49 protein-coding genes and 2 pseudogenes (1 of these 51 cut by a window edge) are annotated in these 56,584 nt (G+C 70.1%); 24 read left to right on the forward strand and 27 right to left on the reverse strand.

Features of this window, described 5'->3' with window-relative positions; all coding sequences use genetic code 11:
* Window positions 1–152 precede the first annotated feature (152 nt).
* A pseudogene (locus tag AB0I45_RS03280) lies at window positions 153–371 on the forward strand (transposase); the annotation flags it as partial.
* Between the two features lie 10 nt (window positions 372–381).
* On the opposite strand, the gene AB0I45_RS03285 reads toward AB0I45_RS03280, so the two are convergent.
* The 14 genes from AB0I45_RS03285 to AB0I45_RS03350 all read right to left on the reverse strand — a co-directional run bounded on the left by AB0I45_RS03285 (window position 382) and on the right by AB0I45_RS03350 (window position 13,845).
* Entirely contained in the window at window positions 382–909 is a 528-nt protein-coding gene (locus tag AB0I45_RS03285; protein ID WP_247619178.1) for a general stress protein, read from the reverse strand.
* Window positions 910–1,104: 195 nt separating this feature from the next.
* Complete coding sequence (locus AB0I45_RS03290) at window positions 1,105–1,437, reverse strand: Hsp20/alpha crystallin family protein (RefSeq protein WP_295689655.1); 333 nt, start codon at window positions 1,435–1,437, stop codon at window positions 1,105–1,107.
* 225 nt (window positions 1,438–1,662) lie between these two features.
* Window positions 1,663–2,418, reverse strand: coding sequence for an alpha/beta hydrolase (locus AB0I45_RS03295; RefSeq protein ID WP_295689635.1), 756 nt, complete (start codon window positions 2,416–2,418; stop codon window positions 1,663–1,665).
* A 119-nt stretch (window positions 2,419–2,537) separates the two neighbouring features.
* On the reverse strand, window positions 2,538–4,274 hold the full coding sequence (locus tag AB0I45_RS03300) for an FAD-dependent oxidoreductase (RefSeq protein WP_360316693.1): 1,737 nt from the start codon (window positions 4,272–4,274) through the stop codon (window positions 2,538–2,540).
* Window positions 4,271–4,423 carry a UBP-type zinc finger domain-containing protein gene (locus AB0I45_RS03305; protein WP_247619181.1) on the reverse strand — a complete coding sequence of 51 codons (153 nt, stop codon included), beginning with the start codon at window positions 4,421–4,423 and terminating at the stop codon, window positions 4,271–4,273. Before AB0I45_RS03305 ends, AB0I45_RS03300 begins: the two co-directional genes overlap by 4 nt.
* Window positions 4,424–4,528: 105 nt before the next feature.
* Window positions 4,529–4,981 (reverse strand): thioredoxin, encoded by a 453-nt coding sequence (gene trxA / locus AB0I45_RS03310; RefSeq protein ID WP_101624944.1) that lies wholly within the window; start codon window positions 4,979–4,981, stop codon window positions 4,529–4,531.
* Window positions 4,978–7,605, reverse strand: coding sequence for an ATP-dependent chaperone ClpB (gene clpB / locus AB0I45_RS03315; protein ID WP_360316697.1), 2,628 nt, complete (start codon window positions 7,603–7,605; stop codon window positions 4,978–4,980). Before clpB ends, trxA begins: the two co-directional genes overlap by 4 nt.
* The gene (locus AB0I45_RS03320; protein ID WP_101624946.1) at window positions 7,596–7,907 is read right to left on the reverse strand and encodes a chaperone modulator CbpM; all 312 of its coding nucleotides are present in this window, start codon (window positions 7,905–7,907) and stop codon (window positions 7,596–7,598) included. The genes clpB and AB0I45_RS03320 overlap by 10 nt, the downstream gene beginning before the upstream one ends.
* The gene (locus tag AB0I45_RS03325) at window positions 7,904–8,791 is read right to left on the reverse strand and encodes a DnaJ C-terminal domain-containing protein (protein ID WP_295689639.1); all 888 of its coding nucleotides are present in this window, start codon (window positions 8,789–8,791) and stop codon (window positions 7,904–7,906) included. Before AB0I45_RS03325 ends, AB0I45_RS03320 begins: the two co-directional genes overlap by 4 nt.
* Window positions 8,792–8,794: 3 nt before the next feature.
* Window positions 8,795–9,334: a nucleotide exchange factor GrpE gene (locus tag AB0I45_RS03330; protein ID WP_360316701.1), complete on the reverse strand. Its 540-nt coding sequence runs from the start codon at window positions 9,332–9,334 to the stop codon at window positions 8,795–8,797.
* Window positions 9,335–9,352: 18 nt separating this feature from the next.
* A complete protein-coding gene (gene dnaK, locus AB0I45_RS03335) occupies window positions 9,353–11,215 on the reverse strand; it encodes a molecular chaperone DnaK (RefSeq protein WP_101624949.1) in 1,863 nt (620 codons plus the stop codon).
* 36 nt (window positions 11,216–11,251) lie between these two features.
* Window positions 11,252–11,434 (reverse strand): Hsp20/alpha crystallin family protein, encoded by a 183-nt coding sequence (locus AB0I45_RS03340; protein ID WP_360316705.1) that lies wholly within the window; start codon window positions 11,432–11,434, stop codon window positions 11,252–11,254.
* A 673-nt stretch (window positions 11,435–12,107) separates the two neighbouring features.
* A complete protein-coding gene (locus AB0I45_RS03345) occupies window positions 12,108–12,392 on the reverse strand; it encodes a hypothetical protein (RefSeq protein WP_295689643.1) in 285 nt (94 codons plus the stop codon).
* A gap of 298 nt (window positions 12,393–12,690) precedes the next feature.
* Window positions 12,691–13,845: a saccharopine dehydrogenase NADP-binding domain-containing protein gene (locus tag AB0I45_RS03350; protein WP_360316708.1), complete on the reverse strand. Its 1,155-nt coding sequence runs from the start codon at window positions 13,843–13,845 to the stop codon at window positions 12,691–12,693.
* 107 nt (window positions 13,846–13,952) lie between these two features.
* Between AB0I45_RS03350 and AB0I45_RS03355 the strand changes: the two genes are divergently transcribed.
* Window positions 13,953–14,387 (forward strand): MarR family winged helix-turn-helix transcriptional regulator, encoded by a 435-nt coding sequence (locus AB0I45_RS03355; protein ID WP_295689647.1) that lies wholly within the window; start codon window positions 13,953–13,955, stop codon window positions 14,385–14,387.
* A gap of 17 nt (window positions 14,388–14,404) precedes the next feature.
* Here AB0I45_RS03355 and AB0I45_RS03360 read toward each other — a convergent pair whose 3' ends face one another.
* The 3 genes from AB0I45_RS03360 to AB0I45_RS03370 form a co-directional block, all read right to left on the reverse strand.
* Window positions 14,405–14,953 (reverse strand): hypothetical protein, encoded by a 549-nt coding sequence (locus AB0I45_RS03360; protein ID WP_360316711.1) that lies wholly within the window; start codon window positions 14,951–14,953, stop codon window positions 14,405–14,407.
* Window positions 14,954–15,012: 59 nt separating this feature from the next.
* Window positions 15,013–16,920 carry a metal ABC transporter permease gene (locus AB0I45_RS03365; protein WP_360316714.1) on the reverse strand — a complete coding sequence of 636 codons (1,908 nt, stop codon included), beginning with the start codon at window positions 16,918–16,920 and terminating at the stop codon, window positions 15,013–15,015.
* A gap of 151 nt (window positions 16,921–17,071) precedes the next feature.
* Complete coding sequence (locus tag AB0I45_RS03370; RefSeq protein ID WP_360316717.1) at window positions 17,072–18,199, reverse strand: metal ABC transporter substrate-binding protein; 1,128 nt, start codon at window positions 18,197–18,199, stop codon at window positions 17,072–17,074.
* 202 nt (window positions 18,200–18,401) lie between these two features.
* Between AB0I45_RS03370 and AB0I45_RS03375 the strand changes: the two genes are divergently transcribed.
* On the forward strand, window positions 18,402–18,827 hold the full coding sequence (locus tag AB0I45_RS03375; protein WP_360316720.1) for a thioesterase family protein: 426 nt from the start codon (window positions 18,402–18,404) through the stop codon (window positions 18,825–18,827).
* A gap of 137 nt (window positions 18,828–18,964) precedes the next feature.
* Window positions 18,965–19,921: a phosphotriesterase-related protein gene (locus AB0I45_RS03380; protein WP_360316723.1), complete on the forward strand. Its 957-nt coding sequence runs from the start codon at window positions 18,965–18,967 to the stop codon at window positions 19,919–19,921.
* 100 nt (window positions 19,922–20,021) lie between these two features.
* On the opposite strand, the gene AB0I45_RS03385 is transcribed toward AB0I45_RS03380, so the two are convergent.
* The gene (locus AB0I45_RS03385) at window positions 20,022–21,263 is read right to left on the reverse strand and encodes an aminotransferase class III-fold pyridoxal phosphate-dependent enzyme (protein ID WP_360316726.1); all 1,242 of its coding nucleotides are present in this window, start codon (window positions 21,261–21,263) and stop codon (window positions 20,022–20,024) included.
* A 180-nt stretch (window positions 21,264–21,443) separates the two neighbouring features.
* Between AB0I45_RS03385 and AB0I45_RS03390 the strand changes: the two genes are divergently transcribed.
* Complete coding sequence (locus AB0I45_RS03390; RefSeq protein ID WP_137320246.1) at window positions 21,444–22,388, forward strand: NADP-dependent oxidoreductase; 945 nt, start codon at window positions 21,444–21,446, stop codon at window positions 22,386–22,388.
* Between the two features lie 25 nt (window positions 22,389–22,413).
* On the opposite strand, the gene AB0I45_RS03395 is transcribed toward AB0I45_RS03390, so the two are convergent.
* Both AB0I45_RS03395 and AB0I45_RS03400 read right to left on the reverse strand, forming a co-directional pair.
* On the reverse strand, window positions 22,414–23,316 hold the full coding sequence (locus AB0I45_RS03395; RefSeq protein ID WP_295690488.1) for a DMT family transporter: 903 nt from the start codon (window positions 23,314–23,316) through the stop codon (window positions 22,414–22,416).
* Window positions 23,238–25,046: a glycosyltransferase family 2 protein gene (locus AB0I45_RS03400; protein WP_295690491.1), complete on the reverse strand. Its 1,809-nt coding sequence runs from the start codon at window positions 25,044–25,046 to the stop codon at window positions 23,238–23,240. The genes AB0I45_RS03395 and AB0I45_RS03400 overlap by 79 nt, the downstream gene beginning before the upstream one ends.
* Before the next feature lie 130 nt (window positions 25,047–25,176).
* Here AB0I45_RS03400 and AB0I45_RS03405 point away from each other — a divergent pair, with 130 nt between their 5' ends.
* Window positions 25,177–26,130, forward strand: coding sequence for a hypothetical protein (locus AB0I45_RS03405; RefSeq protein WP_360316731.1), 954 nt, complete (start codon window positions 25,177–25,179; stop codon window positions 26,128–26,130).
* A 15-nt stretch (window positions 26,131–26,145) separates the two neighbouring features.
* On the opposite strand, the gene orn is transcribed toward AB0I45_RS03405, so the two are convergent.
* On the reverse strand, window positions 26,146–26,748 hold the full coding sequence (gene orn, locus AB0I45_RS03410; RefSeq protein WP_137320243.1) for an oligoribonuclease: 603 nt from the start codon (window positions 26,746–26,748) through the stop codon (window positions 26,146–26,148).
* A gap of 211 nt (window positions 26,749–26,959) precedes the next feature.
* Between orn and AB0I45_RS03415 the strand changes: the two genes are divergently transcribed.
* The 3 genes from AB0I45_RS03415 to AB0I45_RS03425 are packed head-to-tail and all read left to right on the forward strand — an operon-like array spanning window position 26,960 to window position 31,311.
* The gene (locus AB0I45_RS03415) at window positions 26,960–28,603 is read left to right on the forward strand and encodes a hypothetical protein (protein ID WP_360316734.1); all 1,644 of its coding nucleotides are present in this window, start codon (window positions 26,960–26,962) and stop codon (window positions 28,601–28,603) included.
* 56 nt (window positions 28,604–28,659) lie between these two features.
* The gene (locus tag AB0I45_RS03420) at window positions 28,660–29,613 is read left to right on the forward strand and encodes a tetratricopeptide repeat protein (RefSeq protein ID WP_360316737.1); all 954 of its coding nucleotides are present in this window, start codon (window positions 28,660–28,662) and stop codon (window positions 29,611–29,613) included.
* A 9-nt stretch (window positions 29,614–29,622) separates the two neighbouring features.
* Window positions 29,623–31,311, forward strand: a complete 1,689-nt coding sequence (locus tag AB0I45_RS03425; RefSeq protein WP_360316740.1) for a hypothetical protein — start codon at window positions 29,623–29,625, stop codon at window positions 31,309–31,311.
* Window positions 31,312–31,365: 54 nt separating this feature from the next.
* Here AB0I45_RS03425 and AB0I45_RS03430 read toward each other — a convergent pair whose 3' ends face one another.
* Entirely contained in the window at window positions 31,366–31,830 is a 465-nt protein-coding gene (locus AB0I45_RS03430) for a hypothetical protein (RefSeq protein WP_360316743.1), read from the reverse strand.
* Window positions 31,821–32,171: a hypothetical protein gene (locus tag AB0I45_RS03435; protein WP_137320240.1), complete on the reverse strand. Its 351-nt coding sequence runs from the start codon at window positions 32,169–32,171 to the stop codon at window positions 31,821–31,823. Before AB0I45_RS03435 ends, AB0I45_RS03430 begins: the two co-directional genes overlap by 10 nt.
* A 147-nt stretch (window positions 32,172–32,318) precedes the next feature.
* Between AB0I45_RS03435 and AB0I45_RS03440 the strand changes: the two genes are divergently transcribed.
* Entirely contained in the window at window positions 32,319–33,230 is a 912-nt protein-coding gene (locus AB0I45_RS03440; protein WP_360316747.1) for a glutamate ABC transporter substrate-binding protein, read from the forward strand.
* Here the strand turns inward: AB0I45_RS03440 and AB0I45_RS03445 are convergent.
* Window positions 33,224–34,612, reverse strand: coding sequence for an MFS transporter (locus tag AB0I45_RS03445; protein WP_360316750.1), 1,389 nt, complete (start codon window positions 34,610–34,612; stop codon window positions 33,224–33,226). The two genes, AB0I45_RS03440 and AB0I45_RS03445, sit on opposite strands and share 7 nt — an antisense overlap.
* An 82-nt stretch (window positions 34,613–34,694) precedes the next feature.
* Here AB0I45_RS03445 and AB0I45_RS03450 point away from each other — a divergent pair, with 82 nt between their 5' ends.
* The 4 genes from AB0I45_RS03450 to AB0I45_RS03465 all read left to right on the forward strand — a co-directional run bounded on the left by AB0I45_RS03450 (window position 34,695) and on the right by AB0I45_RS03465 (window position 40,470).
* On the forward strand, window positions 34,695–35,936 hold the full coding sequence (locus AB0I45_RS03450) for a cysteine desulfurase family protein (RefSeq protein WP_295690668.1): 1,242 nt from the start codon (window positions 34,695–34,697) through the stop codon (window positions 35,934–35,936).
* Window positions 35,933–37,186 carry a tRNA 2-thiouridine(34) synthase MnmA gene (gene mnmA, locus AB0I45_RS03455; RefSeq protein WP_360316754.1) on the forward strand — a complete coding sequence of 418 codons (1,254 nt, stop codon included), beginning with the start codon at window positions 35,933–35,935 and terminating at the stop codon, window positions 37,184–37,186. The genes AB0I45_RS03450 and mnmA overlap by 4 nt, the downstream gene beginning before the upstream one ends.
* Before the next feature lie 183 nt (window positions 37,187–37,369).
* The gene (locus AB0I45_RS03460; protein WP_295690915.1) at window positions 37,370–39,349 is read left to right on the forward strand and encodes a prolyl oligopeptidase family serine peptidase; all 1,980 of its coding nucleotides are present in this window, start codon (window positions 37,370–37,372) and stop codon (window positions 39,347–39,349) included.
* A complete protein-coding gene (locus AB0I45_RS03465) occupies window positions 39,346–40,470 on the forward strand; it encodes a hypothetical protein (RefSeq protein ID WP_295690912.1) in 1,125 nt (374 codons plus the stop codon). Before AB0I45_RS03460 ends, AB0I45_RS03465 begins: the two co-directional genes overlap by 4 nt.
* A 147-nt stretch (window positions 40,471–40,617) precedes the next feature.
* Here the strand turns inward: AB0I45_RS03465 and AB0I45_RS03470 are convergent, their stop codons facing one another.
* Window positions 40,618–40,839, reverse strand: a complete 222-nt coding sequence (locus AB0I45_RS03470; RefSeq protein WP_360317112.1) for a pentapeptide repeat-containing protein — start codon at window positions 40,837–40,839, stop codon at window positions 40,618–40,620.
* On the opposite strand from AB0I45_RS03470, the pseudogene ligA reads away from it, so the two are divergent.
* Window positions 40,835–43,039 (forward strand): annotated as a pseudogene (ligA, locus tag AB0I45_RS03475) (NAD-dependent DNA ligase LigA); the annotation flags it as partial. The gene AB0I45_RS03470 and the pseudogene ligA sit on opposite strands and share 5 nt — an antisense overlap.
* Before the next feature lie 190 nt (window positions 43,040–43,229).
* Window positions 43,230–43,658 carry a DUF4870 domain-containing protein gene (locus tag AB0I45_RS03480; RefSeq protein WP_137320233.1) on the forward strand — a complete coding sequence of 143 codons (429 nt, stop codon included), beginning with the start codon at window positions 43,230–43,232 and terminating at the stop codon, window positions 43,656–43,658.
* 147 nt (window positions 43,659–43,805) lie between these two features.
* On the opposite strand, the gene AB0I45_RS03485 is transcribed toward AB0I45_RS03480, so the two are convergent.
* Window positions 43,806–46,145, reverse strand: a complete 2,340-nt coding sequence (locus AB0I45_RS03485) for an HNH endonuclease signature motif containing protein (RefSeq protein ID WP_360316759.1) — start codon at window positions 46,143–46,145, stop codon at window positions 43,806–43,808.
* A gap of 929 nt (window positions 46,146–47,074) precedes the next feature.
* Between AB0I45_RS03485 and gatC the strand changes: the two genes are divergently transcribed.
* The 4 genes from gatC to AB0I45_RS03505 all read left to right on the forward strand — a co-directional run bounded on the left by gatC (window position 47,075) and on the right by AB0I45_RS03505 (window position 52,090).
* Window positions 47,075–47,380 carry an Asp-tRNA(Asn)/Glu-tRNA(Gln) amidotransferase subunit GatC gene (gene gatC, locus AB0I45_RS03490; RefSeq protein WP_247423923.1) on the forward strand — a complete coding sequence of 102 codons (306 nt, stop codon included), beginning with the start codon at window positions 47,075–47,077 and terminating at the stop codon, window positions 47,378–47,380.
* A 1-nt stretch (window position 47,381) separates the two neighbouring features.
* Window positions 47,382–48,977 (forward strand): Asp-tRNA(Asn)/Glu-tRNA(Gln) amidotransferase subunit GatA, encoded by a 1,596-nt coding sequence (gatA, locus tag AB0I45_RS03495; RefSeq protein ID WP_295690385.1) that lies wholly within the window; start codon window positions 47,382–47,384, stop codon window positions 48,975–48,977.
* Window positions 48,978–48,985: 8 nt separating this feature from the next.
* A complete protein-coding gene (gene gatB / locus AB0I45_RS03500) occupies window positions 48,986–50,467 on the forward strand; it encodes an Asp-tRNA(Asn)/Glu-tRNA(Gln) amidotransferase subunit GatB (protein WP_137320229.1) in 1,482 nt (493 codons plus the stop codon).
* Between the two features lie 330 nt (window positions 50,468–50,797).
* Window positions 50,798–52,090 (forward strand): hypothetical protein, encoded by a 1,293-nt coding sequence (locus AB0I45_RS03505; RefSeq protein WP_295690384.1) that lies wholly within the window; start codon window positions 50,798–50,800, stop codon window positions 52,088–52,090.
* Between the two features lie 100 nt (window positions 52,091–52,190).
* On the opposite strand, the gene def is transcribed toward AB0I45_RS03505, so the two are convergent.
* Complete coding sequence (gene def / locus AB0I45_RS03510) at window positions 52,191–52,766, reverse strand: peptide deformylase (RefSeq protein WP_295690382.1); 576 nt, start codon at window positions 52,764–52,766, stop codon at window positions 52,191–52,193.
* 260 nt (window positions 52,767–53,026) lie between these two features.
* Here def and cysK point away from each other — a divergent pair, with 260 nt between their 5' ends.
* The 4 genes from cysK to AB0I45_RS03530 form a co-directional block, all read left to right on the forward strand.
* The gene (gene cysK / locus AB0I45_RS03515; protein ID WP_137320227.1) at window positions 53,027–53,956 is read left to right on the forward strand and encodes a cysteine synthase A; all 930 of its coding nucleotides are present in this window, start codon (window positions 53,027–53,029) and stop codon (window positions 53,954–53,956) included.
* Between the two features lie 23 nt (window positions 53,957–53,979).
* Window positions 53,980–54,609, forward strand: a complete 630-nt coding sequence (gene cysE, locus AB0I45_RS03520) for a serine O-acetyltransferase (protein ID WP_247423993.1) — start codon at window positions 53,980–53,982, stop codon at window positions 54,607–54,609.
* A 26-nt stretch (window positions 54,610–54,635) separates the two neighbouring features.
* A complete protein-coding gene (locus AB0I45_RS03525) occupies window positions 54,636–55,454 on the forward strand; it encodes a class I SAM-dependent methyltransferase (RefSeq protein ID WP_295690380.1) in 819 nt (272 codons plus the stop codon).
* A gap of 171 nt (window positions 55,455–55,625) precedes the next feature.
* Window positions 55,626–56,584, forward strand: partial view of an LLM class flavin-dependent oxidoreductase gene (locus AB0I45_RS03530; RefSeq protein ID WP_247423912.1) — the 5' portion only. It continues 247 nt past the right edge of the window; only the first 959 of its 1,206 coding nucleotides appear in the window; the start codon lies at window positions 55,626–55,628; the stop codon falls past the right edge of the window.

Consider the following 56,584-nt stretch of genomic DNA (forward strand, 5'->3'; position numbering starts at 1 on the left):
GGATCCCGCCGACAGAGTCCATGACTGCTGCGACGTGGATGTGTTTGTGGGTGTCGATGCCGATTACGATGTGCCCTGATCTGAACTGCTCAACAGGAACGCCCGTGCGATCTTTGAATCGCTCTGGGTTTCGTTCCGTTTTTCAAGCAAGTATGGAGATCCGCAAGCTCGGCCGCACCATGAAGCAACGCGCCGACATCCTCGCCTTCTTCGACCGGCCCGGCACAAGCAACGGGCCCACGGAGGCGATCAACGGCCGGCTCGAGCACCTCCACGGCTCCGCCCTCGGGTTCCGCAACCTCACCCACTACATCGCGAGATCGCTGCTCGAAGCCGGAGGCTTCAGACTCGCGCTACACCCTCATTCGTGAAGGGCCCTTTTCAGTCTCCGGGGTGGGCGGTCTGGTCCGCGAGGAGACGAGCGGCCTCCGCAGCGTATGGTGCTTCCACTTGGACCTCGTAGTGGCCCGCCTCAAGGGTCTCCAGTGAGTCGAAGTCCCGTCGGCCGCCCTTAGCCAGGTGTCCAAGGAAGTAAAGCAAAGCGCCCCAAACTGCGCCAGAGGCGACCGAGATGATCAGGATGGCCAGCCAACCGAATCCGGGGGCGAACAGCCCGAACAGCAGACCTAGCAGAACACCGAACCATGCTCCAACGCCTGCGCCCCGTAGCGCAGCCTTTCCTCCTGTCAAGCGACCGAGTACATGCTCGACGACACGAACGTCGAGCCCCACGATCGCCACTCGTTCCACAGCGAAGCCGGCGTCGGAAAGACGGTCAACCGCTGCCTGCGCACTGGCGTAGTCAGAGAACCGCGCGATCGTTTGTTTCCAGCGGGGGTCATTGGTGAACGGGGGCTCACTAGCGTCCTGTTCCGGAGGGTTGTTGCGAGGGGCCTCGGGGCTGGTCATGGGCGTACTCCTTTAGTGAAAACTGGATGAATCACCGTGCTAAGACCAGAAGGCTGGGTGCACGCCCGTCTTCCGGTCTTGCGAAGCCGGGTGTTGCGCCGTTCGGCATCAGGGAAAGGTCGCCCCTGTTTGCTTTCGGCGCGTGCTGCGAACGAGAAGCTAACTCTGGCTCGTCGATGGGTCTCCGGCCGGGCGTTACTCCTGAGGCGAGTGCTGACTCAGGACATGAATCTTGCGCGGCTTGGCTTTCTCGCTGACCGGGATGACCAGGCTCAGCACGCCGTTGTCGTACGAGGCGGAGATGTTCGCCGAGTCCACACCCTCACCGATGCTGAACTGGCGGGGGTAGGTACCCGCCGGTCGCTCCTGAACGAGCCACTTGGCTCCCTCGGTGTGGGGTGCAGTGCGCTGGGCGCGGATGGTCAGCAGCTGACCGTCGACGTCGATGTCTACCGACTCCGGATCGACCCCGGGCAGGTCGGCGGTGAGAATGTAACGGTCAGCTTCACGGTACAGGTCTACCGGCATCACACGCGGTCCCGGACGGGACTGAAGCAGGCCGGACGCGAGGCGGTCGAGCTCGCTCAAAATCGAACGACATTGCCATGATGAATCATCTCCTTTCCGTATGCGGGTCCTCGGGTCTATCCCGATGCCTTTAAATTAGCACTCTCCACGCGGGAGCGCCATCGTTTTTGACCCTTTCATCTGGTTATTTCTCGTACCAAGAATCTGCTTTCTTGGGCGAAATCGTCATGCTGTCACCGCCTCGGCGACGACTCGCGCGAGGCGCTTGCCGATGAGGTGGTTCGTTGCCCGCACACGCCGAACGGTGACCCCCATCATCCGCTCCACGATGCGCAGCACGGCTTCGGAGCGGAACTCGTCGAGGTCGCCCATGATGACGTCGATGGGGGCTTTGACATGGGCGATGTCGCTGAGAGTGGTCTGTGACTCGATGGAGTGCTGCAACGACTTGACGAATGGCTCCCAGTTGCGTTCAGTGATATCTACAGCTTTGGGGATGGGCAGCAGCCGCTGTACCAGCGCAGCGTGCCGGAGGGTGAACTCCCGGTTCGTGCGGAGGTACTCGTAGAGCCGCAGGTAGAAGTCCATCCGGGCCCGCTCGATGACGTCCCCTATTTCATGGGGTGCGAGATAGATAGGTGGGCTGACCATCACGAGCTTCGCGACTCGCTTTTGCCGCCGGGCGGCGTACCGGGCGCCGATGAGGGCGCCCATGGAATGCCCGACCACAGTGAACGGCTCGCGCAGCCGCAGCGACGCGACCGTCCGCTCGATAGCGGCGACATGGTCGGCCAGGGTGTAATCGGCCCACTCCGGCGCCGGCGACTCGCCGAAGCCGAGCAGGTCGATGGCGATGCACCGGTGGGTGCGCTCGAGCAGCGGGATCACGTGGTGAAACGTCACCGACGAGGACGCGATACCGTGCAGCAGCAGCACCGTCGGGCCCTCGCCGCGTTCCTCGGCGATATGCAGCACCGGCATGCGGCGAAACCACCTCATCCGACGCAACGTCGAGCGGATCTCGCCCGCTACGCCCGCATGGGCCACCGGAGGATCCGCGGGTTCTCCCACGGCTGCCGGGTTCGGGGAGGCTTGCGGCATCAGGTGTCCCTGGATGTCGGAGCTCCTGCGCACACCCGACTGTGACGACCCTCGTTCAGGTACTCGTGGATCTGCCGGACCACACTGGCGCCCTCACCCACAGCCGAGGTCATTCGCCTCACAGACCCGTGCCGTACATCGCCGATAGCGAAGACCCCGGGGATGGTGGTCTCCAAAGAGAAGTGGGGGCTTCCTTCCGTCCGCGCGCCGGCCAGCTCCGCCTCCGCGCCGGTGAGGATGTACCCGTCAGGATCGCGTGCCACATCGACCTTCAATACCGTCGTCGCCGGAGCGGCGCCGACGAAGACGAACACGTGCCCCACGGGGAGCTTCTCCAGCACGTCACCGTGACGGACTGTGATCGCTTCCAAACGGTTGCCGCCGTGTGCTTCCACGACCTCCGAGGACAGCAGCACGTTGATACGGGGGTGATGTTGGATCTGGTCCACCAGGTACCTGGACATTCCCGCTCCCAGGTCCGCGGCGCGCACCACAAGGTGCACACGGGAGGACGTGCGGGCAAGAAACAGCGCGGCCTGGCCGGCGGAGTTGCCGCCGCCGACAACAGCGACAGGTGTGTCTACGCACATCCGCGCTTCCTGCGCTGTTGCCGCGTAGAACACGTTCGAGGTCTGGAACCGGTCCAGGCCCGCGGCGGGAAGCGAGCGGTATCGCACCCCGGTGGCAAGGACCACCACATCCGAGGTGACCTCCCTGCCATCTTCGAAGATCACCCGGAAGCGGTCCTCATCCTCCACGACCTCCTGGACCGTGGTCGGGATGTCCAACGTGGCACCGAACTTGCGCACTTGCAGGAGGCTGCGGTCGGCGAGCTCAGTGCCGGAGATTCCGGCGGGAAACCCCAGATAGTTCTCGATCTTCGCTGACGTTCCCGCCTGCCCGCCGGTGGCGACCGCGTCGCACAGGTAGACCGACAACCCATCGGAGGCTGCGTACACCGCCGCGGCAAGACCAGCCGGCCCACCGCCGACGACCACCACATCGCAGGTGGCCGGTGGGGCGGGCGGGCGCATCCCCAACTCTTCGGCAAGCCGTGCCGGGGTGGCATCCAGGACGGTGCGTGAGCCGCCGAGGATCACCAGCGGGAAGTCGGCGACGGTGGCGCCGAGCTGGCGAACCAGTCGCTCCGCTTTCTCGTCCTCATCCAGGTCCACCAGCCGGTGGGGCAGCTGGTTTCGTGCGATGAAGTCCAGCAGATCCCGGGTCTGCGGGGAGAAGCAGGAGCCGACGATCCGCAGGCCCGCTCCCGCCCCGATGGCCAGGGAGCGGCGGATGAGGTAGGCCCGCAGGATGATCTCACCCAACAGCGGGTCCGAGGTGACGATGGCCTCCAGCTCATCGACGGGCACCTCCACCACCTCGGCGGCGCCGATGGCGGAGACGAACACGAAAGACGGCTGTCCTTCCAGCAGCCCGACATCCCCCACGAACCGGCCGCGGCCGTGCACCCCGACCGCCAAGGGCTCATCGGAGTGGCGCGGATCCGCCACAGGTTCGGTGTCCGCCGTCAGCAGGTGCCCTTCCAGGACGACATAGAGGGAGGACGGGTGCTCGCCGGGCTGGATGAGAACCTCCCCGTCGGTGAGTGTGCGGCGCTGCCCTCGTACGAGCAGCACCGCGATCTGCTCGTCGCTGAGCCGCGGGAAGGCGCCGATGGTGTCAGGCGTCTCGGCCTGAGCGTTCTGGCGGCGGTTGGCGGCGGGCGTGTCACTCATAGATACGCTTCGTCCACATAGCACCAGCTCCAGTTCTCCCCCAGCTCCAGCGACCGCACGATGGGGTGCCCCGCCGTGAGCGCATGCGCGCGAGCGTGCCGCATCGGGGAGGAGTCGCAGCACCCGACCTTCCCGCAGGTGCGACACATCCGCAGGTGCAGCCAGGGCGTGCCGGCCGCCACGCAGTCCTCACATGACCCGGGTGTCCGGGGACGGACCGGGGGGGATGAGCGGGACGTGTGGGTCGACGTATCTCATGGGGCACCGCCGGCCGAGCCAGCCTTCTTCTGCAGCGCCTCGTCCACCCAGCGCAGCAGCACGTCCGGCGGGGCGGCTCCGGATTGGCGGGAGAGCACGTTCCCTTGGTTGAGGATGAGCAGGGTCGGCACCGTCTGGACGGAGAACTTGCGGGCCGTCTCCGGCGCGGCGTCCACGTCCACTTTCACCAGCTTGAGCTCGCCGGCACGTTCCGTGGCGACCTTTTCGAGGGCAGGGCTGACCATCCGGCACGGTCCGCACCAGGTCGCCCACAAGTCCACGAGCACCACTTGCGGGGCCTTCTCGACCACCTCGGCGAAGTCCGCATCGCCCGCATCGACGATCCACGGCACGACGCTCTTGCAGGCGCCGCAGCGCGGGTACCCCGACGCGGCGGCGGGGACACGGTTCTTCTTCCCGCAGTTGGGGCAGGTCACAATCGCGCTCACGCCGCGTCATCCTCTTCGACGGGCGCTTCGATGTTGAAGACGAGGTCGCCGTCCTGCACATCCAGCGTGACCGACGACCCGTCCATCACCTGGCCGCTCAGCAGGGCACGACCCAGCCGGGTCTCGATCTCATGGCTGATGTAGCGTCGCAGCGGACGCGCACCGTACACAGGGTCGTAGCCGCGGTCGGCGATGAGCTGGCGTGCCGCGGGCGTCAGCTCGATGCGAATCTGACGCTCAGCCAGCCGGGAGCGCAGGTCGGTGAACTGCAGCTCCACAATGTCGTGGATCTGTTCACGACCCAGCGGCGAGAACACCACGATGTCATCCACCCGGTTGAGGAACTCGGGACGGAAGTGGGCACGCAACTCAGCGAGCACATTGTTTCGCACGTCGTCGGGGATCGCGCCGCCATCGGAGCCCAACAGGTGATGGGCACCGATGTTGGAGGTCATGATGACGATGGTGTTGCGGAAGTCGACGGTGCGTCCCTGGCTGTCGGTGATACGGCCGTCGTCGAGGACCTGCAGCAGCGTGTTGAACACGTCCGGGTGCGCTTTCTCGATCTCGTCGAGAAGGACCACGCTGTACGGGTGGCGGCGCACCGCCTCGGTCAGCTGCCCTCCCTCGTCGTACCCGACATACCCGGGAGGTGCACCGACGAGCCGGCTGACGGTGTGACGTTCCTGGTACTCGCTCATGTCCAGCCGGACCATCGCCGACTCGCTGTCGAACAGTGCTTGCGCGAGCGCTTTGGCCAGTTCGGTCTTTCCCACTCCGGTGGGGCCGAGGAAGATGAACGAGCCGATGGGCCGGCGCGGGTCGCGGATGCCGGAGCGGGCACGGATAATCGCGTCGCTGACGAGCGTGATGGCCTCATCCTGACCGACCACCCGCTCCTTGAGGGTGGCGTCCAGGGTGAGGATCTTGTTGCGTTCACCTTCCTGCAGCCGGGCCACGGGGATCCCCGTCCACGCTGCGACGATCTCGGCGATCTCGTCCTCGGTGACCACCTCCCGCAGCAGCCGCTGCTGGCCTTGTTTGGAGGTGAGACGCTCCTCCTCGGCGTGCAGGCGTCGTTCCGCGTCAGCGAGAGCCCCGTACCGCAGTTCAGCGGCACGGTTGAGGTCGTAGGAGCGCTCAGCTTCCTCCGCCTCCCGCCGCAGCCGCTCCAGCTCACCGCGCAGCTCCTGGACCTTGCGGATCGCTTGACGCTCCGCCTCCCACTGGGCGCGCTTGGAGCCCGCCTCCGCCTTCAGGTCGGTCAGTTCCCGGCGCAGCTCCTCCAGCCGGTTCTTGCTGGCAGTGTCCGTTTCCTTCGACAGCGCTGCTTCCTCGATCTCCAGGCGGGTCACCCGCCGGGTCAGCTCGTCGAGCTCAGCGGGCATTGAGTCGATCTCGGTTCGCAGTCGCGCGCAGGCTTCGTCGATGAGGTCGATGGCCTTGTCGGGCAGGAACCGGTCGGAGATGTACCGGTGGGACAGCACGGCGGCAGCGACCAGTGCGCTGTCCTGGATGCGGACACCGTGGAAGACCTCCAGCCGTTCGCGCAGGCCGCGGAGGATGGAGATCGCGTCCTCCACGTCAGGCTCCTCGACCATCACCGTCTGGAACCGGCGTTCCAGGGCCGCGTCCTTCTCGATGTGCTTGCGGTACTCATCGAGGGTGGTGGCACCGATGAGGTGCAGCTCCCCGCGGGCGAGCATCGGCTTGAGCATGTTGCCGGCGTCCATCGCCCCTTCGGTTGCTCCCGCCCCCACCAGGGTGTGCAGCTCGTCGATGAACAGCAGGATGCGTCCCTCCCCTGCCTTCACCTCCGCCAGGACTGCCTTCATTCGCTCCTCGAACTCGCCCCGGTACTTCGCGCCGGCGACCAGGGCAGAGAGGTCCAGCGAGAACACGGTCTTGTCGCGAAGGCCCTCGGGCACGTCCTCACTCAAGATCCGCTGGGCAAGGCCCTCCACGATGGCGGTCTTTCCGACACCGGGCTCGCCGATGAGGACGGGGTTGTTCTTGGTCTTGCGGGAGAGGATTTGGATGACCCGGCGGATCTCCGCATCACGCCCGATGACCGGGTCAAGCTTGCCCAACCGGGCGTCAGCGACCAGGTCACGGCCGTACTTCTCCAACGCCTCGTACGTCTGCTCGGGGGTGGCGGAGTTGACGTGCTGGTTGCCGCGGATCTTGGTGAGCGCGCTGAGGAAGCTCTCCCGGGTGACACCGTGCCCGCGCAGCACGCGGGACGCGGCACGGTTGGAGGAGTCGTCGGCGAGGGCCAGAACGAGATGCTCCACGGAGATGTAGGAGTCTTTCAGCCGCTTTGCCTCCCGCTCCGCTTGTTCCAGGGTGGACGTGAGGCTGCGGCTCACGTAGACCTGACCGGTCTGCGGGGAGGACCCGGAGACGCTGGGCTTGCGGGCGATCTCCGCTTCGACGTCGGCGCGTACCGCTTCCACGTCAGCACCCGCTGTCTGCAGCAGTCGGGGAACCAGCCCCTCCTCCTGCTGCAGCAGTGCGAGCAGGAGATGCTCCTCATCCGTCTCGATCTGACCGGCCTGGACCGCGATGCTCTGGGCCGAGGTGAGCGCTTCCTGCGACTTCTGAGTGAGTGAGTTCATGTCCATGGGGTGTCTCCTTCAAGTCGGATGGTCCGGTGCTGCTCGAGCTGCTCGATGCGGGCGAGCAGATCGAGCACGAGTGCGATGCCGGCGTAGTTCACGGCAAGATCGGAGTGCAGACGCACGATGGTGCGCACGCGGGCGGGGACGGTACGGGCGAACCACAGCCGGCCGCTGGTGTCGACGTGGGCGGTGACCAGCCCCAGCTCGACGAACTTCCGCAGCGTATCCGGGTGGATACCTGCGGCCACCGCGGTCGCCGCCAGGTCGACCCGGGCGACACGGACGGGCAGGTGATGTGAGGTCATGATCCTCTCCTGGCATCAAACGACGATTCGTCACGGAGCTGTTCGAACAGCTCCTTCTCCTTCTTGCTGAGAGTGCGGGGAACGACGACCTTCACCCGCGCATACAGGTCTCCCGGCTGTCCTCTGCGGGGCATCCCCTGCCCGCGCAGGCGGAGCCGCCTGCCAGTGGACGAGCCGGGCGGAACGTGCACGGTGACCGGGCCGCCGGGGGTGGGCACGCTGACATCCGCGCCCAGCGCCGCCTCCCACGGTGAGATGGGAAGGTCCGTTTCGATGTCCGCGCCGCTGAGCCGGTACCGCTTACTGTCCTTCACGCGCAGCGTGACCAGCAGGTCCCCATCCTGTCCGTCGGCGCCCGCTCCGCCTGCACCCGCGATCCGCAACCGCTGCCCGTCGACAGCGCCCGCTGGGATGTCGATGGTGTACTCCTGCGCGCCGCCGTACGGGGACGCGACCTGCACGGTGCGCCGCCCGCCCCGGTAGGCCTCCTCGACGGTGATCTCCAACTCCGCGTTGTGGTCGGCGCCGCGACCGAATCCACCGAAGCCGCCCCCGAAGAGGTCCTCCCAGTTCACGCTCTGCGCGCCGCCCCCGCTCCACGTGTATCGGGTGCCGCCGCTGCCGCGCGGCTGCTCGGAGGAGCGAGCCGCGTCCGCGGCGGCGTACTGCCGGAAGTTCTCACCGAACCGGTCGTACTGTGAGCGGGTTTCCGGGTCCGACAGCACATCGTGGGCTTCACTGATCCGTTTGAAGGTTTCCTCCGCCCCCGGGGTCTTGTTGACGTCCGGGTGGAACTTGCGGGCCTTCTCCCGGTAGGCGCGGCGGATCTCCTTCTGATCCGCCGACCGGGAGACCCCCAGCGCGCTGTAGAGATCCTCCGCCATGTCCTACTCCTCTTCCGGCCTGCGGGTGACCACGACCGCAGCCGGTCGCAGCATCCGCTCAGGCGTTCCGAACCCGGGGCGAGTGACGGCGAGGATGCTGCGCGGCGGGACGCTGGCATCCTCGACGACCGAGACCGCCTCGTGCAGCTGCGGGTCGAACTCCGCACCGTCGATGACAATCTCGGGGTACCCGAGTGCGCGCAACGCATCAGCGGCCTGCGCCCGGACGGCCTGCATGCCACCCAGAACGCCCTCGTCAAGGTCCTCCCCGAAGCTGAGCGCCCGGTCCAGCCCGTCGACAACGGGCAAGAAGGCTTTGGCGGTGTGCCGCCGCTCCTGCTCGCGGACGGTCTGGATCTCGCGCGCCATCCGTTTGCGGAGGTTGTCGTAGTCCGCCGCCGCCCGGCGCCACCGGTCCTCGGCCGTCTCCAACTGGGCGGCGACCGCTGCTTGCGCGGCGCGGATCTCCTCCGGGGACACGTCGGTGAGGTCGTCGTTCAGCAGGTCCACGGCCCGCGTGTCCTCGTTCTGCTCCTCGACCATTGCGATCCTCCCTCCGTGCTACTTGTCGAATTCGGCGTCGACGACGTCGTCGTCGTCCTGAGCGGGCTGCTCAGCGTGGCTGGCGTTCGCGCGGGCCGCAGCAAGGGACTGCGCAAGCTGCAGCAGCTCGCCGGTGCGCTCTTTCGCTTCCTGCTCGCCGACGTTGTTCTGCACTGCCTCGCGGGCCTGCGTGATGAGCAGCTCCGCGCGGGCACGCTCGTGCGCCGGTGCGGCGTCGCCGAGCTCGCGCAGTACCCGCTCGACCTGGTATGCGGCGGAGTCCAGCTCGTTGCGGGCGTCCACGGCCTGGCGCAGCGCCTGGTCGTCAGCACGGTGCTGCTCGGCTTCCTTAATCATCCGGTCGATCTCGCCCTGGTCCAGATTCGAGGTGTCGCTGATGGTGATGCCCTGCTCGGTGCCGGTGTCCTTGTCCTTCGCCGTCACGTTCAGGATGCCGTTCGCGTCGATGTCGAAGGTGACCTCGACCTGCGCTTCACCGCGAGGAGCGGGCCGAATGCCGGTGAGCTGGAACCGGCCCAGCACCCGGTTGTCTGCGGCGTTCTCCCGCTCGCCCTGCAGGACGACGATCTCCACCGACGGCTGGTTGTCTTCGGCCGTGGAGAACACCTCGCTGCGTCGGGCGGGGATGGTGGTGTTGCGTTCGATGATCTTCGTCATCACGCCACCGCGGGTCTCCACACCCAGCGACAGCGGGGTGACATCCAGCAGCAGCACGTCGTCGACGTCGCCCTTGAGGACGCCCGCCTGGATGGCGGCGCCGACAGCGACCACCTCATCGGGGTTCACCGTCATGTTCGGCTCCTTGCCGCCGGTGAGCCGCTTGACGAGCGCTTGGACAGCGGGGATGCGGGTGGAACCGCCCACGAGGATGACCTCGTCGATATCGTTCTCGCTGATCTTCGCGTCGGCCATCGCCTGACGCACCGGACCGAGGCACCGCTCAACGAGGTCAGCGGTGAGGTCTTCGAACTTGGACCGCTTCACGGTCATAGTGAGGTGCTTGGGTCCGCTGGCGTCGGCGGTGATGAAGGGCAGGCTAACCTGGGTCTGGGACACCGAGCTGAGCTCGACCTTCGCCTTCTCGGCCGCCTCGAACAGTCGCTGCAGCGCCTGCGGGTCGTTGCGCAGGTCGATGCCGTTCTCGTTCTTGAACTCGTCGGCAAAGTAGTCCACCAGCCGGCGGTCGAAGTCGTCGCCGCCCAGGTGGGTGTCACCGGCGGTGGATCGCACTTCGACGACCCCGTCGCCCACGTCGAGGAGGCTGACATCGAACGTGCCGCCACCGAGGTCGAACACCAGGAGGGTCTCGTGGTTCTTCTTGTCCATTCCGTACGCCAGTGCGGCGGCGGTGGGCTCGTTGATGATGCGCAGCACCTCGAGCCCGGCGATGCGTCCGGCGTCCTTGGTCGCGGTGCGTTGGGCGTCGTTGAAGTAGGCGGGAACGGTGATGACGGCCTCGGTCACCTTCTCACCGAGGAACTTGCTGGCGTCGTCGACGAGCTTGCGCAGCACCTGGGCGCTGATCTCCTCCGGCGCGTACTGCTTGCCGCGGATGTTGAACCGTGCTTCGCCGTTGGGGCCTTCCACGATGTCGAAGCCGACGGCGTTGGCTTCCTCCTTGATCTCGTCGAAGGACCGGCCGATGAACCGCTTGGCGGACGAGATGGTGCCCTTCGGGTTGAGGATGCTCTGCCGGCGGGCAAGCTGCCCCACCAGCCGTTCACCGTCCTCGGTGAAAGCGACCACCGACGGGGTAGTGCGGGCTCCCTCTGCGTTCGGGATGACCTTCTCCTCGCCGTTCTCCCAGACGGCGATAACGGAGTTCGTGGTTCCCAGATCGATTCCTACTGCCTTGGCCATGATGGTTGTTCCTTTTCTTGTCACGTGAGACACGTTTCAGGGGTCGTCAGAGAGCACGCCAGGATCGGCGCAGGCGCAGGGCTGAGTGCCCAGAGTCAGGAAGCAGGCTGCTTCAGGGGGATCTTTCCGGACGGCGGGCTGCTCGATGGGCATCGCCACCCGCAGCACGCCCAGGTCGCAGCTGGCGGTGATGCTGTCGCTGTCGATGCCGGGCGACACTCCCACCAGCCGCATGAATTGCCCGTGGGGGCCGTCCGGCGGTGAACCACTTCGCGCCGGCGGTCGCGGACTGGGCCGCTTGACCGCGCGGACGGTGAGCGGCTGGCCGCCCACCCAGCTCGAGGGACTCCGAGTCGATGCCTGGCAGGTTCGCCTCAGGAACGTACTCGTCGCCCTCTCGGGACGGATCGACCGACATCGAGCGCGGATCCATCTGCTGAGCGATGCGCACGTCCGCACATGAGGTCACCATCTCACTCCCCCCATTTAAGCTGAGTCGCTATAACTCCACTGCCGATGTTTGTTCGACGCGCGAACGCGCGGTAGAGCTACGTCGTTCTGGTACCAGACTGGACCCCACGTAGGCATTTTGCAAGTGATTCGCCTGACGAACGGAGCCTGAACCGCTTTCCAGACCGGCGCGTCCACAGGGCTCAGCCCCACCACCGCGCCGTCGCGCTCAGCGAGCCAAAGCGTCTTGACTGCTCCGAGCCTGGACAAGATGCGTCCTGTCACCGGGTCATTGGGTTCGATGAGCATGGACAGCACCAACGTCGCGGTGCGCTCGTCATTCGCGACCTCACTAAAGCTGGTCATCATCGGTTCCTCTCGGCGCTCGTTACCGACGAGGTGCGCCGAGCGCTACCGACGGATCAGCAACTTGGAACCGCAGCTACGAGTCATCGCTCGCCTCGTCCACGATGAGTCCAGCCTCGACCAGTGCAGCCCGCACGGCCTTACGGTCCACGCCCATCCGGCGACCGATGGCCCGCATCGAGACGCCCGCTCGGGTGAGCCGCACGGCCTCGGCCTTCTCGTCGATCCCCAGCCTTGGTCGGCGGCTCGGCACGTTGCGGCGACGCAGATGGGAGAACACGGTGGCGCGGTGAATGCCGTACCTCTCAGCGAGCGCCTTGACTCTCATCCCGGCCAGGTAGTCGCCGACGAGGGCGTCCACCTCGGAGTCGGTCAGAAAAGTTTGAGCCGTCTCGACAGTGCTCGCAACAGGGCCACGACCATCCTTCGGAGCGGTATCCTGGGGACGTCGAGAGACCTCGTAGACCCCACGGTCTAGGCGGTTGACCAGGGTTTTTGTCTTGGGGGCGGAGTTGCCGAACGTACTACTCAGGCACCCCGAGGGATGCCCCAGGGCATCGGAAGCGCCCCGAACCGAACGGTTCGGGGCGCTTCGCTGTGCCGTGGCCCGCGCCCGGGTCGCGGGTCGTCGGGGTGGAGGGGATGCGCCGTGCGACGGCTCACAGCGAGCGCTGGATGCGGCATCCCGTGCGCTCGATGTATGCGCCGATGAAGGGCTCCGGGTCGAAGAGGTCCTCCGGGGCCGCGATGCCCGGATGCCGTGCCTCGCCACTGAGGATGGAACGTGCGGCCCAGGCGGCCGGCAGGGCGGTGAGCTCCGCTCCGGTGCACCGCAGATCCGCATCCCTGATCGGGTTGTCCACGGTCACCTGGGCCGTCTCGCCTGAGCGGGTGCCGGTGGCGATGATCCGCCATGCGCTGCCGATCGGGCGGGTGCTCGGCACGGCGCCCGGGATCGCCGCCGCATGGTCGTTGTCGAGCAGGCGGGCGAAGAACCCGCGGGGCGACAGGCCCGTGCCCGGAACCGGGCCGTCGGCGGTGAGGCCGAGCCGGGCGAAGTCCTGCCACAGCCGATTGGTCTCTGCTGACAGCCAGGAGTAGCGGATCGTCGCGCGCTCGAGACCGTACCGGCGGGCCAGCGTGATCGGCTCCGGATGGCCCATGTATCCGAAGGTGTGGGTGCCGAACGGTTCGGGCAGCGACTCCTCGACGGCTCCTCCCCAGGCGGGGACGGCCCGCTGCTCCCGATCGATGACCTGGAGCACCTCGCCGGACAGCGCGTGGAGCATGTGCTCGTTGATCGTCACCCCGAAGCTCGGCATGGTCGGCACACCCACGAGGATGTCGATCGACCGGACCTCGTCGAGCCCCTCGGCCGCCCAGCGGGCGGCGAGGTTGGTGATCCCCGGTGAAGCCCCGCAGCCGAGGAGCACGGTCGCGCCGGCGTCCCGCGCGGCGAGGTCGAGCGCAGGATCGGCGAACACCTCGGCGGTGACGTCGTACTCGTCGCACACATCTACGCAGTGGGTGCCGGTGTCCACCGCCGCCTCGATGACGCGACGGCCGAAGCGGAAGACCGGCCCCACGCCGTTGAGCACAGCATCGGCGTCGCCGAGCAGCTCGCGCAGCCCGGCGGGGTCGGTGACGTCGACCCGGGCGGGGCGGGCGCCCACCCTGGCGGCGAGGTCCCGCGCGCGCCCCTCGTCCCTGTCCGCCACGGTGAGGCGGATATCGCCGTCCCGGGCCAGTTCCTGTGCGGCGGCGCTCGTGATCTCGCCGCATCCCATGATCACCATGTGCATCGCAGTCTCCATTCGTCGTGTGCTCGCATTCCATCAACAGGATTGGCAATATTGTTGATAGTTGTCAAGGTTGATAGAATTACGGGAGCAGGACGATCTCGACGACGAAGGGAGAGCACATGGCTTCGGTGGAGGAGGCCCTCGACGCGGTGGCGGATCTGACGGAGAGCTTCGGGGAGCTCATCGAGTCGGGAACGCGACGTCTCGGTCTGACACCGGTGCGCGCCCGTGTGGTGTTCGCCCTCCACGAGGGCGGGCCGGCGCGTCAGCGCACCCTGGGCCGGGCTCTCGGCATGAGCCCGCAGCAGCTCGCGGTGATCTGCGAAGCGCTCGTGGGCAAGGGCCTGGTGCGCAGGGACCCGGATCCCGACGATCGACGCGCACTGCGGCTGAGTCTGACCGATGACGGTGAGGACGCGGCGGCGGAGATCGCCCGGCTGCGCAGGGAGGTCGGCGAGGCGCTGCTCGGGGACCTCGATGGGGAGAGCCGGTCGACGCTGCAGGCGCTCTGCACGACGATGATCGCCCGTGCGGGGCGCGTCTCCGGTCGGTGACCGGGCCTGGCGGGCGGTCAGCCGTGCTCAGCCGCCCGTGCACCGGGGCGGCCCTGCTCACCCCGCCCCACCACGGCGGCTCCTGCGGTGAACACGATTCCCGTGACGATCTCGAGCACGAGGCCGAGCTGAGCGAGGTCGAGGGCGTGGGCCGCGACCGCGGCGATCAGCGTCGCTCCGCCGGTCGCCGCGATCGCGGCAGACCGCTCGAGCAGGCCGTAGAGGACGAAGCACGCCCCGATCGTCAGCCATGAGGCGATGGCGCGCGTGCCGGGTACCATGCCGAGCAGCGTCCCGCCGGCGATGAGGAGGACGACGACCCCGAGGTACCCCCACCGCGGTCCGGACAGGCGCGGCGGGTGCGCGCCGAACCACCAGAAGGCGACGCCCGCCACCGCGGCGGCCATGACGACGAAGTACGCGAGGTAGATCGGTGAATCCGGATCGTCGACGACCGCGTAGAGCACCGCCCCGCCGAACGACACGAGCGCGACGAGGGCGAGGAGGAGCCAGTTGTTCCTCTCGGATCCGGTGCGTTGCGGGGAGTCGGTGCGCGTCGAGTCCATGCCTCCCGAGGCTAGTCAGCGGTCGGTGGGACCGTCCAACTCCGCGCGAGCACGTCGTCTCACCGCGCGGTCGGGTCGCTCGGGTCGTCGTGCAGGCCGTGCACCGGATCCGGGAGGACCTCCGGGAGCTCGGTTCCGGGATCCTCGTCCCCGTGGAGCGAGCCGAGGCCGTAGGCGACTTCGAGGTTGCGGCGGGTGAGCGCCTGCTCCGGCGGGCCTGAGGCGAGCACCCGGCCCGAGGTCAGCAGCACATGGTCGGCCGCACGCGCCTCCTCGAGATCGTGGGTGGTCATGACGACGGAGTGGCCGTGCTCGTGCTCGGCATGGATGATCCGGTCGATCGTCCGCGCGGACACGATGTCGAGCCCGGTGAGCGGCTCGTCGAGGAGGAGCGCGATGTGGTCCTGCGCGAGCGCCTGGGCGACGTACACGCGCTGGCGCTGACCACCGGACAGCTCCGAGAGGTGTCGGCGCGCCAGATCGGTGATCCCGAGCGCCTCCATCGCCTGCTGCACACGCTGCCGGTCGTGCCGCCGGAACGGGCGGAACCAGCCGAGCGTCGAGTAGCGGCCCATCGCCACGACCTCGCGCACGGTGAGCGGGATGCCGGCGGGCACCTCGACGGCCTGCATGACGTAGGCGACCTTGCGCCAGCCGAGCGCGGGCTTCGCCCCGAGCACCCGCAGGCGCCCGGCGCGCGGCGGCATGAGGCCGGCGATCGCGTGGAGGAGCGTGGATTTGCCCGAGCCGTTGGGGCCGATGATCGCGACGACGTCGCCCTGCCGCAGCGTGAACGTCGAGCGTGCGGTCGCGATGTGCTGCCCGTAGGCGAGCACGATGCCCTCGGCCTCGGCGAGCGGCACCTCCGCCGGGGTGAGGACGTGCTCGGGATCGGTGAAGGACTCGTGGAGCCGGGAATCCGGAGCCCGGCGCCCGGCGACCCCGTGCCCGGTGCCGTGCCCCGCCCGGTCGCCCCCGGGATCCTCACGGCTTCCGGTCGCCGGCACCGAGGCCGGTCCGGCGGGCGCGGTGCCGCTGTGCGGGTCGAGCACCGACGCGCCCGGCGCCCGGCGCTCCGGCGCGGAGCCCGGGGCGAGCACCGAGTCCGCGCTCCCGGCGGAGGGCTCGCCGCGTCCGACGGTGCGATGGCGCCCGGCCTGGACGAGCTGGCGGATGATCAGGGTGAGGAAGAACAGGGCGATCGGCACGAGGGCCATCGTCGCCGAGCCCGCGGTCCCGAGGTGGAAGCTCAGCAGCAGTCCGGCCCACACGGAGAACACTGCGATGAGCGTCGACCACGCGAACATCTGCGGCACGGTGCGCGACAGCAGCGAGGCCGTGGCCGGCGGGCCGACGAGCAGCCCGAACACGAGCATCGTGCCGACCGAGCGGAAGCCGACGATGACGGCGGCGGCGATGAGCACGAGCAGGAGCACATGGATGATCCCCGGCCGCATCCCCAGCGACTGCGCCTTGCTCTGCGAGAACGCGAGCGACAGCAGCGGACGGTAGAGGATCGCAGACGCGAGGAGCACCGCCACGGCGGGCACGAACATGCCGCGCAGCACCTCGGGCGTGACGCCGAGCGCATCGCCGAACAGGATCCCGGTGAGACTGCCGGTGTACTGGTCCATGGTGGAGATGATGACGACGCCGAGCGCCATCATCGCGACGAACAGCAGGCCGATGCCGGTGTCCTCGTGGAGCGGCGTGGCCCGGTGGATCCACTCGATGAGGAGCACCATCGCGACGATCGCCGCCGCCGCGCCGAGCGCGGGGGAGACGTCGAGGAGCATGGCGACGGCGATGCCCGGCAGGATGCCGTGGGCGAACGCGTCGCCGAAGAAGCTCATGCCGCGCAGCACGAGCCAGACGCCGACGACCGAGGCCATGACGGCCGAGATCAGACCGCCGATGAGAGCGCGCTGCTGGAATCCCAGCGCGAAGGGTTCGGTGAACCATTCCATAGTCTGCGAGCCAGTCCTGGTGGATCGGGCCGTCGGTCGCGGGCGCGACCGGCGGCGGTGCCGACGGGGTGGGGCCGACGAGGTGCGTGCCGTCCGGGGGACGGCTCCGGCCGGGCCTGCCCTGTCCGTTCCGGCAGGGCCGGTGCGGAACTCAGGCGAGCGCCTCGGCGATCTTCGTGGCGTTGTCCACCATCATGCCCTGATACGTGGCCGCCGCGGAATCCGCCGGGCCGACGCTGCCGACGTGGAGCTCGACGACGGACACATCGGTGCCGACCTCCGCGGCCACGGCGTCGATGAGCGGGGTCGAGGCGGCGGTGTTGGAGAAGATCACCGGCACCCCGGTGTCCTCGATGACGGAGGTCAGCTCCGCGAGCTCGGCCGAGGACGGCTCGGCGTCCGTCGACCCGCCGGGCACCACGACGCCGGCGACCTCGAAGTCGTAGGCCGCGGCGAAGTAGCCGAACGCCTCGTGGTCGGTGATGAGGACCCGCTTCTCCGCGGGGATGTCGGCGAGGATCTCGCCCACCTCGGCATCGGTGTCGGTGAGCTCCTGCTCGACCTTCTCGCCGCACTCGGTGTACTGGGCCTCCCCGGTCTGCTCGGTGAGGGCCTGGCCGATGATGTGGGCGGCGGTGGCCATCCGGCTCGCATCCAGCCAGAAGTGGGGGTCCTCGGAGCCGTGGTCGTGGCCGGCGTGGGGATCCGCCTCCCCGCCGGGTGCCGCAGAGTCCTCCTCGTGGGCGTGATCGTGACCGTCCTCGGCGTGCTCGTGACCTTCGTGCTCCTCGTGGCCCTCCTCGGCGTGATCATGACCCTCTTCGCCGTGCTCGTGCCCATGGTCCTCGTCCTCGGCGTGCTCGTGGCCCTCGTGGCCCTCCTCGCCGTGGTCGTGCGCCTCGCCGCCCCAGGGGATCGGGTCGACCTCGGGCGCCACCTCGAGCACGGTGGCACCGTCCTCGGCGGCGTTGGCGAGCGCGGACTCGAGCCCGCCCTCGAGCCCGAGCCCGTTGGCGATGACGAGTTCCGTGCCGGCGAGCTCGGCCACCTGGGCCGAGGACGGCTGGAAGGTATGGGGGTCGTCGCCGGGGCCCATGAGCGAGGTCGAGCTCGTCCCGGCGCACTCGGTGATCTGCCCGAGTACGCTCCCGAGCGTGCTCGAGGTCGCGATGGCGACGGGGTCGTCACCGGGCTCGGCGCCACCGCCGCTGCCGCAGGCGCTGAGGGCGAGGAGCGGGACGGCGAGCACGGCGGGGACCACGCGGCGAGAGAGCATCATCAATTCTTTCTGATTCGGAATACCGCCGATGAACACGGCGCTGAGTGCGAATATAGACCCCCGGCGAGGCGGGCAAAAATAGTGAGATAGGGATATGCGCATCCGTTCCCCCGCCCGGGCGACCCCGGCTGCGGCCGCCGGGCGCTGTGCGAGGATGGAAGAGGCGCCCGGGGCGGGCGTCGGGACGATGCGAAGGAGCACCGTGACGACCCACATCATCGACGTGCCGCTGCGGTGGCGCGATCTCGACACCAACGGCCACGTGTACCACGGGACCTATCTCACCCTGCTCGACGAGGCCCGCTCGACGTGGCTGCGCAGCGGTCTCGCGCTCGCCGGCGCCGACAGCCATCTCATCGCCCGCCTCGAGATCGACTACGTCTCCGAGCTCACCGTCGACGCGGGCACCGTGGCCGTCGAGTGCGCGATCGAGCGCCTGGGGACCACGAGCCTGCGCACTGCGGAGACCATGCGGACTCCCGACGGCACCGTCGTCGCCCGCTCCCATGCCGTCGTCGTGTTCTGGGACCGGGAGACCCGCCGGAGCGCACCGCCGTCCGCGGAGGACCGGGCCCGGCTCGAGGCGGCGCTCGCGGACCAGCCGGCACAGCCGCCCGTGGAACGCTGACCTCACTCTCCGTCCAGAATCCGCCCGCCGACCGGCGATCCGTGGTCCTGCCCTGGTGGGCGACCGCGATCCAAGATGTGACGTGGATCACCGGCGGCGGCCATCCGACCGTCGCGTCCACTCGATGAGGAGACGGTATGGCACAGGTGCAGACGGTGACGGGACCGATCGACAGCGCGGACCTCGGACGGACGCTCGTCCACGAGCATGTCTTCGTGCTCGGCGAGGAGCACCGGATCAACTATCAGGACTGGGACGAGGACGCCCGCGTCGCTCAGGCGCAGCGGGATCTCCAGGAGCTCAAGGAGCTCGGGAGCGACACGATCCTCGACCCCACCGTGCTCGGGCTCGGCCGCTACATCCCGCGCATCCAGCAGGTGGCCGCCGGCACCGACCTGCAGATCGTCGCCGCGACGGGCCTCTACACGTACAACGAGATCCCATTCCAGTTCCACTACACCGGTCCCGGGCTCCTGTTCGACGTGCCCGAGCCGCTCGTCGATCTCTTCGTCCGCGACCTCACCGAGGGGATCGCCGACACCGGGGTCCGCGCGGCCTTCCTCAAGTGCGCGATCGAGGAGCAGGGCCTCACGCGCGGCGTCGAGCGGGTGATGCGGGCGGTCGGCGAGGCGTCGGCGCGGACCGGCGCGCCGATCACCGTGCACACGAACCCGCACACCGGCTCCGGCCTCGTCGCCCAGGAGGTGCTCGCCGACATCGGCGCGGACCTCACCAAGGTCGTCATCGGCCATTCGGGCGACACGACCGACCTCGACTACCTCATGCGGGTCGCGGACAAGGGCTCGCTGCTCGGTATGGACCGGTTCGGCCTCGACGTGCTCCTGCCGTTCGAGCAGCGCGTCGACACCGTGGCCGAGCTCGTGCGCCGGGGGTACACCGACAGGGTGGTGCTTGCCCACGACGCCTCGTGCTTCATCGATTGGTTCGACGCCGAGGCGAAGGTCCAGGCGGTGCCGAAGTGGAACTTCCGCCACATCAGCGAGGACGTGCTGCCGGCGCTGCGCGAGCGCGGGGTCACCGAGGCCGACATCGACATGATGCTCGTGGCGAACCCGCGGCGCTACTTCGAGTAGGAGCTGCGGGCCTACCGGGGAAGGCGGGTCGAGCAGCAGCTGACAGGGCCCCGGCGAGCAGTCGTGCTCGCCGGGGCCCTGTCGTGGTGGCGGTGAGGCCTCAGCCCTCCGCGACCGACTCGCGGATCGCCGACACGGTGAGCGCGAGGTCCTCGGGCTCGGCGACGAAGGGCGGGGAGATCTGCAGCGCGTTGTCCGGCAGCGCCCGGAGGATCACGCCGCGCTCCGCGGCCCGGCGCACGATCGTCTCGCTGACGAGGTCCTCGGTGAACTTCACCGCGCCGAGGAATCCGGCCCGCGAGCGCACCTCGGCGATCCCGTCGACGCCCACGAGGGTGTCGAGCTCCGTGGCGAGGACGTCCTCGAGCTTGCCGGCACGGTCGACGAGGTCCTCCCGCTCGAGCACGTCGAGGTTGGCGTGCGCCACGGCGCAGGCGGTGGCGTGCCCGGAGTAGGTGACGCCGTGCCGGAAGGCCGGCGCCTCCTCGCCCCCGGTGAAGAACGGCTCCCACACGCGCTCGGCGATCTGGATCCCGCCGAGCGGTGCGTAGCCGGAGGTCAGGCCCTTGGCCATGGTGTGGATGTCGGGGTCGAGGGAGTACCGCTCCGAGGCGAACATCTTCCCGGTGCGGCCGAACCCGGTGATGACCTCGTCGGCGATGAAGAGGAAGCCGTGCTCCTTCGCCAGGCGCTGCACGGTCTCGAAGTAGCCGTCCGCGGGCCCGATGACGCCGCCGGCGCCGATCACCGGCTCGGCGACGAACGCGGCGATGCGCTGCGGGCCGATCGCGCGGATCTGCTCCTCGAGGCGCGCCGGGTCGTTCGCCGACACCCGGACGGTGTCGGGCACGAGCGACTCGGTGCCGTAGCCCTCGCGGTTGGGCTCGAGGCCGGCGATCGCGGTGCCGAAGGCGTGGAGCCCGTGGTAGGAGGTGTCGCGGGACACGATGACCGTGCGCTCGGTCTCCCCGACGGCCTGCCAGTAGCGGCGGGCGAGCTTGCAGGCGACGTCGATCGCGTCCGAGCCGCCGGAGTTGAAGATCACCTTGGGGTTCTCGATCGGCGACATCGCCGCGAGCCGGTCGGCCAGGGTGCGCGCCGGCTCGTTGATGAACCGTCCGAAGGTGTGGTAGGTCTCGAGCTCGAGCATCTGCTTGTAGGCGGCCTCGGCGAGCTCCGTGCGGCCGTGGCCGATGTTCGCGTACCAGAGGCTCGCCGAGCCGTCGAAGTACTTCTTCCCCTGCGCGTCCCACACGTAGGAGCCCTCGCCCTTGACGATCTCGATCTGGGAATCCATGACCGACGGCATCTGCGCCTGCCCGTTCCATACCCGATGCGCCATTGTGCGGTCCTCCTCGACTCGATGTGCGCTGCGGCGTGCGCCTCGTGCTCTGCGGCGTGCGCGCTGCGATGCGTGCTGTCCCGTCCAGTCTCGCCCGCCCCGTTCGGCGGGTCAATCCCGGCATGCGGAACGCGGCACGGGATGAGGAATGCGTGCGCGCCCGCCGTGGTTGCCCAGGGTATGAAGGTCATCGGAGTCACCGAGTTCGGAGGGCCCAGCGCCCTCGCCGTCCACGACGTGCCGGAACCCCACCCGGGTCCGGGCGAGGCGCGCATCCGCGTCCACGCCGCAGCCGTCAACCCCACCGACACGACGTTCCGCGCCGGGGTGCAGGACGTCAGCAGCCTCACCCCGCCCTACGTCCCCGGCATGGATGCCGCCGGAGTCGTCGACGAGGTCGGCGAGGGCAGCGCCTGGCAGGTGGGCGAGGAGGTCATGACGATGGCCGTCCCGGTGAGCGAGCACGGCGGGGCCTACGCCGAGCTCCTCGTCGCCGCCGACGACGCGCTCGTGCGGATCCCGGAGGGGGCGAGCCTGCAGCAGGCGGCCACCCTGCCGATGAACGGCCTCACCGCGCTCCAGGCGCTCGCCAAGCTCGAGCTCTCACCCGGACAGACGCTCGCCGTCACCGGGGCGGCCGGCACCCTCGGCCAGTACGCGGTGCGCCTGGCGAAGCGCGCCGGCCTCTCGGTGATCGCCGACGCGGCGGACAAGGACCGCGCACTCGTGGAGTCCGCGGGCCCGGATCACGTGGTCGAGCGCGGCGACGATGTCGCCGACCGGATCCGGGCGATCGTCCCCGACGGCGTCGACGGGCTCATCGACGCCGCGGTGATGGACGAGAAGGCGGTGCCCGCGGTGCGCGACGGCGGCGGCTACGCCGCGGTGCGGTTCTGGAAGGGGACGGGGGAGCGCGACATCCGGTTCCGCCGCACGGCCGTCGTCACCGAGTACGGCTCCCGCGCGCTGCTCGAGGACCTCCGCACTGCGGTCGAGGACGGCACCCTCGAGCTCGTCGTCGCCGACGTGCACCCGCCGGAGCAGGCCGCCGAGGCGCACGCCCGGTTCGAGCAGGGCGGTGTCCGCGGACGGCTCGTCCTCGACCTGGCAGTCTGGGCCGACTGAGCCCGGCGCACCTGGGTCAGACGTCTCAACCCGGGGAGCCGGACGGGGCGGGCGGAGTCCCCGCCGCCTTCGGCCGGCGTGAGGTGATGACGACGCCGGCGACGATGAGCATCCCGCCGAGCACCTGGATCCCCGTGATCGGGTCGCCGATGAAGAGGCCGATGATCGCGGTGAAGAACGGCACGAGGTTGAGGTAGACCCCGGCGCGCGCCGCCCCGATCCCACGCACCGCGAGGTTCCACATGAGGTAGGACAGCGCGGACGGGAAGATCCCGATGTAGACGACCCCGAGCCACGTGATCCCGTCCGCCGGGCCGGGTGCCCCGAGCACCAGCGTCGCCGGCACGAGCACCGCCGAGGCGAAGAGCGCCTGGACGGCGGTCGCCGACACCGGCGGGGAGGTCAGGAACCGGCCGAGCACCGTGTAGACGACGAACACGCTCACCGCGACGAGCATGAACAGGGTGCCGATGCCGAGGTCGAGCCCGACCCCGCCGCCGTCGAAGCGCACGAGCACGATCACCGCGCCGAGCAGGGAGAGCGCGAGCCCGAGCACCGCCGCCCCGGTCAGCCGCTCCCGGGCGACGAGGACGGCGACGACCGCGATGAGCGCAGGGCCCACCGAGTTGAGCAGCGAGGCCGACACCGAGGAGGTGTGGGCGAGCGCCAGATAGGTGAAGAGCGCGTAGCCGATGAGCCCGAGGCAGCTGAGCAGCACGTGGAGCCGCCACTCGGCGAACACCGCCTTCCAGTCCGGCTTCTCGACGAACGCGGCGAGGACGAACAGCGGCACGGTCGCCAGCACCCAGCGGACCGTGGTGAGGAAGAGCGGGGAGACGGAGTCGGCGATCAGTCCGCCGACGACGAAGTTGCCCGCCCAGAACGCGTTGGCGAGGACGAGGAAGAGGTAGTACCGGGCATCGCGCACAGCCCCACTGTACCCAGCCGCACCCGCCCGGCTGCAGGGATCCCGGCCCCGCCGCCGGCGACCTTCTCGGTGACCTCGAACCGCTCCCGGTACCGGCCCAGCAGCAGTCTGCTCTGGGAGTACAGCGCGGTGGTCGCGTTGTAGCCGAGGATCGTCGCGGGGTAGAGGAGCCACTGGGCGAGCATCGCGACGCTGCGCGCCGGCCCGTAGCGCACGGGGCGCGGCGGCAGGAGGTTCCAGAACACGACGAGCGAGATCAGCAGGCTGATCATCGCGATCTGCTGGATCATCCCGACGAGCAGCGGCATCTGGCTCACCAGCGCATCCGCACCCCCGGTCCGGCGCATGATGAGGAACGGGGTCCAGCCGCCGAGCGCGATGATCACCGACACGCAGGCGAGCGTCACGTGTCCCTCGAGCAGGGTGAGGAGATGGAGGGTGCTCCGCAGCAGCGGGACCCGCCGCTGCGCGCCGAACACGCCGGCGGCGACGTAGGCGATGTCGGAGGCCCCGTAGGACCAGCGGCTCAGCTGCCTGAATTGGGCGCCCATGGTCTGCCGCAGGGTGCCGGCCAGGACCGCGTCCTGGTGGATCGGGACGTGGATCGGCACTACCGCGTAGTCGCCCTCGAAGTGGAAGTACGAGCGCCAGAACTGGTGGCCGTCCTCGACGATCGTGCGGGTGGACCAGAAGCCCATCTCGACGAGCGCATCGAGCGGCTGGGTGTGCGAGGCGAAGTTCCGCAGCGAGAACGGCCGCACCGTGCACGTGAGGTTCCAGAAGCAGTTCGCCGAGGCGATGACGCGGGTGACGGCCGGGGCGTCCCAGATGTTGCTGAGGTACAGGCTGATCGGCTGGAAGGCGCGTCGCTTCCGCTCGAGGCAGGCGATGTACTCGTAGGCGACGTAGTCGAAGTAGCTCTCGTACGGCTTGTTGTCGCAGTCGAGAGTGGTGACGAGGACGGACTCCGCGGCGACCCCGCGCCGCACGGCGAGCGCCTGGAGGTGCTGTCCGGCATGCGTGATGTTCGCGCCCTTGCCGGCGATCTCACCGGGCAGGTCGCGCGGGTGCCGTACGAGCTCGAAGACCGCGAAGCGGTGGCCGAACTCCGCGCGCAGCCGCTGGGCGGTGTGCTCCATCTCCGCACCGCCGCGCTCCTCGTAGGCGAACACGATCCACATCTGCTCGCCCGGCGTGGAGCTGCAGGCCAGGGTGCGCAGCGTCGGGGCGATGACCGAGTACGACTCGTTGTACGCGGCGACGACCACCGCGTGGACGAGCGATGCCGGGTGCGGGTAGCGCTCAGGGTGCGCGGCGACCTGCGCGAGGAGCGCACGGTGCCGCTCGGCGCGGAAGGCATGGGGCGGGCTCGCCGGCACTCTCCGGCCCTCGAGAGTGCGTCCGATGTCGCGGAGCCGAGCGGCCCAGTCGACGCGGGCCGAGGCGCGGAACCGGGTGTAGCCGCGGGCGAGGTCGACCGAGCCGCGGATCGCGCGGAGGAACATCACCCCGACGACGCACAGCACGTAGACCGCTCCCGCCCGTGGCGACACGAGAGGCACGACGAACACGAGGAGGATCGCGGAGATGCTCACCGCGCCGGGGAGGATCTCGAACGCCCGGTAGAGCCGGCTGCGGGCCCCGAGCGGGATCTCCAGGTCGGCGGGCCCCACCCGCGAGCGGGGTGCGGTGGGGAATCCGGTCCGGGCGTGCGGCGGCAGGACGGTCATGGGACCAGGGTCGGACCGGCAGCGGTGCACGCGGTGGCGCGGACCTGCCGAACAGATGAAATCTGCTTGTACGACCGGTGCGCCGGGCCGGGGAGTGGTGATGCGGATCACTGCTCAGTAGGGTGGGCACATGGTGAACTCCCAACGGCGCGACCTCATCCGCCGACTGTCCAAGCGCGTCGAATCCGTCCACTCGGCCACGTACTTCGCCCGCCCCGTCGGCGAGGCGATCGCCGGCACCGGGGTGACGCACCCCTCGGCGATCTACTTCGCCGGGCGCGCAGCCCCGCTCGGCCGGGTCCCGGCCTCCGTGGTCGCGGCGACCTTCTACAGCTTCAACCCGGCCTACATCCGCCGGTTCGTTCCGGAGTGCTGGGACACCGCCGCCCCGGAGACAGTGCACGCCGCGCGCCTGGCCGGGGTGGAGCAGTTCCTCGCCGGCGCCTTCGGACCCGAGGCGCCGGGCGGTCGCAGCCCGGAGCTGCCCGCGCTCGCCCAGCACCTCGTCGACGCACTCGACCCTGTGCTCACCGCTCTGCTACCCGACGGCCGGACGCTGTTCGCCGCCCACCAGGAGGCGCTCGCGCCGGGCGTGCAGGCCCAGGATCCCGCCGTGCAGCCGTTCCTCGACCTGTGGAGCGCGGCGACGCTGCTGCGCGAGTACCGCGGGGACGGACACATCGGCGCCCTCGTCACCCACGACCTGTCCGGGCTCGAGGCGATCGTCCTCCACTGCCTCACCGGTACCTCGTTCCGTCCGTCCGCCGCGCGCAAGAGCCGCGGCTGGTCGGAGGAGGAGTGGAACGCCGCGGTCGAGTCGCTGCGCGAGCGCGGACTCGTGCTCGGTGCCGGGGACGAGGCCCGGATCACCGACGAGGCCGCGGCGCTGCGCGAGGAGATCGAGCAGGCGACCGACGCCTCGGTCGCGCTGTCGTGGGAGGCGCTGTCGGACGAGCGCCTCGCGGAGCTCGACGGGCAGGCGAAGGACTTCGCGAAGATCCTCGTCGCCCAGGGCGCGTTCCCGCAGAAGCTGTTCGCCACCGGCTCGGGTCTCACCAGCCGGGAGCAGGCCGACCGGGCGTAGGCGCGGGTCGGCGCCTCAGCCCTGGTCGGACGACACCCGGCGGGCGGCGGCGATCGCCTCGTCGCTCGTCGGCCCCTCGGTACGGAAGACGATCTCGCGGTAGTAGGCGAGTTCGGCGATCGAGTCCTTGATGTCGCCGAGCGCACGGTGGCCGCCGGTCTTCCCCGGGGCGTTGAAGTAGGCCTTGGGGAACCAGCGCTTGGCGAGCTCCTTGATCGAGGACACGTCGATGATCCGGTAGTGCAGGTGGTCGACGAGCTCGGGCATCTGCACCGACAGGAAGGTCTTGTCGGTGCCCACGGAGTTGCCGCCGAGCGGGGCCTTCCCCGGCTCCTTGACATGGGAGCGGATGTAATCGAGGACGGTGTCCTGCGCCTCGGCGACGGTGACCCCGTCGTCGAGCAGCGGGAGCAGCCCGGAGGTCGTGTGCATCCCGGTGACGAACGCGTTCATGTTGTCGAGCGCCGCCTGCGAGGGCTTGACGACGACGTCGACGCCCTCGTCGACGATCCCGAGGTCGAAGTCCGTCACCAGACAGGCGACCTCGATGAGCTCATCGGTGCCGACCTCGAGGCCGGTCATCTCGCAGTCGATCCATACGATTCTGTCGGTAGCCACGCCTCGATCCTACGTCGTCGACCGGTGAGGACACCGGAGGCGAGCCGGTGTGAGGTGCGCCACGGGCGCTGTCATCGAAATGTCAGGCGGGGTGTGTACCGTGGACTGCCGTCCTCCGGGGCAGGGTTCCGCACGCTCGGCGGACCCGTCCTCTAGACTGAGGAACGCGCACGCGGCGGATGCCCTGCGCGGCTACGACGAAGGGGAATGCGTGCGCTACGTTGTCTCGGGACTGCTCATCGTCGCCGGTCTGATCGTCGGCGCGATCGGCATCCTGCAGCAGACCGTCTGGGCACCGGACGAGACGATCACGGCCTCCGCCTCGCTGAGCGAGCGGGGCCCGCTGCTCGTCATCGAGCCGGGGGTGCTCAACCTCTACGACACGCCGGCCACGCTCACCGTGCAGGGCGAGGGCGAGCTCACGCTGTCGCAGGCCTCGAAGGAGAACATCGACATCTGGGTGGGGGAGACCCCGCACTCGCGCATCACCGGGCTCGCCGACGAATCGACCCTGGCGGTCGAGACCGGCGGCGGCGAGGGCGAGACCGCGGACCCGGCGAACGGCGACCTGTTCGAGTCCCAGCTCAGCGGCGAGGGCGAGATCGTCCTCGACTGGGACTCCGAGCCCGCGCGCACCGCGTTCCTCATCGCCTCCGACGGCGAATCGCCCGCAGCCTCCTCCGTGGAGATCAGCTGGCCCAACCACGCCGAGACCCCGTGGGCGCTGCCGCTCATGATCATCGGCGGGATCCTCGTCGCGCTCGGCCTCGTGCTCGGCTTCATGGACCTGCGCCGCGCGCAGAAGGAGAAGCAGCGCCGGGAGGCCCGCCGCGAGCGGCGCCGCAGGCTCGCGGAGACCGGAGCCGCCTTCGCGATCGTCCCCGTCATCGCGCTCGCCGGCTGCGGCGGTCCCGTCGAGCTGCCGACGCCCGCGCCCTCGGACCCGCCGGAGACCGCGCCCGCCGTCGTCACCGATGCCCAGCTCGAGCGCGCCATCACGGAGATCGCGGACTCCGTCGCCGCCTCCGATGAGCAGCTCCATGCCGATGCCCTCGCCGCCCGCGCGGCCGGGCCGTTCCTCGAGCAGCGGCAGTCCGCCTACGCCGTCAAGGACAAGGCGGAGGACTACGAGCTGCCCCCGGCGGTCGCTGCCGAATCGATCACTGTGAACTTCACCTCGGCGACGGACCAGTGGCCGCGCGTGACGAGCGCGATCACCTCCGACAGCGGGTCCGGCCAATCGCAGCTCCTCGTGCTGTCGCAGGAGAACGCGCGCGCCGACTACAAGCTGTGGTCGCAGAGCGTGCTGCTGCCCGGTGCGGCGATCCCCGAGGTCGCCGATGCGCGCCAGGGGTCCCAGCTCCTGGCACCGGACCAGGCGGGTCTGAAGAAGACTCCGGAGGACACCGTGCGCCATTACGCCGACGTGCTCCAGAACGGCGACGACTCCCGCTTCGCCGGTGACTTCGCCGAGGACGCCTTCCGGAAGCAGGTGGAGCGCGCGCAGACCTCCCAGCGCGAGGCGCTGTCCGAGGGCAACGGCACCATCGAGTTCGAGTACGCCCCGGCCGAGGGCAACCAGCTCGCTGCCCAGCAGACCGCCGACGGCGGTGCGATCGTCACCGGGCTCATCACCGTGACGACGACGATCGCCCCGGAGTCCGTCGAGGGCCGCACCGGCTCGCTGACGATCCCCGAGCCGCAGAAGTCGATCGTCGGGGAGAGCACGACGAGCCGGAAGCTCGTGACGAAGAACCTCCAGGTCGTGTCGTTCACCGTCCCCGCCGACGGCAACGCGCAGATCGCCCTCGTCGGCGTCTCCGATGTGCTCGCCGACGCCGAGCTCGCCCGCTGATCCCACCCCGGCCCGCCGAACCATCCGCCCGCCGACACCGCCCGAAAGGACATCCCGTGACGCAGCCGCCCCAGCACCCGGATCCGCAATCTCCCGCCCAGCCGCAGCAGGGGCTCGATCTCTCCGCTGTGCGCACCCAGCACGGCGCCACCGCCCCGACGACCGGTGACGCGGCCGGCGGTGCCCTGCCGGACAACGCCGTCGAGGTCCCCGCCCTCGTCTTCGACGTCACCGAGGAGACCTTCAACGACGTCGTGCAGCTCTCCTCCGACGTCCCCGTCGTCATCGACCTGTGGGCCGACTGGTGCGGGCCGTGCAAGCAGCTCTCCCCGGTCCTCGACCGAGTGGTGGCCGACCTCGGCGGCCGGGTGGTGCTCGCCAAGGTCGATGTCGACGCGAACCCGCGCATCCAGCAGATGTTCCAGGTGCAGTCGATTCCGACCGTCGTCGCGATCGTCCAGGGCCAGCCGGTGCCGCTGTTCCAGGGCGCGCAGCCCGAGCCCCAGGTGCGCCAGGTCTTCGACCAGCTCCTCCAGGCCGCCGCACAGGCCGGGATGACGAAGATCGCGGTGCCGCGCGGCCAGACCGCGGCCGAACCCGAACCCGCCCACCCGGAGGCGCTCGCCGCGCTCGAGGCCGGCGACCTCGACACCGCCGCCGAGGTCTACCGGAAGGCCCTCGCCGAGGCACCCGCCGACGAGGACGCGAAGGTCGGGCTCGCCCGGGTCGGCCTCCTCCAGCGCACCCGCGACCTCGACCCCCAGGCCGTGCGGGATGCCGCGGCCGCCGACCCGCGCTCGGTGCCCGCCGCGCTCGACTGCGCCGACCTCGACCTCGCCGGCGGGCACGTCGACGACGCGTTCTCCCGCCTCCTCACCGTCCTCACGACGAGCGCGGGGGAGGAGAAGGAGACCGTGCGGGTCCGTCTGCTCGAGCTGTTCGAGGTCGTCGGGGGCACCGATCCGCGCGTCGTCAAGGCCCGCGCCCGCCTCATGCGGGCCCTGTTCTAGAGGGACCGGATGCTGCGCCTCATCCTGGCCGCCCTGTGCGCGGTCATCGGACTCGCGGTGACCGCGCTCGCGGTCTCCGCCGTCGCGGTGACCGGCACCGACGACGTCACCGAGACCGAGCCCTTCACCGTCGCGGACGGCACCTACGCCATCGTGCTCGACGAGCAGCAGGTGCCCTACGAGGGGACCACCGCCACGATCACGGCCGAGAGCGACACCGAGCTGTTCATCGGCACCGCGAGCGGCGTCGACACCGAGAACTACCTCACCGGCGTCGCCCACGAGACGATCACCGGCGTCGAGTTCCCCGGTGCGCTGAGCCACCGGTCCGTCCCCGGCGAGCCGCAGCCGGTGACGGCCGCGGCCACCCGCGACTGGTGGCTGGCGAGCGACACCGGCACCGCCGTGACCCATCGCTTCGACCTCGATGCCGCACCGCAGATGGTCGTCATCGCGCCGGCGGACCCGGATGTCACCCTCGACGGCACCACGGTGCGGCTGAGCATGGACGTGGAAGGGGTGTTCGGCTTCACCCTGCTCGGCTTCGCAGTCGCAGTGCTCGCCTTCGGGCTCGCCGCGTTCCTCCTGCTCCGCCGGTGGAACACCCGGCTCCGCCCGCCGCCCAAGCTCCCCAAGCGCAAGGGCACAGGCGATGGCCGGGGCACAGGCAAGGGCAGTGGCGACCGCCCGGCGCCTGCCCGGCGGCCCGGCAGGAGGCCCGGACGACTCGGTGGCACCGCGGTCGGCGCCTCGGCGATGGCCCTCGTGCTGTCCGGCTGCACCCAGCTGCCCCTGCCGATCGCCCAGCCCGCCGAGCCGGAGCTCACCCCGTACGAGCGGCCGGCGCTGCGCCCGGGCGATGCCGGGACCTTCATGACGGACTACACCGAGGCGCTCGACGCGACCCTCGCCGGGGACCAGGAGGAGCTCGACGGCATCCAGACCGGGCCGCTGCTCGGGCGCACCCGCGCCGAGGTGCTCATCGCCCGCGCCGAGGAGCAGACGCTGTCAGCGGTGGCCTTCACCGAGGTCGTCGCCGGCGGGCCGATGTTCGACGAGTACCCGATGTGGTTCATCGGGTTCGGCGACCCGGGGGAGGGCGAGTCCGTGCAGGCGATGCTCGTCACCCGCGAGTCCGCCGCCGAGGACTGGAAGGCCGCCCAGTCGCTGTTCGTCCCGCGCGAAGCCGTGCCCACCCTGCTCGCCGGCAGCGACGGCGCGGTGCCCCTCGCACCCGATGCGCACCAGGACGTGGCGGCGGCCGCCGCCGCGCAGCTCGACGGGTTCCTCGAGACCGGGACGCTGCCGGAGAGCCCGGTCGAGTTCGCCTACCCGACCGACACCTTCTCGAGCTTCCGCGAGTACGTCGACCAGTTCTCCGAGGGCGACAACGCCTTCGAGGACGTCGGGGTGACATGCGAGCCGTACACCGAGGTGCCGCTGAGCACCTACGCGCTCGAGACGGAGGCCGGTGCCGTGTCCTTCGGCGAGGTGCAGTGCACGATCACGCTCTCGGTCCCCGGGGACTTCTCGATCGACATGGGCACTGCCGTCGAAGCCGTGATGACGAACGACGGCGGCGGCAACACCGTGCAGATCGACGCCTCCCTGCCCTACCTGCTCACGAGCGCCGGCGCGGAGAACACCGTGTACGGCTCCGACTGGTTCCTTCTGTCCTCGCAGACCTCCGAGGACTGAGCGGGGCTGCGCCGCCGCGAGGACCGGACCGTCCGTGGCGGCGACCGAGCGGTCTCAGCCGCGCACCCGGTGGTCGACGCGTGCCAGCCACCACAGGCCGACGACCGGGAGCACGAGCGGGATGAATCCGTACCCGATCCCGAACCCGGACCACACGCTGGGGGCCCGGAACACCTCGGGATGGGTGAAGCTCAGCACGCCGACGACGAGCACTCCGAGAAGCTCGATGAGGCAGGACGCGATCGCGATCCGGTGGGTGGTGCGGTTGCCGATGACCAGGCACACCGTGGCGATGATGTAGACGACCGCCGCGACGGCCGACAGCGTGTAGGCGGTCGGCGCCTCGTCGAACTCGCGGATGATCTGGTACCCGGCGCGCGCGGACGCGGCGAGGGCGAACACGCCGTAGACGGCGGTGAGCGCCCGGCCGGGACCGGAGTGCATGGCCGACCAGCCCGGTCGCCCACCGGTGGCCGTGCCGGCGGTGCCGGGTGCGGAGCGGCGCGTCCTCAGAGCCAAATCTGGTCCATCCTCTCGATCATGACGAACACGGTGACCGCCGCGGCGGCGACCACGGCAGGCCCCCAGCGGCTGAGCTCCGCGAACGCCCAGAACCCGGCGAGCGGGACGAGCAGCAGCGCGGTGAAGAGGTAGCCGAAGAAGAGCAGCGGATCGGTGCCGTCGGCCCGGCCCCACAGCGCGATCGACACGACGAGCTGCACGATGAGGAGCACGAGCAGGCCGCCGGTCGCGCCGAGCAGCCCCTTGCCCGCAGCGGTGTTCCGGATCGTGAGGACGAGCGCCCACACGGTGAGGACCGCAGAGTACGCGAAGAGCAGATAGGTCAGGGCAGTGAGCACCGGACCAGTCTACCGAGGGCGCGCAGCGGATCACGAAGGGGCAACGATCGCCACCAGGTCCCCGGAGGCAGGTGTGGTCGATGTCACAATCACTGCAGGGCCGCACGTGCGGTGCAGACTCGGGGACAAGGGGCGCGGGAGATGGCGATGACGCGCACACGGTGGATCACAGCGCTGGCGGCGACGGGAGCACTCGCACTCGCGCTCGCGGGCTGCGGGCAGTCCGGCACTCCCGGCGGTGAAGGATCCGGAGAGGGCGGCGCGGCCGGCGGCGACACCCCGGAGTACACCGTCGCCGACGACTTCTCCCTCGAGGAGTCCGAGACATGGAAGGTCGCGAGCGAGCGCGGGACGATCCGGATCGGCGTCAAGTACGACCAGCCGGGGCTCGCCAACGTCGAGGTCGGCTCCGAGCTGCCCGAGGGCTTCGACGTCGAGATCGCGAAGCTCGTCGCCGCGGGGATCGGATTCGCTCCCGAGGACATCGAGTTCATCGAGACCGTCACGCCCAACCGCGAGCCGTTCCTCCAGCAGCGCACCGTCGACCTCGTCGTCGCGAGCTACACGATCAAGGACGAGCGCAAGCAGGTCATCGACTTCGCCGGCCCCTACTACATGGCGGGCCAGGACCTGCTCGTCCTCGCGGATTCGGAGATCAACGGTCCCGACGACCTCGCCGGGACCACGGTGTGCTCCGCGGACGCCTCGACCACCGCGATGCGGATCGAGACCGACTACCCCGAGGCCGACCTCGTGACCTACGACGCCTACCCCAAGTGCATCAACGACCTGCAGGCCGGCAACGTCGACGCCGTCACCACCGACGACTCGATCCTGCGCGGGTACGCCGCACAGTACGGGGACGAGATGCGGGTCGTCGGCGAACCCTTCTCCGAGGAGCCCTACGGCATCGGCATGCCCAAGGACGAGCAGGAGCTGCGGACCGCGATCAACGAGATCCTCGAGCAGGCGCGCGAGGACGGCACCTGGGTCGAGGCCTTCGAGTCGACGCTCGGCGACAGCAGCGGTGTCGAGCAGCCGGCGACCGAGGACTACTGAGCCGAAGGCCGGTGAGCCGAGGGCTGCTGGGCTGAGGACTGCAGGGCCGGGGGCTGCCCGGCAGCCTGCCCGACGGCGGGCCGCTGCATCTGTGCGATGCGGGTCCGGCCCATCGTCAGGCCGATGAGGGCGAGCAGGCCGCCGATGACGAGGTAGACCGAGATCGGCCAGGTCGCGCCGTCGGAGATCTGGAGCAGCCAGGTCGACACCGAGGGGGACAGGCCGCCGCCGAGCACCGCTCCGACCTGGAACGACACGGACACGCCCGAGTAGCGGAAGCGCGGGGCGAACAGTGCGGTGAACCAGTACGCCATGGGTCCCCACACGATGCCGGCGAACGCGTAGCCGCCGACGATCGCGATCGTGGCACCCGTCGCGGTGGCCGAGGAGAAGAACCAGAAGAACGGGAACGCCCAGGCGATGAGGAGCACGGTCCCGATCCCCATCACCCGCGTCATCCCCAGCCGGTCACCCAGATAGGCGGCGGTGAGGCAGGTGACGAGGTGGACCGCGGAGCCGATGAGCCCGGCGGCGAGGATCGTCGAGCGCTCCATCCCGAGCGCCTCCGTGCCGAATGCCATGGAGAAGGTGTTGATGATGAAGATCGTGAGGTTGAAGCCCATGTTGAGGAGGATCCCGGCGAGCACGAACATGCCGGCGGTGCGCACCACCTCGACGAGGGGCGCGGCCGCCGTCGAGTCGGTGCGCTCGAGCGCGGTGAACTCGGGCGACTCGTCGAGGCGCAGCCGGATGTAGAGACCGACGAGCACGAGGACGGCGGAGGCGAAGAACGGCAGCCGCCAGCCCCAGTCGAGGAACGCATCCCCCGTGGCCGAGGCCGCGAGCGTGAAGGACAGCGTGCCGAGGATCGAGCCGAGCGGGGAGCCGCCCGTCGCCCAGCCGCCGTAGAACGACTTCGTGCCGGCCGGGGCGTGCTCGGTCACCATGACGAAGGCGCCGCCCTGCTCCCCGCCCATGAAGAAGCCCTGGAGCAGGCGGAGCGCGAGCACGATGAACGGCGCGGCGAGACCGATCTCGGCGGTCGCCGGCACGAGGCCGATGAGGAAGGTGCACACGCCGGTCGCGGTAAGGGTGGTGACGAGCATCGACTTGCGCCCGAGGCGATCGCCGAAGTGGCCGAATACGAGCCCGCCGAGCGGGCGGGACAGGAAGCCGGCACCCATGGTGAGGAAGGCGATGAGGGTGCCGACGAGCGGGTCCTCGGTGACGAAGAAGACCTGGTTGAACACGATCGCCGAGGCGAGGCCGTAGATGATGAAGTCGTACAGCTCGATCGCGTTGCCGATGCCCGAGGCCAGCGCGACGCGCCGGACGGCCGAGCGCGGAGCGGCCTCGGCGGTCCTCGCAGGGGTGGAAGTCATGAGAGGAATGGTAGGACGAGGCCCGGCCGCGGCGTTCGGCGGGGTCGCCTGGTGGACGGGACGCCGCGTAGAATCGCCCACGATGCGCACCTACTTCGACCATGCCGCCACCTCGCCGATGCCGCCGGACGTGCTCGACGCGTACACCGCGGAGCTCCGGCGCGCAGCCAACCCCTCGTCCCTCCACGCGGAGGGCCAGGCCGCCCGGATGAGGATCGAGCAGGCCCGTGAGGACATCGCACGGGCCGTCGGCGCGAGCACCCCGGCCGAGGTCGTCCTCACCTCCGGCGGCACGGAGGCGGACAACCTCGCGATCAAGGGGCTGTGGAGGCTGCGCAACGCCGATGTCGGCAGCGCGGGTGACGCCTCCTCGGGCGAGGAGCCCAGCGGCGGCGAACACTCCTCGCCACCGCGCCCCCGCATCCTCATCTCCGCGATCGAGCACCCCGCCGTGTCCGAGGCTGCCGACTGGCTCACCGGGCTCGGTGCCGAGGTCGTGCGGATCCCCGTCGATGCCGACGGCCGCCTCGACCTCGCGGCGTACGAGGCGGCGCTCACGGCGGATCCGGATCGGACCGCGCTCGTGTCGGTGATGGCGGCGAACAACGAGATCGGCACGGTGCAGCCGATCGCGGAGGTCGCCGCGCTCGCCCGCGCTCACCGGGTGCCAGTGCACACCGACGCGGTGCAGGCATTCGGCCAGCTCCCGCTCGACTTCGCCGCAGTCGGCGTCGACGCGATGACGGTGACCGCTCACAAGATCGGCGGCCCGGTGGGCATCGGCGCGCTCGTGCTCGGCCGCGACCTGGCACCGGAGCCGGTGCTCCACGGCGGCGGGCAGGAGCGCTCCGTGCGCTCAGGGACCCTCGACGTGGCCGGGGCCGTCGCCTTCGCCGCCGCCGCGACCGCCGCGACCGCGGACCCGCCGGCCCGGGCGGGGCACATGGCCGCGCTCCGCGACCGGCTCATCGACGGGATCACCGCGGCGGTGCCCGAGGCCGAGCTGTCCGGCCCGCCCGGCGCGGGCCGGCTGCCGAACAACGTCCACTTCGTGTTCCCCGGGTGCGAGGGCGACACCCTGATCTTCGGCTTCGACGCTGCCGGCTTCGCGACCTCGGCGGGTTCGGCCTGCTCGGCCGGGGTGTCGCGGCCCTCGGAAGTGCTGCTCGCCTGCGGGCGCGACGAGCCGACCGCGCGCGCCTGCCAGCGCTTCACACTCGGCCCGGAGACGAGCGAGGCCGACGTCGATCGCCTCCTCGCCGCGCTGCCGGAGATCGTCGTGCGCGCCCGCCGGGCCGGCATGGCATCGGGGGCCCCGGCATGAGGATCCTCGCCGCGATGTCAGGTGGCGTCGACTCCGCCGTCGCCGCCGCCCGCGCGGTCGACGCCGGGCACGAGGTCGTCGGCGTGCACCTCGCGCTCTCCCGGATGCCGGGCACCCTGCGCACCGGCTCGCGCGGGTGCTGCACGATCGAGGACTCCCGCGACGCCCACCGGGTGGCGGGCCTGCTCGGCATCCCGTTCTACGTGTGGGACTTCTCCGAGCGGTTCAAGGAGGACGTCGTCGACGACTTCATCGCCGAGTACTCGCAGGGCCGCACCCCGAACCCGTGCATGCGCTGCAACGAGAAGATCAAGTTCGCCGCCCTCCTCGACCGGGCGCTCGCGCTCGGCTTCGACGCGGTCGCCACGGGCCACTACGCGGAGATCATCGAGGGGGCCGATGGCACCCCCGAGCTCCACCGCGGCCTCGATCTCAACAAGGACCAGTCCTATGTGCTCGGCGTGCTCACCGCCGAGCAGCTGCGCCACTGCTTCTTCCCGATCGGCGCGGCGACGGCGAAGGCCGAGGTCCGCGCCGAGGCCCGCGAACGCGGCTTCCCGGTGGCGGACAAGCCCGACTCCTACGACATCTGCTTCATCCCCGACGGGGACACGAAGGCGTGGCTATCCGACAAGATCCCCATGCGCCCCGGCCTCATCAAGGACACCGAGGGGGCCGTGCTCGGCGAGCACGAGGGCGCGATGACCTACACGATCGGGCAGCGCAAGGGCCTGCGGATCGAGCGGCCGGCGGCGGACGGGAAGCCGCGCTACGTCGTCGACCTCGACCCGCGGGAGAACACCGTGACGGTCGGTCCGCGCAGGGAGCTGTCCGTCGACCGCCTCGACGGGATCCGCACCTCGTGGTGCGGCGCGCCCCCGGCGGACGTCGGCTACGCGGAGTCCCAGGCGATCGACTGCGAGGTGCAGATCCGAGCCCATGCCGACCCGGTGCCGGCCCGGATGTGGCTCGGTGAGCTCATCACTGAGGTGGGGGACGGCGAGCACAGCGCTGAAGCGGAGGACGCCGAGGCGGAGGCGACCGCCACCGTGACGGGGGCAGGGGAACCCTCCGACCCCGCGGCCATCACCGTGCCCCGCTCCCGCCCGCCCGGCCGGCTCATGCACGTCGTCACCGAACGCCCCCTGTCCGGGGTGGCCCCGGGGCAGACCATGGTCGTCTACCGCGGCACCCGGGTGCTCGGCCAGTCGACGATCGATCGCGCGCACCGCAGCACCGCGGCGGTCTGAGGCCCCGCGCCGGCGGGTTGCCGGGGACGCCGCACCCTCACCGATGCCGAGGTCCAGATCGTCATGACCGACGGCGGTCGGCGGCCCCCCTGTTCTGCACCGCGGTCCCCGGTGACGGACCCCGCCCGGCCCCCGGCAGTGCCCCGGGGGCATGACGTCCGTCCCACTCGCTACTGTGGTGCCATGAGCACCGCACCGTTCGGATCCTGGGATTCCCCGATCACCGCCGCGCACGTGGCCGCAGGGTCCGAGCCGATCCAGCGCGCCCGGTTCGCCGGCGACGCGATCTGGTACTCCCAACGCATCTCCGACGAGGAGGGGCGGACCGGGATCTTCGTGTCCCGCACCGGCCGGTTCGGCGACGGGGAACTCGTCCTCCCGTGCGGCCACAACGCCCGCAGTCGCGTCCACGAGTACGGCGGCGGGGCCTGGGAGATCGACGGGCCCTCGGGCACGCTCTACTTCGTCAACGCGACCGACCAGCGCGTCCACGCACTCGACACCACCGACCCGGGCGCCCGTCCCGTCCCGCTCACCCCGGCCACCCGGTCGACCGTGCGCTACGGCGACCTCGTGCTCAGCGGCGGCCGGCTCCTCGCAGTCCGGGAGAGCCACCGCGCCCCCGGCGAGGTGCACCGCTCCATCGTGGCCATCGAGACCGGCGAGCCCGACGCCGGCGCGCTCGTCACCCTGGCCGAGGGGCCGCACTTCCTCGCCTGGCCGCGGATCTCACCGGACGGTCGCTGCCTCTCCTTCATCGGCTGGGACCACCCGCACATGCCCTGGGACGAGACCCGGGTGTACATCCAGGAGCTCTCCGAGGGGCGCCCGGTCGGGCCCGCGGTTGCGATCTTCGGACGTGCCGAGGAGTCGGTGCTGCAGCCGGAATGGCTCGGCAGCAGCACGCTCGTCGTCAGCGCCGACCGGACCGGCTGGTGGGAGCTCTATCGGCTCGACGTGCCGACCTTTCTCGCCCGCTGCCGGGGCGAGGCCGGGGCCCGACCGGCCGAGGAGGTCCCCCTGCTGAGCACCGATGGGGAGATCGGCGGCCCGCTGTGGTCGCTCGGCGACCGCTGGCACCTGCCGGTGGAGCACGGCAATCGGATCCTCGCCGAGAGCCGGTACGGCACCTCCTCCCTCGTCTGGTCCGATGTCCGCACCGGCGAGCACCGGATCATCGACTGCGGGCTGACGAGCTTCTCGATCCAGGACTATCGCGAGGGCACAGCCCTGCTCGTCGGGGGCAGTGCGCACCGGGTGAGCGGTCTCTACACCTTCGAGCTCGCGAGCGGCGAGCTGTCGCCGGTGGCACTGTCGAACGCGCGCCTCGCGCACGCCGACCACTATCCCACCGCGGAGCTGCGGGAGTTCGACGGCGTCCCCGCCGTCGTGTACCCGCCGCGCAGCCCGGGGTTCTCCGGACCCGTCGGTGAGGTGCCGCCCTATGTCGCGTTCGTCCACGGCGGGCCCACCGGGCAGGCGGTGCCGATGGTGTCGGCGCACCACGCCTTCTTCACCTCGCGCGGGATCGGCGTCGTCGACGTCAACTACGGCGGCTCGACCGGCTACGGGCGGGCCTACCGCAACCGGCTGCGCGGGCAGTGGGGGATCGTCGACGTGCAGGACACCGTCACCGTGCTCCGCGGACTTGCCGCCGCCGGGGAGGCGGACCCGGACCGACTGGCGATCAGCGGCGGCTCCGCCGGCGGGTGGACCGTGCTCAACGCGCTGACCACGACCACCGATTTCGCCTGCGGGGCCTCCTACTACGGGGTCGCGGAGCTCACCCGGTTCGTCACCGAGACCCACGATTTCGAATCGCACTACATCGGCACGCTCGTCGGCCCGCTGCCGGAATCTGCGGAGATCTACGAGGAGCGCGCCCCGCTCAACCGGCTCGACGCGCTGTCCGCCCCGGTGGCGGTGTTCCACGGCGCGCTCGACACCGTGGTTCCGCAGAGCCAGACGCGCCGGCTCGTCGCGGCACTCGAACGACTCGACCTGCCCTTCGTCGCGAAGGTCTACCCACGCGAATCGCACGGCTTCGTGCGGCCCGAGAACCTCATCGACTCCCTCGAGACCGAGCTCGGCTTCTACGGCCGCATCATGGGCTTCGACACCCCGGGCATCCGCCGGGTCCACCTGCGCGGACGCGGCCGATGAGCGGGGATCCCACGTCCGGCGGCGGACAGCCGGTGATCGGCGGCGAACGGACGACGGCCACCGCGCCCCAGCGTGCTTTCTCGACCACCGGGGTGTGGCCGGGGGAGGACCCGCGGCAGGGTGCCTCGGCGTCGTTCGACGACCTCGCCGCCGGCTACCCGGCGATCCCGCTCACCGGTGCCCCGGCCCAGGGCGGGAGCCGCTGGGCCGTCGACGGGACGGGTGCGGCGGTGCGGCTGCTCGCGGAGCTGCCCGTCGACCTCGGCTCCTACGGTTGGCGGCTGAGCCGCGGCGAGGGACGGGACCAGCGCGTCGAGGAGTCGCGGTTCGGCCGCACCTTCGATGCCGTGGGCGAATACGGCGAGGGCTATGGCGGCCGCACCCTGCTCACGCTGCCCGGGCCGTGGACGCTGATCCGGGCGCTCAGCCTGCCGGGCGGCACGCCGGTGCTCGGCGATCGCGGAGCGGTGCGCGACGTCGTCCAGGACTATGCCGCCGGCATCACCGCGGAGCTCGACCGCTGCGAGCGGCTGCTCGGCGCCCGGCCGCGGGTGCGGCTGTGGGAGCCGTCGCTCGATGCGATCCTCACCGGTTCGGTGCCCACGGTCTCCGGATTCCGCACGCTGCCCGCGCTCGCCGAGCAGTCGGTCACGGCGGCGCTCGCGTCGTTCCTCCGCCGGACCGGGCCGGACACGATCCTCGGACTGCCGGAGCTCGGCCACGTGCGGATCAGCGGCAAGGCCGTCGCCCACCGGCGGCTCCTCGCCGATGCCGAGGTCGGGGCGCTGAGCATCCCGCTCGAATCTCTCGAGTCGTTCGACGGGCGTCGCTGGGAGGCGGTCGCCGAGGCCGTCGATGCCGGGACCGAGGTGTGGCTGCGGCTGCCGGCGCGGGCCGGTGAGCGGCCGAGCGAGGTCACCCGCTGGGTGGATGCGCTCGCCGAACCCTGGGAGCGCATCGGGATGAACCGGGCGAGCCTGTCCGGATTCGGTATCCTCACCGGGTGGGAGCTGCCGGTCCGGCTCCCGCCGCTGCTCCCGGCCGACGCCTCGGTGCGGACCGCGCTCGGGAACATCGCGCTCGCGCGGCGCCTCGCCGATGCGCTCGCGGAGGAGTCGTGACCGGGACCGGAGCGGTGAGCGTGCGGGCGGCGTGGGTTCGGCCGGGGCGGACGGGCGCGAGACACCAGAACGACGGGGAGGCAGCATGACACGCTCGACGAAGCCGGCGGGCGACGAATCGACCGCCGAGGAGCCGATGGCAGCGGCTCAGGACGGTGCGGCCAAGGCCGCGGATGAGACTCCGGTGAGCAGCGCCTCGACCAGCGACGCCTCGGTCAGCGACGCCTCGGTCAGCGATGCCTCGGTCAGCGACGCCTCGGTCAGCGATGCCTCGGTCAGCGACGCCTCCGACGACACCTCGGACAGCAGCTCTGCTGATGTCGACCTCACCGACGCCTCGGCCCGTGCCCGGTACGCGCAGGAGCTCACGGCCGCGATCGAGGCGCATCGCGAGGCCTACTTCAAGCACGATGCGCCGACCGTGTCGGACGCGGAGTACGACGCGCTCATGGTGGCCCTGCGGGACCTCGAGGAGCGGTTCCCCGAGCTCGTCGACGACGCCTCGCCCACGCAGACCGTCGGCGGCGCCGTCGACACCTCGACCTTCGCGGAGGTCGAGCACCTGTCGCGCATGTACAGCCTCGACAACGTGTTCTCCCTCGAGGAGCTGCGGGCCTGGCGGGCGCGCACGGACAAGGCGGTGCCGGCCGGCACCCGGTTCCTGTGCGAGCTCAAGATCGACGGCCTCGCGGTCAACCTCCTCTACCGCGACGGCGAGCTCGTGCGGGCCGCGACCCGCGGCGACGGCCGCACGGGCGAGGACATCACCGCGAACGTGCGGACGATCGCCGACATCCCGACCCGGCTCGACACGGAGTTCCCGCCGGCGGAGGTCGAGATCCGCGGCGAGGTGTTCTTCCCCGTCGAGCGATTCACCGAGCTCAACGCCGCGCTCGTCGAGGCGGGGAAGGCGCCCTTCGCCAACCCGCGCAATGCCGCGGCGGGTTCGCTGCGCCAGAAGGATCCGCAGGTCACCGCTGCGCGCCCGCTCCACATGCTCGTCCATGGGATCGCCGCCTGGACCCCGGCGGGGCCGGATCATCCGGAGCCCGCCGCACAGTCGGAGGTCTACGAGCAGCTGCGGTCCTGGGGTCTGCCGATCAGCGAGTACTACCGGGTGCTCGGTGCCGAGTCGGAGGTCGAGGAGTACATCGACCACTACGGCGAGCACCGCCACGACGTGCTCCACGAGATCGACGGAGTGGTCGTCAAGGTCGACGACATCGGGACGCAGGAGGAGCTCGGATACACCTCGCGCGCCCCGCGCTGGGCGATCGCATACAAGTACCCGCCGGAGGAGGTCACCACCCGGCTGCTCGACATCCAGGTGCAGGTCGGCCGGACCGGACGGGTGACCCCGTTCGCGGTGATGGAGCCGGTGACCGTCGCGGGGTCCACGGTGAGCAAGGCGACCCTCCACAACGCGCACGAAGTCAAGCGCAAGGGCGTGCTCATCGGCGACACGGTGACGATCCGGAAGGCCGGGGACGTCATCCCCGAGGTGCTCGGCCCGGTGGTCGCGGCACGCACCGGGGACGAGCGGGAGTTCGTCATGCCCGCGGTGTGCCCGTCCTGCGGAACCGCGCTGCGGGAGATGCGCGAGGGCGACAAGGACATCCGGTGCCCGAACTCCCGGTCGTGCCCGGCGCAGGTCGCGAACCGGCTGTTCTACCTCGCGTCCCGGGCCGCTCTCGACATCGAGGCGCTGGGGGAGGAGGCCGCGCTCGCGCTCACGCAGCCGGTCGCCCCGGAGGTGCCTCCGCTGACGAGCGAGGCACACCTGTTCGATCTCACCGTCGAGGACCTCGCCGAGGTCGAGATCGAGCGGGAGAAGCGGGTCAAGGGCGAGCCGACCGGCGAGATCGAGCGCGTCAAGTACTTCTACACCAAGGAGGAGCGGTACGTCCGCGGGGAGAAGGCGGGCGAGCTCAAGAAGCCCTCGGTGCCGCGGGCGAACACCGTGAAGATGCTCGAGGAGATCGCTGCGGCGAAGGAGCGCCCACTGTGGCGCGTGCTCGTGGCGCTCTCGATCCGGCACGTCGGCCCGACCGCGGCGCGGGCGCTCGCGGAGCGCTTCCGCACGATGGAGGCGCTGCGCGGTGCCTCGTTGGAGGAGCTCGCCGAGGTCGAGGGTGTGGGTCCGACGATCGCGGAGAGCGTCGTCGAGTGGTTCGGCGTGGACTGGCACCGGGAGATCGTCGACACGTGGAAGGACGATGGGGTGGTCATGGCCGACCCGGAGCCCGTGGACTCCGACGTGCCGCAGACGCTCGCGGGGCTGACGATCGTGGCGACCGGGAGCCTCGAGGGTTTCACCCGCGACGGGATCAAGGAGGCGATCACCGGTGCGGGCGGGAAGGCCGCGAGCTCCGTGTCGAAGAAGACCGATTACGTGGTCGCCGGGGAGAACGCCGGCTCGAAGCTCGAGAAGGCGGAATCCCTCGGTGTGCCCGTGCTCGACGAGGCGGCATTCGCCAAGCTCCTCGCCGAGGGGCCGGCCAGCGGCGATGGCGACACCGCGGACGAGGACAGCGATGCCGCCGATCTGGATGCCGAAACCGGCAGCTGAGCCGGTTCGAACGTCATGAGCTGAGAGCACTGTGAACGGCCCCCACAATCCCCGCCACCCCGACAACCCCCAGCATGTCCCCGGTCCCCACCAGGGCTCTGGTCCCGAGCAAGCCTTCGGGCTCCACCGGAGCTCCGGTCTCGAGCCCGGGGGCAGGCACCAGCTCTCACCGGAAGCAGGGTCTGCTGCCATGCCCGGTGGGCCCGTCCCGGTGCAGCAGCCGACCGGGGCGCTGGGCAGGTGGCTCGGGCTCATCAGTCTGTGTGGGCTCGCCCTGCTGGGGAATATCTTCGGGATCATCGCGACGTCGATCGTCCACGCGAAGAGCAGGCACAAGCCGATGCTCGCGCGGCACAACGCCCGGAACGCCCTCAACTGGTCGATCAGCTTCGGCGCGTACACGGCGCTGCTCTTCACCATCCACTTCATCGTGCTCTACGTGGTGACGGCGGATGAGCCGTACACCGGCGGGTTCTTCCCCATCGCCACCGCGATCGCGATCTGGATGGCCGTCGGTGTCTATCACGTCATCGGCTCGATCGTCTGCGCCGTCAAGGCGGCGAACGGCTCGGTCGCCTGGCTGCCCGGAACACTGCCCTGGGTCGGCAGCCCCCGCTGACGGGGAGCATCCACTGAACGCCAGATCCACTGAACGCCGGCATCCGCTGAACGCCAGTCGCCCTGCTGAGGAGTGGTGTCTGTTGACCGGTGACCTCCGGTGATCGGTCGCCTCCAGCTGATCAGCGGGCTCAGTTGATCAGCGGCGTCAGTCGATCGTCAGCCCCCCCCCCAGATTGAAAGCCTTCTGACCGGCAGCCTTCTGATCGGCAGCCTCTGCTGGTTGGAGCAGCAGCGGATCTGCACATCTCAGGGTCGGATCGGTCTGGGGTGCGGGAGAGGTGCCGTCCCGTGTCGATTCAGAGGGGCGGCGGGTCGTCGTCGGCGTGCCACCAGGAGTCGCCGTCGTCGGCGGGAGATGCGGTCGATGTCTCCTCCGTGCTCCTGTCGTCGGACGTGCCGCTGAACAACGTAACGGAGTCCGTGAGGCGCGTGTCCTCTCGGCTGGCCGCGGGCGCGCGGTCGATCGTCGTGTCGGGTTGCGGCGCGGTGGCGTGCGGACGGTTATCCTCCGTCTCGGAGGCGTCGGAGGCGTCGGAGGCGTCGGGGTCCGGTTTCGGGACCTTCTCCCAGTACGCCCACGGATCGATGACCACGGCAGCGGCGGAACTGCCCGCGTGCTGTCATCCGGATCTTGGTGCGGCGGACTGGCAGCTGGGCATACTCCGGGCGGTTGATCGGGCGGCCCGTTGCCGGGGCCGTGTGGTGGTCCGGTGTTCGGGGTGTCCGGCGGGTCGTCGTCATCAAAGTCACGCGGCGGTCCGCCATCGGGAGGACTCCGTAGGTCGTCGTCGCCGTCCGACAGTTGGGTGCCCGGGGTGTCCGGGTTGTCGTCGGGTTCGTTCGGCGGCGGATCGGGCTCGTCGGGGTCTTCGGGGTCGGTTAGGCCGAGGAGGCGGCGGGTGATGCGCGCGGCTTCGCGATCGGCGGGCCTGTCGGCCGGTGTGGTGGTGTGGGTGATGCCGTGGGCGAATTGCCAGCAGATGAGTCCGTCGGTGGTGCGGTGCAGGCGCAGGATCCGTTCGGTCTTCATGTGGTGGTGCTGCTTGCACAGGGGGTGGAGGTTGTCGAAGTCCGTCCGCCCGCCACGGGAGGGATTCGCGTGGTCGAAGGGGGTGATGTGGTCGGCTTCGCTGGTCTCGGCCCGCCGCGTGCAGCCCGGGGCGGTGCACCAGGCCCAGGTCTGGTTCAGCGTGGTGCGCATTCCGGCCGGCAGCGTGTAGGACTGTGCGATCTCGGGGCAGATGGCGCCGGTGGTGGGGTCGGTGAGGATGCGGGTGAATTTCTCCGACCCGGCGGCGAGTCTGCGGGCGAGGTCGGCGGGGATGGGGGTGCCGTCGGACCAGGTGCCGGGCAGTGTGGTGTGTCCGGTGAGGGTGAGGAAGGGGACGGTGATGACGACGGTGGCCTGTCTGCGCAGCCAGTCCTGATTCGACGGACACGTCACCGTGACATGTTGCCGCACTCGCTCGTCCGGGCCTGCTTCACCTGCATCGGTATCACCGGTGGAGGGGAAGAGTCCTGGATTCGGATCTGCGGTACTCCCCTCAGCAGTGAACGCGCCTGCGTCCTGACTGCAGGCGTCGTCGGAACCGGCGGTGTCGTTCGGGGTGGTGATCTCGACGTGGGTGCTCGGGGCGGTGGCGGAGAGGAGGTCGAACATCAGCTGCGGGATGGTGCGATCGTCTGCGATCTGCGCCCCGGCCGGCAGCTGCTCGCCGAAGGTCGAGGTGTGGGCGGCCCGGATCGCGCGGGCGGTGGCCTCGAGGCGGCGGTGCAGGGCGTGCAGGGGCTCGAGGGGACCGGTGAGGAGTAGACGTCCTTCCCGGGCATCGCTGCGCCAGAAATCGACCCGCCGGTTCTCCCGCACTTGCTCCTCCTGCTCCTCGTCATCGGTGAGCATCCGGATGAGCTCGTTGACCGCTCGGCAATAGGCTTCCCACGACAGATCGGGACGCAGTGCGGTGATCCCCGCATCGAGCGCTGCGAGTTTCTCATCCCCGAGTCGGTGAGCGCGGCGGGCGGCGTACTGCAGGCGCTCGTAGCGCAGGATTCCGGTGGTGGCGCGGTCGTGGCAGGCCCGCAGGCTGAACGTCGCGATGAGTGCTTCGCGGGCGGCGGTGTAGGCGCGTGTGATGGTGGTGTCGAGGACCGCGGCGAGACAGGTGAGGTGTTCGCCGGTGACGCGTTCGAGCACCCAGTGGGCGAGCGACCCATCGGCAGGCAGGCCGTAGCGGTCCCGCCCGCACCCCGGGCAGCCGGTTCCGGTGCAGGTGGTGCAGTCGGGGGTGGGGGTGAGGTCGAGGCATTCCTCGATGATGGTCTCGGCGATGAGCTGCATCCGGGCGAGCATCACCCGATCATGGGCGGCCACCGAGTCCCGCAGCCGCAGGAGAGCAGGCCGCTCACCGAACGGATGACCGGCAGGGTCGCGGGGATCGGAGTCGCCGGGGTCGGTGCTGACGGGGTGGACGGTGGGTGCGGTCATCGGAGGTCACCTCCCTCGGAACGGAACGATCAGAGTGGATACTGGGACTGGATCGGGTGTGCTGTGCGAGTGGTTCCAGGCTATCGGGACCCACGGACACGGGATGCGCGTAAAGCACCGAAAAACCGTGTTATCCACAGGGTGTTCGATATTGATCTGAATATTCTTTCGTCTGCACCATCGATTGGGGAAATCTACCCCGCTCTGCGCAGGGATGGGTTTCCGCGCCCCGTGCGCGTACCGCCTCTCTCGCATCTCTCCACGACTGCAGCTCGAGCCCTGCCGACCCCCTGCCAGCCCCCTGCCGGCCACCTGCCGGTCGCCACCCATCCGCAGGATGTGACCGTGCCTCGGCGCAATCGGTTCCTGCGCCGGCGCGAGGCAGACCCGCGGCTCGGGGGTCACTGATCTCTGTACCGGGCCTCGCTCAGGTAGGGCCCGCCTCTGCCGTGACGCAGTCCGTTCCAGCACCGCTCAGTCATTCACTTTGACACTGTCCGTTCCAGCGCCACCCAGCCGTTCGCCGCGGTTGCTCATGCGGCTCGTTCCTGCTGGCGCTGCTCCGCCCTGCTCACTCGGCTTCGTCTTGCTCAACCACCCCCGTCTCGCCTGCTCAACCACCCCCGCCCGTCTCGCTTGCGCAACTCACCCTGTTCGCCCCGCTCGCCCCGCTCGCCCCGCTCACCCCGCTCGCGCAGCTCGCCCTGCTCACCCAACTCACACTGCCCACGCACCCCGCTCAACTCACGCGGCTGCGCCCGGGCGGCGGTGCTCGGACGACTGTGTCAGGGCCAGACACTAGACTGACCGACGTAGACCGACCGCTGCCGCGCACACTGCCACAGGCGCTGCCACCAGCACTGCCGAACGCACCGACGCAGGCACGGCGCGGAACATTGCCACCGAACACCGTCAACGAAAGGGTGAAGATGTCGGAGAAATCCGCTCTCACGTCCGCGGAGGTCGCCCACCTGGCCGACCTCGCCCGGATCGCCATGAGCGAGGAGGAACTCGCTCGTACGGCCGGCGACCTCAGCTCGATCCTCGCCAACGTGGCCCGTGTGGCCGAGGTCGCCACGGACGAGGTCCCCGCGACGTCCCACCCCATCCCGCTCTCCAACGTCATGCGTGAGGACGTCGTCGGTGAGACCCTGACGAACGAGCAGGCGCTGTCCGGCGCCCCCCAGTCCGAGGATGCCAAGTTCCTCGTCCCGCAGATCCTGGGGGAGGACTGACATGACCGACACTCCGCAGAATCGGGGCACCTCGCAGTACGCCGACGCACCGCAGAACACCGACACTCCCCAGAGCTCCAGCGCTCAGCAGACCTCCGACCTCACCCGGCTCACCGCCGTCGAGCTCTCCGCCGGCCTGCGCGCCGGCGACTTCTCCGCGACCGAGGTCACGCGTGCCCACCTCGATCGGATCGAGCAGGTCGAGGGCACGGTCAACGCCTTCATCACCGTGACCGGTGACGTCGCGCTGGCGACCGCTGCCGAGGTGGACCGCAAGCGGGCTGCCGGCGAGGACCTCCACCCGTTCGCCGGTGTCCCCGTCACCCACAAGGACCTCGTCGTCACCTCCGGCATCACCACGACCGCCGGCTCGAAGATCCTCGCCGACTGGGTCCCGCCCTACGACGGCACGGTCTACCGCCGGACGAAGGCCGCCGGACTTCCGCTCCTGGGCAAGACCAATCTCGACGAGTTCGCCATGGGCTCCTCGACGGAGCACTCCGCGTTCGGCAATACGACGAACCCCTGGGACACGACCAAGGTGCCCGGCGGTTCGTCCGGCGGTGCCGCCGCCTCGGTCGCGGCGTTCGAGAGCCCGTTCTCCGTCGGCACGGACACCGGCGGATCGGTCCGCCAGCCCGCCGCCTTCACCGGTACGGTGGGCGTCAAGCCGACCTACGGCTCGGTCTCCCGCTACGGCGTCATCGCAATGGCCTCGAGCCTCGACCAGGTCGGACCCGTCGCCCGCTCCGTCATCGATGCCGCGGCCCTCCACCAGATCCTCGCCGGCCACGACCCGCACGACTCGACCTCGCTGCCCGGTGAGGTGCCCGACTTCCTCGCCGCCGCCCAGCAGGGCGCGTCCGGCGGCGCGCTCGAGGGCGTCCGCCTGGGAGTCGTCAAGCAGCTCGCGGGGGAGGGCTACGAGGACGGCGTGAGCGCCGCCTTCCGCTCCGCTCTCGACCTCGCGGCCGCCCAGGGCGCGGAGATCGTCGAGGTCGACTGCCCGTCGCTCGGCTACGCGCTCGACGCGTACTACCTCATCATGCCCTCCGAGGTGTCCTCGAACCTCGCACGCTACGACGGCATGCGGTTCGGCCTGCGGGTCGAACCGGAGGACGGTCCCGTCACCGCGGAGACCGTCATGGCCGCCACCCGCGCCGCCGGCTTCGGCGCGGAGGTCAAGCGCCGCATCATCCTCGGCACCTACGCGCTGTCGGCCGGCTACTACGACGCCTACTACGGCTCGGCGCAGAAGGTCCGCACCCTCGTGCAGCGCGACTTCGCCGCCGCCTTCGAACAGGCCGACGTCCTGGTCTCGCCCACCGCCCCCACCACGGCGTTCGGGTTCGGCGCGGAGAAGAGCTCCGACCCGATGGCGCTCTACCTGGGCGACGTCGCCACGATCCCGGCCAACCTCGCCGGCATCCCCGGGATGTCGCTGCCCGCCGGACTGTCCGAGGGCCTGCCCGTGGGCTTCCAGCTGCTCGCCCCGGCCCATGAGGACGCGCGCCTCTATCGGATCGGCGCCGGCCTCGAATCCGCACTCGACTCCGCCCGCGGCCACTCGCTGCTCGCGCAGGCACCGGAACTGTGAGGAACACGATGAAGTACGAAGACGCAATCGCGAAGTATGATCCGGTCATCGGCATCGAGGTGCACGTCGAGCTCGGCACCGCCACGAAGATGTTCGACGCCGCGCCCAACACCTTCGGCGGCGGTCCGAACACCAACGTCACCCCGGTCTCGCTCGGACTCCCCGGGGCGCTGCCGGCCGTCAACGGGAAGGCCGTGGAATATGCGGTGAAGATCGGTCTCGCACTCGGCTGCGAGATCGCCGAATCCTGCCGCTTCGCCCGGAAGAACTACTTTTACCCGGACGTGCCGAAGAACTTCCAGACATCCCAGTACGACGAGCCGATCGCCTTCGACGGCTCCGTCGAGGTCGAGCTCGCGGACGGCGAGATCGTCACCGTCCCGATCGAGCGCGCCCACATGGAGGAGGACGCCGGCAAGAACACTCACGTGGGAGGCTCGGACGGGCGCATCCACGGCGCCCAGCACTCGCTCGTCGACTACAACCGGGCCGGCGTGCCGCTCGTCGAGATCGTCACCCACCCGATCGTCGGCACCGGGGAGCGCGCTCCCGAGGTGGCCTCCGCCTACGTCCGCACGCTCCGTGACATCTTCAAGGCCCTCGACGTGTCGGAGGCGCGCATGGAGCAGGGCAACGTCCGCGCCGACATCAACGTCTCCCTGCGCACCTCGCCCGAGGCGCCGCTGGGCACCCGCACGGAGACGAAGAACGTCAACTCCTTCCGCTCGATCGAGCGCGCCGTCCGCTTCGAGATCAGCCGCCAGGCCGCGATCCTCGAAGCCGGCGGGTCGGTCCTGCAGGAGACCCGCCACTTCCACGAGGACACGGGGGAGACCTCGTCCGGGCGTGTGAAGTCCGACGCCGACGACTACCGGTACTTCCCCGAGCCCGACCTCGTTCCGGTCGAGCCCGCCCGCGCCTGGGTCGAGGAGATCCGCAGCACTCTGCCGGAGCTCCCCGCCCAGCGCCGCCGCCGGCTGCTCGGCGAATGGGGCTTCTCCGAGCTCGAGATGCGCGATGTCATCAATGCCGGCCTGCTCGACCCGATCGAGGAGACCGTCACCCTGGGCGCCTCGCCGGCCGCCGCGCGCAAGTGGTGGACCGGGGAGATCGCTCGTCTGGCCAAGCAGGACGAGGCCGAGCCGACGCAGCTCGCCACCCCGGCGCAGGTCGCCGAGCTCGCCGGTCTCGTCGAGGCCGGGAAGCTCAACGACAAGCTCGCCCGGAAGGTGCTCGCCGGCGTCGCCGCGGGCGAGGGCTCCCCGAGCGACGTCATGTCCGCGCGCGGACTCGAGATCGTCGAGGATACCGGCGCGCTCGAGGCCGCTGTGGACCAGGCGCTCGCCGACAACCCGGATGTGGTCGAGAAGATCAAGGGCGGCAAGATGCAGGCGATCGGCGCGCTCATGGGGCCGATCATGAAGGCCACCCGCGGTCAGGCCGACGCAGGCAAGGCGCGCGAGATGATCATGGCGAAGATCGGCGGCTGACACCGCTGGTTGTCTGACACCGTCGAACGGCTGCCGCCCTGTCGGCGGACAGTCGGGGCCGCGGAACGGCGGTTGGTCGCGCATCGGATCGCCCGCCGGTCGCACCGCGCACACGGCTCCCGGGACGAGGTGGGGAAAACCCCCGACTTCTTCCCGGGAGGCGTCTGCATCCCCGGATACACAGCGATGTGTCAGTTCCCGGTCCTACACTGGAGGCCACGATCCGGTGCCGCCGCCATGCCTGCGGGTGGTTTCCTGCCGCGCGACGCGGCCGGGCCGGACAGCAGTGGTGAGACCCGGACAGCAGTGGTGAGACGCGGAAGGTGGACGGTGAGCAGAACCTGGAAATCGCTGTGGCGCGAGGAGTGCGGTGCGACCCCGCCGGTGTACCGGATCCTCGTCCCCGACAGCGTGCCCTCGAGCGTCGTGAGTACCTGGCTGGCCCGCGGGTACCGCGTCTCGGTCGGCTCCCCGGCCCCGACCTTCGTGTCCCCGGCCATGAACCGCAACCTCATCCGCTCGAACTTCGTCTACCGCACGACCGCCGGCGCCGGTCTCACCGCGACCGGGCTCGCCGCGTTCCCCACCGCCGTTATCGCGCTCGCCGGTGATGTCGTCGCCGCCGGGGTCGTCACCACGGGAGTGTTCGGCGCGATCACCGCGGTGGCCGCCGGCTGGACCGGGCTCAAGTACCGCCGCGACCCCAAGCGCCTGTCGAAGAAGGACAAGGAGGCCGCAGCCGCCGCCCGCTGGATCACCCCCACCGACCTCGGTTGGATTCCCGGGCTCACCTCCGGCCAGGACACCGACGAGCAGCGCCTCTTCCACCTCGCTGTCATCACCGCCCGCCGGATCGCGCAGACGCGGGCGTGGACCCACCCGATCCTGCAGGACCACGTGGCCCGCGTCGACCTCGACCACGCCGTCGCCTCGATCGGCACCCGCCTGCAGGAGCTCGTCGAGCTCCGCAGCGAGCTCGAATCGGTGCGCGAACCGCAGACGAGCGCCCGCATCGACACCTACCTGACCAAGCTCGCGACCGCATTCCGCTCGATGGCCGACCGCGTGGTCGCGATGCACGAGTACTACGAGCACCTCCTCGATCTCGACCGCCAGCTCACCGTCCTCGCCCACACCGAGCAGTCCAAGGTGCTCGGCGACCGGGTGCTCGACGTGCTCTCCCGCACCGCCGACGACGAATCCGCCGACTGGCGCTTCCGCGAGCTCAACATCGAGGCCGAATCCCACGCCGACGTCATCAAGGGACTGCTGTCCGAGCTCGAGGAGACCGCCGAGGAGTTCGACGACCTCGACGACCTCGACCGCAGGCTCGCCCAGGCGCAGAAGTCCGGGGCGCAGCAGTCCGAGGCGGCCCCGGCCGGCGCCGGGCCGGCGCGGGGGAGCGGGTCGTCCACCGCCGAGGCGCGGGCCGCCGACCGTGACCACGTCGGCCGGGACCACGCCGACGGGGTCGACGGCGGCCGGCATAGCTCTGTCCAGCACACCGCCGATCGCTCCGACCGCGGCCCGGCCGCGCTCGAACCGGGTGCGGAACCGGTGTTCGATCTCAGTGCCGAGCTGCGGCGCCAGGCCGGCGACCTCCATCGCGAGCGGCGCGACTGAGGTCGGCGGCCGCGCGACCGGCGCGGATGCCCGATCGGCCGCGGAGGCCGGCCCCGGCCCGGCTGCTCGCCCCGGGTTTCGATCGGGGCTCAGCGTGTGATCAGTGCCCGAAGGGGTCCGGGTCGGTGCCCGGCATCCAGGAGATGCCCGGCTCGTCGTAGCCGTATTCCTCCTGGGCCCGCTTCCACTTCTTCGACCAGCGCTTGTCGAGCTTGTCGACGTAGAGCGTGCCCTGCAGGTGGTCGAACTCGTGCTGCATGATGCGCGCGAACCAGCCCTCGACGGTGAGGCTGATCGGTTGCCCGTCTGCGTCCTTCCCGCTCACCGTGACCCGGTGGGCGCGCTTGATCGGGAAGTCGAGACCGGGCACGGACAGGCAGCCCTCCGACTCGGTGTCCGGATCGGGCCTGACGTCCTCGATCTTCGAGGCGACGAGCACGGGATTGACGAACACGCCGCGCCGGCGCACCTCGGCGACCTCGTCGTCGGCGTCGTAGACGAAGATCTGCTGCCCGACGCCGATCTGCGGCGCGGCGAGACCGACGCCCTTCGATGCGGCGAGGGTCTCGAACATGTCGTCGATGAGGGTGTGCAGGGCGGAGTCGAACTCGGCGACGGGCTCGGCCCGGCGGTGGAGGACCGGCTCGCCGTACACGACGATGGGATGGATGGTCATGCCCAGGAGTCTAATCGAGCCGGCGTTCCCGGAGGTCGGACCGGGTGCGCGCACCCTGTGACGGTTTGGAATAATGTCCTCACGACTGTCGTTGAACGAGACATCGTGATACCCGTGCGGCTGCTGCGGCAGCGCCGGGTACCAGCAGCTGAAGCCATTGGCTGGTGTGTGGGCGAAGAGCACGGCCCTCCCATACCCCAGGTCCGAGCTCTTCGTGCAGCGGACCCCCGTCTCCCTGTGTACGAATGGAAGGACACACTGTGAAGATCTACAACAACGTCTCCGAGCTCGTCGGCCGGACGCCGCTGGTCAAGCTGGGCCGTGCGAGCGAGCGCACCGGCGCGGAGATCGTCGGCAAGCTCGAGTTCTACAACCCGGCCAACTCGGTCAAGGACCGGATCGGCGTGGCGATGATCGACGCCGCCGAGGCCTCCGGCGAACTCAAGCCCGGCGGCACCATCGTCGAGGCGACCTCGGGCAACACCGGTATCGCGCTGGCGATGATCGGCGCCTCGCGCGGCTACAGGGTCGTCCTCACCATGCCGGAGTCGATGTCGAAGGAGCGCCGGGCGCTGCTCCGCGCGTTCGGCGCCGAACTCCTCCTCACCCCCAAGGCCGAGGGCATGAAGGGCGCGGTCGCGAAGGCCGAGGAGATCGGCGCGCAGGACGACGCCGTCCTCGTCCGCCAGTTCTCCAACGCCGCGAACCCGCAGGTCCACCGCGAGACCACCGGTGAGGAGATCCTCGCCGACACCGACGGCCAGGTCGACGTGTTCGTCGCCGGGATCGGCACCGGCGGCACCATCACCGGTGCCGGCCGCCTCCTCAAGGAGAAGAACCCGGGCGTCCACATCGTCGCCGTCGAGCCCGAGGCATCCGCCCTGCTCAGCACCGGCGAGGCCGGCCCGCACATGATCCAGGGCATCGGCGCGAACTTCGTCCCCGACATCCTCGACACGGACGTCTACGACGAGGTCGTCGCGGTGTCGAACGACGACTCCTTCGCCAAGGCGCGGCAGGTCGCCACCGAGGAGGGCCTGCTCGTGGGCATCTCCTCGGGTGCCGCGATCACCGCAGCGGAGAAGGTCGCCGCGCGGCCGGAGTTCCAGGGCAAGCGCGTCGTCGTCATCATCCCGAGCTTCGGCGAGCGCTACCTCACCACGCCCCTGTTCGCCGAGTACATGGACTGATCGAGTTGGCCCTCCTCACCCGAATCGCCGCCGGGACCGCCGTCGCGGCCGCAGCCTTCGTCGCGACCCGGCCGGCGGTGCGCGCCGCGGTGCGCGAGGACCTCGAGACCGCCCGCCGCCGCGATCCCGCGGTGCACAGCGACCTCGTCACTCTCGTCAGCTATCCGGGACTGCATGCGATCTGGGCGCACCGCGGGCTGCACAAGCTGTGGCAGCGCCCGTCCGGGAAGGTGCCCGCACGGCTGCTGTCCCAGATCGTGCGGACGCTCACCGGGGTGGAGATCCACCCGGGGGCGACGATCGGCCGCCGCTTCTTCATCGATCACGCCAACGGCATCGTCGTCGGTGAGACCGCGGAGATCGGCGACGACGTCATGCTCTACCAGCAGGTCACCCTCGGCGGCACCTCGATGGAGCAGGAGAAGCGCCACCCCACGATCGGCAACGACGTGCTCATCGGCGCCGGCGCCAAGGTCATCGGCCCGGTGACGGTGGGGGACGGCGCCTCGGTCGGGGCGAACGCGGTCGTCGTCAAGGACGTGCCGCCGGACTCGATCGCGGTCGGCGTGCCCGCGACGATCAAGCGCCCCGCCGGGGTGGCTCACCCGCACGGCGGGGAGTACGAGCTCGTCGACCCTGCGATCTGGATCTGAGGGATCCGCCGAGCACGGGGCGCGCGATGAGCCGCAACTGGTTCGAGGCCGGAGCCGAGGGATACTCTCGGTTCCGGCCTTCGTACCCTCCCGCCCTCGCATCCCACCTCGCCGAGGCGACCCGCCGCTCCGTCGCCGCCGCAGGCACCTCGTCCGCAGGTTCCGCAGGTGCGGGGGAGTGCAGTGCGGGTTCCGCCGACACCCGTGGGCTCTGCGCGCTCGACGTCGGCTGCGGGACCGGCCAGCTCACCGTCGCCCTCGCCGCGCACCTGCCGCGCGTCATCGGTGCGGACCCGAGCGCCGATCAGCTCTCCCGGGCCGCAGGCCACCCGCGCATCGATTACGTGCAGGCGCCCGCCGAGCGGCTCCCGGCTGCGGACGCCTCCGTCCACCTCGTCACCGCCGCCCAGGCCGCCCACTGGTTCGACCTCCCGGCCTTCTACGCCGAGGTGCGCCGCATCGCCGCGCCCGGGGCGCTCCTCGCGCTCATCACCTACGGCGTCATTGAGACCGATCCGGACATCGCCGCCCGGGTCGACCGCTTCTACTCCGCGGAGATCGGCCCCTTCTGGCCGCCGGAGCGGCACCACGTCGACGCAGGCTACCGGACCCTGGACTTCCCCTTCGCCGAGGCGCCCCTGCCGCCGCTCGCGATCACCGGCGAGCTCACCTGCGCGGAGCTGCTCGGCTACGTGTCGACGTGGTCAGCGGTGCGCGCCGCGCACGAGGCCGGCCGCGAGGCGCTCCTCCGCGACTTCGCCGCAGACCTGCGTGTGCTCTGGGGCGACCCTGCACGCACCCGCACCGTGCGCTGGCCGATCAGCGGCCGCCTCGGGACCGTCTGAAACCCTGTAACCGGACCGCACCTCTCCTGCGCGTCCGGCCCCTCCCAACGGCGTGCCCCCCGGCGCGGCTGCGCCGACTGTCGGCACCTCTCACCGCACCGGGAATACCTGCACCCGGAAGCATGTTAAAGTTTTAACTAAGTAATTGAGGCTTCAATGAAAAGAGGCATCATGGAGATCGGAATCTTCACGATCGGCGACGTCACCACTGATCCGACCACCGGCACCACCCCGACCGAGCACGAGCGCATCAAGTCCACCCTGCGGATCGCGCAGAAGGCCGAAGAGGTCGGCTTCGACGTGTTCGCCACCGGCGAGCACCACAACCCGCCCTTCGTCGCCCCCGCCGACCCGCCGGTCCTGCTCTCGCACATCGCGGCGACCACCGAGCGCCTGCGCCTGTCGACGGCGACCACTCTCATCACGACGAACGACCCGGTGCGGATCGCGGAGGACTACAGCTACCTCCAGCACCTGTCCGACGGCCGCGTGTCGCTCATGATGGGCCGCGGCAACACCGGCCCGGTCTACCCGTGGTTCGGCAAGGACATCCGCCAGGGCATCCCGCTCGCGATCGAGAACTACAACCTCCTCCACCGCCTGTGGCGGGAGAAGAACATCGACTGGGAGGGCAATCTGCGGACCCCGCTCAACGGGTTCACCGTCACCCCCTTCCCGCTCGACGAGGTGCCCCCGTTCGTGTGGCACGGCTCGATCCGCAGCCCCGAGATCGCCGAGCAGGCCGCCTACTACGGCGACGGCTTCTTCCACAACAACATCTTCTGGCCGGCCTCCCACACCGCGCGGATGGTCAAGCTCTACCGCCAGCGCTACGAGTACTACGGCCACGGCCGCGCCGACCAGGCCTTCGTGGGCCTCGGCGGGCAGGTATTCATGGCGAAGAACTCGCAGGACGCCGTCAAGCAGTTCCGCCCGTACTTCGACAACGCCCCGGTCTACGGCCACGGGCCGAGCCTCGAGGACTTCACCGCGCAGACGCCGCTCACCGTCGGCAGCCCGCAACAGGTCATCGAGCGCTACCTGTCGATGCGCGACTGGGCCGGTGACTACCAGCGGCTGATGTTCCTCATCGACCACGCCGGACTGCCCACCGACACCGTGCTCGAGCA

It is taken from the genome of Brevibacterium sp. NPDC049920 (assembly GCF_040656435.1).
Taxonomy (GTDB): domain Bacteria; phylum Actinomycetota; class Actinomycetes; order Actinomycetales; family Brevibacteriaceae; genus Brevibacterium; species Brevibacterium pityocampae.

Bases quoted from the DNA above. Each gene is read 5' to 3' on its own strand.
- AB0I45_RS03285 (WP_247619178.1), bottom strand. From the start codon at position 909: ATGACCAGCCCCGAGGCCCCTCGCAACAACCCTCCGGAACAGGACGCT.
- AB0I45_RS03290 (WP_295689655.1), bottom strand. From the start codon at position 1,437: ATGCCGGTAGACCTGTACCGTGAAGCTGACCGTTACATTCTCACCGCC.
- AB0I45_RS03295 (WP_295689635.1), bottom strand. From the start codon at position 2,418: ATGCCGGTGCTGCATATCGCCGAGGAACGCGGCGAGGGCCCGACGGTG.
- AB0I45_RS03300 (WP_360316693.1), bottom strand. From the start codon at position 4,274: ATGAGTGACACGCCCGCCGCCAACCGCCGCCAGAACGCTCAGGCCGAG.
- AB0I45_RS03305 (WP_247619181.1), bottom strand. From the start codon at position 4,423: ATGTGTCGCACCTGCGGGAAGGTCGGGTGCTGCGACTCCTCCCCGATG.
- clpB (WP_360316697.1), bottom strand. From the start codon at position 7,605: ATGGACATGAACTCACTCACTCAGAAGTCGCAGGAAGCGCTCACCTCG.
- AB0I45_RS03320 (WP_101624946.1), bottom strand. From the start codon at position 7,907: ATGACCTCACATCACCTGCCCGTCCGTGTCGCCCGGGTCGACCTGGCG.
- AB0I45_RS03325 (WP_295689639.1), bottom strand. From the start codon at position 8,791: ATGGCGGAGGATCTCTACAGCGCGCTGGGGGTCTCCCGGTCGGCGGAT.
- AB0I45_RS03330 (WP_360316701.1), bottom strand. From the start codon at position 9,334: ATGGTCGAGGAGCAGAACGAGGACACGCGGGCCGTGGACCTGCTGAAC.
- dnaK (WP_101624949.1), bottom strand. From the start codon at position 11,215: ATGGCCAAGGCAGTAGGAATCGATCTGGGAACCACGAACTCCGTTATC.
- AB0I45_RS03350 (WP_360316708.1), bottom strand. From the start codon at position 13,845: ATGGAGACTGCGATGCACATGGTGATCATGGGATGCGGCGAGATCACG.
- AB0I45_RS03355 (WP_295689647.1), top strand. From the start codon at position 13,953: ATGGCTTCGGTGGAGGAGGCCCTCGACGCGGTGGCGGATCTGACGGAG.
- AB0I45_RS03360 (WP_360316711.1), bottom strand. From the start codon at position 14,953: ATGGACTCGACGCGCACCGACTCCCCGCAACGCACCGGATCCGAGAGG.
- AB0I45_RS03365 (WP_360316714.1), bottom strand. From the start codon at position 16,920: ATGGAATGGTTCACCGAACCCTTCGCGCTGGGATTCCAGCAGCGCGCT.
- AB0I45_RS03370 (WP_360316717.1), bottom strand. From the start codon at position 18,199: ATGATGCTCTCTCGCCGCGTGGTCCCCGCCGTGCTCGCCGTCCCGCTC.
- AB0I45_RS03380 (WP_360316723.1), top strand. From the start codon at position 18,965: ATGGCACAGGTGCAGACGGTGACGGGACCGATCGACAGCGCGGACCTC.
- AB0I45_RS03385 (WP_360316726.1), bottom strand. From the start codon at position 21,263: ATGGCGCATCGGGTATGGAACGGGCAGGCGCAGATGCCGTCGGTCATG.
- AB0I45_RS03390 (WP_137320246.1), top strand. From the start codon at position 21,444: ATGAAGGTCATCGGAGTCACCGAGTTCGGAGGGCCCAGCGCCCTCGCC.
- AB0I45_RS03400 (WP_295690491.1), bottom strand. From the start codon at position 25,046: ATGACCGTCCTGCCGCCGCACGCCCGGACCGGATTCCCCACCGCACCC.
- AB0I45_RS03405 (WP_360316731.1), top strand. From the start codon at position 25,177: ATGGTGAACTCCCAACGGCGCGACCTCATCCGCCGACTGTCCAAGCGC.
- AB0I45_RS03425 (WP_360316740.1), top strand. From the start codon at position 29,623: ATGCTGCGCCTCATCCTGGCCGCCCTGTGCGCGGTCATCGGACTCGCG.
- AB0I45_RS03440 (WP_360316747.1), top strand. From the start codon at position 32,319: ATGACGCGCACACGGTGGATCACAGCGCTGGCGGCGACGGGAGCACTC.
- AB0I45_RS03445 (WP_360316750.1), bottom strand. From the start codon at position 34,612: ATGACTTCCACCCCTGCGAGGACCGCCGAGGCCGCTCCGCGCTCGGCC.
- AB0I45_RS03450 (WP_295690668.1), top strand. From the start codon at position 34,695: ATGCGCACCTACTTCGACCATGCCGCCACCTCGCCGATGCCGCCGGAC.
- mnmA (WP_360316754.1), top strand. From the start codon at position 35,933: ATGAGGATCCTCGCCGCGATGTCAGGTGGCGTCGACTCCGCCGTCGCC.
- AB0I45_RS03460 (WP_295690915.1), top strand. From the start codon at position 37,370: ATGAGCACCGCACCGTTCGGATCCTGGGATTCCCCGATCACCGCCGCG.
- AB0I45_RS03465 (WP_295690912.1), top strand. From the start codon at position 39,346: ATGAGCGGGGATCCCACGTCCGGCGGCGGACAGCCGGTGATCGGCGGC.
- AB0I45_RS03480 (WP_137320233.1), top strand. From the start codon at position 43,230: ATGCCCGGTGGGCCCGTCCCGGTGCAGCAGCCGACCGGGGCGCTGGGC.
- AB0I45_RS03485 (WP_360316759.1), bottom strand. From the start codon at position 46,145: ATGACCGCACCCACCGTCCACCCCGTCAGCACCGACCCCGGCGACTCC.
- gatC (WP_247423923.1), top strand. From the start codon at position 47,075: ATGTCGGAGAAATCCGCTCTCACGTCCGCGGAGGTCGCCCACCTGGCC.
- gatA (WP_295690385.1), top strand. From the start codon at position 47,382: ATGACCGACACTCCGCAGAATCGGGGCACCTCGCAGTACGCCGACGCA.
- gatB (WP_137320229.1), top strand. From the start codon at position 48,986: ATGAAGTACGAAGACGCAATCGCGAAGTATGATCCGGTCATCGGCATC.
- def (WP_295690382.1), bottom strand. From the start codon at position 52,766: ATGACCATCCATCCCATCGTCGTGTACGGCGAGCCGGTCCTCCACCGC.
- AB0I45_RS03525 (WP_295690380.1), top strand. From the start codon at position 54,636: ATGAGCCGCAACTGGTTCGAGGCCGGAGCCGAGGGATACTCTCGGTTC.